The organism is Streptomyces sp. NPDC002574, from assembly GCF_042889545.1.
In the GTDB taxonomy this organism is placed as follows: Bacteria; Actinomycetota; Actinomycetes; order Streptomycetales; family Streptomycetaceae; genus Actinacidiphila.
Map to the genome: position 1 here is coordinate 344,951 of NZ_JBIARB010000004.1, position 56,555 is coordinate 401,505.

52 protein-coding genes and 1 pseudogene (1 of these 53 cut by a window edge) are annotated in these 56,555 nt (G+C 73.1%); 26 read left to right on the forward strand and 27 right to left on the reverse strand.

The window, feature by feature from the left end; translation table 11 throughout:
• From ACFYXS_RS11315 to ACFYXS_RS11370, 12 genes are all read left to right on the forward strand, one after another.
• Positions 1–1,245, forward strand: the 3' portion of a protein-coding gene (locus ACFYXS_RS11315) for a hypothetical protein (RefSeq protein ID WP_389246381.1). It extends 1,374 nt beyond the left edge of the window; 1,245 of the gene's 2,619 nt are visible here — the last part of the coding sequence; its start codon lies beyond the left edge, outside the window; its stop codon occupies positions 1,243–1,245.
• Positions 1,246–1,376: 131 nt separating this feature from the next.
• Positions 1,377–3,368 carry an Ig-like domain repeat protein gene (locus ACFYXS_RS11320; protein WP_389246383.1) on the forward strand — a complete coding sequence of 664 codons (1,992 nt, stop codon included), beginning with the start codon at positions 1,377–1,379 and terminating at the stop codon, positions 3,366–3,368.
• Positions 3,369–3,443: 75 nt separating this feature from the next.
• Positions 3,444–4,364: a sortase gene (locus ACFYXS_RS11325; protein WP_389246385.1), complete on the forward strand. Its 921-nt coding sequence runs from the start codon at positions 3,444–3,446 to the stop codon at positions 4,362–4,364.
• 12 nt (positions 4,365–4,376) lie between these two features.
• Positions 4,377–5,306: a phosphate ABC transporter ATP-binding protein PstB gene (gene pstB / locus ACFYXS_RS11330; RefSeq protein ID WP_389246388.1), complete on the forward strand. Its 930-nt coding sequence runs from the start codon at positions 4,377–4,379 to the stop codon at positions 5,304–5,306.
• A gap of 123 nt (positions 5,307–5,429) precedes the next feature.
• Positions 5,430–6,527: an LLM class flavin-dependent oxidoreductase gene (locus tag ACFYXS_RS11335; RefSeq protein ID WP_389246390.1), complete on the forward strand. Its 1,098-nt coding sequence runs from the start codon at positions 5,430–5,432 to the stop codon at positions 6,525–6,527.
• Positions 6,524–7,156, forward strand: a complete 633-nt coding sequence (locus ACFYXS_RS11340) for an FMN reductase (protein WP_389246392.1) — start codon at positions 6,524–6,526, stop codon at positions 7,154–7,156. The genes ACFYXS_RS11335 and ACFYXS_RS11340 overlap by 4 nt, the downstream gene beginning before the upstream one ends.
• Positions 7,157–7,171: 15 nt before the next feature.
• Entirely contained in the window at positions 7,172–7,495 is a 324-nt protein-coding gene (locus ACFYXS_RS11345) for a GNAT family N-acetyltransferase (RefSeq protein ID WP_389246394.1), read from the forward strand.
• A gap of 152 nt (positions 7,496–7,647) precedes the next feature.
• Positions 7,648–8,637, forward strand: coding sequence for a pirin family protein (locus ACFYXS_RS11350; RefSeq protein WP_389246397.1), 990 nt, complete (start codon positions 7,648–7,650; stop codon positions 8,635–8,637).
• Entirely contained in the window at positions 8,634–8,999 is a 366-nt protein-coding gene (locus ACFYXS_RS11355; RefSeq protein WP_389246399.1) for a tetratricopeptide repeat protein, read from the forward strand. The genes ACFYXS_RS11350 and ACFYXS_RS11355 overlap by 4 nt, the downstream gene beginning before the upstream one ends.
• 110 nt (positions 9,000–9,109) lie before the next feature.
• Positions 9,110–9,823, forward strand: coding sequence for a VC0807 family protein (locus ACFYXS_RS11360; protein WP_389246401.1), 714 nt, complete (start codon positions 9,110–9,112; stop codon positions 9,821–9,823).
• Positions 9,824–9,937: 114 nt separating this feature from the next.
• Complete coding sequence (locus tag ACFYXS_RS11365) at positions 9,938–11,365, forward strand: carboxylesterase family protein (protein ID WP_389246403.1); 1,428 nt, start codon at positions 9,938–9,940, stop codon at positions 11,363–11,365.
• 50 nt (positions 11,366–11,415) lie between these two features.
• Entirely contained in the window at positions 11,416–11,601 is a 186-nt protein-coding gene (locus ACFYXS_RS11370; protein WP_389246405.1) for a hypothetical protein, read from the forward strand.
• Between the two features lie 375 nt (positions 11,602–11,976).
• Here the strand turns inward: ACFYXS_RS11370 and ACFYXS_RS11375 are convergent, their stop codons facing one another.
• Both ACFYXS_RS11375 and ACFYXS_RS11380 read right to left on the reverse strand, forming a co-directional pair.
• A complete protein-coding gene (locus tag ACFYXS_RS11375; RefSeq protein ID WP_389246886.1) occupies positions 11,977–14,208 on the reverse strand; it encodes an MMPL family transporter in 2,232 nt (743 codons plus the stop codon).
• Between the two features lie 322 nt (positions 14,209–14,530).
• A complete protein-coding gene (locus ACFYXS_RS11380) occupies positions 14,531–15,742 on the reverse strand; it encodes a pyridoxal phosphate-dependent aminotransferase (protein WP_389246408.1) in 1,212 nt (403 codons plus the stop codon).
• A 106-nt stretch (positions 15,743–15,848) separates the two neighbouring features.
• On the opposite strand from ACFYXS_RS11380, the gene ACFYXS_RS11385 reads away from it, so the two are divergent.
• From ACFYXS_RS11385 to ACFYXS_RS11395, 3 genes are read left to right on the forward strand one after another with little or no spacing between them, the layout of a single operon-like run.
• Positions 15,849–16,484 carry a winged helix-turn-helix transcriptional regulator gene (locus ACFYXS_RS11385; RefSeq protein WP_389246888.1) on the forward strand — a complete coding sequence of 212 codons (636 nt, stop codon included), beginning with the start codon at positions 15,849–15,851 and terminating at the stop codon, positions 16,482–16,484.
• Positions 16,485–16,488: 4 nt separating this feature from the next.
• Positions 16,489–17,277, forward strand: coding sequence for a class I SAM-dependent methyltransferase (locus ACFYXS_RS11390; protein WP_389246411.1), 789 nt, complete (start codon positions 16,489–16,491; stop codon positions 17,275–17,277).
• A 56-nt stretch (positions 17,278–17,333) separates the two neighbouring features.
• Complete coding sequence (locus tag ACFYXS_RS11395) at positions 17,334–18,809, forward strand: glycosyltransferase family 39 protein (protein WP_389246413.1); 1,476 nt, start codon at positions 17,334–17,336, stop codon at positions 18,807–18,809.
• Positions 18,810–19,146: 337 nt separating this feature from the next.
• On the opposite strand, the pseudogene ACFYXS_RS11400 reads toward ACFYXS_RS11395, so the two are convergent.
• The 16 genes and pseudogenes from ACFYXS_RS11400 to ACFYXS_RS11475 form a co-directional block, all read right to left on the reverse strand.
• Positions 19,147–19,395: pseudogene (locus tag ACFYXS_RS11400) on the reverse strand (DUF6882 domain-containing protein); the annotation flags it as partial.
• A gap of 59 nt (positions 19,396–19,454) precedes the next feature.
• Positions 19,455–20,246: a sirohydrochlorin chelatase gene (locus ACFYXS_RS11405; protein ID WP_389246415.1), complete on the reverse strand. Its 792-nt coding sequence runs from the start codon at positions 20,244–20,246 to the stop codon at positions 19,455–19,457.
• Positions 20,247–20,250: 4 nt separating this feature from the next.
• Positions 20,251–21,162: an ABC transporter permease gene (locus tag ACFYXS_RS11410; RefSeq protein WP_389246417.1), complete on the reverse strand. Its 912-nt coding sequence runs from the start codon at positions 21,160–21,162 to the stop codon at positions 20,251–20,253.
• Positions 21,149–21,943: an ABC transporter ATP-binding protein gene (locus ACFYXS_RS11415; protein ID WP_389246419.1), complete on the reverse strand. Its 795-nt coding sequence runs from the start codon at positions 21,941–21,943 to the stop codon at positions 21,149–21,151. Before ACFYXS_RS11415 ends, ACFYXS_RS11410 begins: the two co-directional genes overlap by 14 nt.
• Positions 21,944–21,980: 37 nt before the next feature.
• Complete coding sequence (locus ACFYXS_RS11420) at positions 21,981–23,120, reverse strand: aliphatic sulfonate ABC transporter substrate-binding protein (protein WP_389246421.1); 1,140 nt, start codon at positions 23,118–23,120, stop codon at positions 21,981–21,983.
• Between the two features lie 233 nt (positions 23,121–23,353).
• The gene (locus tag ACFYXS_RS11425) at positions 23,354–24,703 is read right to left on the reverse strand and encodes a sulfate adenylyltransferase subunit 1 (protein WP_389246423.1); all 1,350 of its coding nucleotides are present in this window, start codon (positions 24,701–24,703) and stop codon (positions 23,354–23,356) included.
• 2 nt (positions 24,704–24,705) lie between these two features.
• Entirely contained in the window at positions 24,706–25,641 is a 936-nt protein-coding gene (gene cysD / locus ACFYXS_RS11430; RefSeq protein WP_389246425.1) for a sulfate adenylyltransferase subunit CysD, read from the reverse strand.
• Between the two features lie 115 nt (positions 25,642–25,756).
• The gene (cysC, locus tag ACFYXS_RS11435; RefSeq protein WP_389246890.1) at positions 25,757–26,302 is read right to left on the reverse strand and encodes an adenylyl-sulfate kinase; all 546 of its coding nucleotides are present in this window, start codon (positions 26,300–26,302) and stop codon (positions 25,757–25,759) included.
• 35 nt (positions 26,303–26,337) lie between these two features.
• A complete protein-coding gene (locus ACFYXS_RS11440) occupies positions 26,338–27,045 on the reverse strand; it encodes a phosphoadenylyl-sulfate reductase (protein ID WP_389246427.1) in 708 nt (235 codons plus the stop codon).
• Positions 27,042–27,221 carry a hypothetical protein gene (locus ACFYXS_RS11445; protein ID WP_389246429.1) on the reverse strand — a complete coding sequence of 60 codons (180 nt, stop codon included), beginning with the start codon at positions 27,219–27,221 and terminating at the stop codon, positions 27,042–27,044. Before ACFYXS_RS11445 ends, ACFYXS_RS11440 begins: the two co-directional genes overlap by 4 nt.
• A complete protein-coding gene (locus ACFYXS_RS11450; RefSeq protein WP_389246431.1) occupies positions 27,218–28,912 on the reverse strand; it encodes a nitrite/sulfite reductase in 1,695 nt (564 codons plus the stop codon). Before ACFYXS_RS11450 ends, ACFYXS_RS11445 begins: the two co-directional genes overlap by 4 nt.
• A 178-nt stretch (positions 28,913–29,090) precedes the next feature.
• Positions 29,091–29,174: a putative leader peptide gene (locus ACFYXS_RS11455; RefSeq protein ID WP_384281964.1), complete on the reverse strand. Its 84-nt coding sequence runs from the start codon at positions 29,172–29,174 to the stop codon at positions 29,091–29,093.
• Positions 29,175–29,288: 114 nt separating this feature from the next.
• Positions 29,289–30,326, reverse strand: a complete 1,038-nt coding sequence (locus ACFYXS_RS11460; protein ID WP_389246433.1) for a carbohydrate kinase family protein — start codon at positions 30,324–30,326, stop codon at positions 29,289–29,291.
• Positions 30,327–30,388: 62 nt separating this feature from the next.
• Positions 30,389–30,973 (reverse strand): GNAT family N-acetyltransferase, encoded by a 585-nt coding sequence (locus ACFYXS_RS11465; protein WP_389246436.1) that lies wholly within the window; start codon positions 30,971–30,973, stop codon positions 30,389–30,391.
• A gap of 330 nt (positions 30,974–31,303) precedes the next feature.
• Positions 31,304–32,599, reverse strand: a complete 1,296-nt coding sequence (locus ACFYXS_RS11470) for a GAF domain-containing protein (protein WP_389246438.1) — start codon at positions 32,597–32,599, stop codon at positions 31,304–31,306.
• 356 nt (positions 32,600–32,955) lie between these two features.
• Positions 32,956–34,605 (reverse strand): acyl-CoA dehydrogenase family protein, encoded by a 1,650-nt coding sequence (locus ACFYXS_RS11475; RefSeq protein ID WP_389246440.1) that lies wholly within the window; start codon positions 34,603–34,605, stop codon positions 32,956–32,958.
• An 18-nt stretch (positions 34,606–34,623) separates the two neighbouring features.
• On the opposite strand from ACFYXS_RS11475, the gene ACFYXS_RS11480 reads away from it, so the two are divergent.
• Entirely contained in the window at positions 34,624–35,781 is a 1,158-nt protein-coding gene (locus ACFYXS_RS11480; RefSeq protein WP_389246442.1) for a YihY/virulence factor BrkB family protein, read from the forward strand.
• Positions 35,782–35,818: 37 nt separating this feature from the next.
• Positions 35,819–36,499, forward strand: a complete 681-nt coding sequence (locus ACFYXS_RS11485) for a helix-turn-helix domain-containing protein (protein WP_389246445.1) — start codon at positions 35,819–35,821, stop codon at positions 36,497–36,499.
• Between the two features lie 9 nt (positions 36,500–36,508).
• Here the strand turns inward: ACFYXS_RS11485 and ACFYXS_RS11490 are convergent, their stop codons facing one another.
• On the reverse strand, positions 36,509–36,904 hold the full coding sequence (locus tag ACFYXS_RS11490) for a VOC family protein (RefSeq protein ID WP_389246447.1): 396 nt from the start codon (positions 36,902–36,904) through the stop codon (positions 36,509–36,511).
• Positions 36,905–37,146: 242 nt separating this feature from the next.
• Between ACFYXS_RS11490 and ACFYXS_RS11495 the strand changes: the two genes are divergently transcribed.
• Positions 37,147–38,217 carry a hypothetical protein gene (locus tag ACFYXS_RS11495; protein WP_389246449.1) on the forward strand — a complete coding sequence of 357 codons (1,071 nt, stop codon included), beginning with the start codon at positions 37,147–37,149 and terminating at the stop codon, positions 38,215–38,217.
• A gap of 243 nt (positions 38,218–38,460) precedes the next feature.
• On the forward strand, positions 38,461–39,591 hold the full coding sequence (rsgA, locus tag ACFYXS_RS11500; protein ID WP_389246452.1) for a ribosome small subunit-dependent GTPase A: 1,131 nt from the start codon (positions 38,461–38,463) through the stop codon (positions 39,589–39,591).
• Positions 39,592–39,643: 52 nt separating this feature from the next.
• Here rsgA and ACFYXS_RS11505 read toward each other — a convergent pair whose 3' ends face one another.
• Positions 39,644–39,772, reverse strand: a complete 129-nt coding sequence (locus ACFYXS_RS11505) for a hypothetical protein (protein WP_319658942.1) — start codon at positions 39,770–39,772, stop codon at positions 39,644–39,646.
• A 359-nt stretch (positions 39,773–40,131) separates the two neighbouring features.
• On the opposite strand from ACFYXS_RS11505, the gene ACFYXS_RS11510 reads away from it, so the two are divergent.
• From ACFYXS_RS11510 to ACFYXS_RS11520, 3 genes are all read left to right on the forward strand, one after another.
• Positions 40,132–41,217, forward strand: a complete 1,086-nt coding sequence (locus ACFYXS_RS11510) for a MarR family transcriptional regulator (RefSeq protein ID WP_389246455.1) — start codon at positions 40,132–40,134, stop codon at positions 41,215–41,217.
• A 66-nt stretch (positions 41,218–41,283) separates the two neighbouring features.
• Positions 41,284–41,712, forward strand: a complete 429-nt coding sequence (locus tag ACFYXS_RS11515) for a roadblock/LC7 domain-containing protein (protein ID WP_389246457.1) — start codon at positions 41,284–41,286, stop codon at positions 41,710–41,712.
• 67 nt (positions 41,713–41,779) lie between these two features.
• On the forward strand, positions 41,780–42,169 hold the full coding sequence (locus ACFYXS_RS11520) for a hypothetical protein (RefSeq protein WP_389246893.1): 390 nt from the start codon (positions 41,780–41,782) through the stop codon (positions 42,167–42,169).
• A gap of 24 nt (positions 42,170–42,193) precedes the next feature.
• Here the strand turns inward: ACFYXS_RS11520 and ACFYXS_RS11525 are convergent, their stop codons facing one another.
• The 3 genes from ACFYXS_RS11525 to ACFYXS_RS11535 all read right to left on the reverse strand — a co-directional run bounded on the left by ACFYXS_RS11525 (position 42,194) and on the right by ACFYXS_RS11535 (position 45,828).
• The gene (locus ACFYXS_RS11525) at positions 42,194–43,243 is read right to left on the reverse strand and encodes a LacI family DNA-binding transcriptional regulator (protein ID WP_389246459.1); all 1,050 of its coding nucleotides are present in this window, start codon (positions 43,241–43,243) and stop codon (positions 42,194–42,196) included.
• 70 nt (positions 43,244–43,313) lie between these two features.
• The gene (locus tag ACFYXS_RS11530) at positions 43,314–44,150 is read right to left on the reverse strand and encodes a polysaccharide deacetylase family protein (RefSeq protein WP_389246462.1); all 837 of its coding nucleotides are present in this window, start codon (positions 44,148–44,150) and stop codon (positions 43,314–43,316) included.
• Positions 44,151–44,838: 688 nt separating this feature from the next.
• Entirely contained in the window at positions 44,839–45,828 is a 990-nt protein-coding gene (locus ACFYXS_RS11535) for a helix-turn-helix domain-containing protein (RefSeq protein WP_389246464.1), read from the reverse strand.
• Positions 45,829–46,087: 259 nt separating this feature from the next.
• Between ACFYXS_RS11535 and ACFYXS_RS11540 the strand changes: the two genes are divergently transcribed.
• On the forward strand, positions 46,088–47,500 hold the full coding sequence (locus ACFYXS_RS11540) for a protein phosphatase 2C domain-containing protein (RefSeq protein ID WP_389246466.1): 1,413 nt from the start codon (positions 46,088–46,090) through the stop codon (positions 47,498–47,500).
• Here the strand turns inward: ACFYXS_RS11540 and ACFYXS_RS11545 are convergent.
• On the reverse strand, positions 47,458–50,628 hold the full coding sequence (locus ACFYXS_RS11545) for an alpha-mannosidase (protein WP_389246468.1): 3,171 nt from the start codon (positions 50,626–50,628) through the stop codon (positions 47,458–47,460). The two genes, ACFYXS_RS11540 and ACFYXS_RS11545, sit on opposite strands and share 43 nt — an antisense overlap.
• A 91-nt stretch (positions 50,629–50,719) precedes the next feature.
• Between ACFYXS_RS11545 and ACFYXS_RS11550 the strand changes: the two genes are divergently transcribed.
• Positions 50,720–52,138 carry a glycoside hydrolase family 47 protein gene (locus tag ACFYXS_RS11550; RefSeq protein ID WP_389246470.1) on the forward strand — a complete coding sequence of 473 codons (1,419 nt, stop codon included), beginning with the start codon at positions 50,720–50,722 and terminating at the stop codon, positions 52,136–52,138.
• A 27-nt stretch (positions 52,139–52,165) separates the two neighbouring features.
• Here ACFYXS_RS11550 and ACFYXS_RS11555 read toward each other — a convergent pair whose 3' ends face one another.
• Positions 52,166–52,654, reverse strand: coding sequence for an OsmC family protein (locus ACFYXS_RS11555; RefSeq protein ID WP_389246472.1), 489 nt, complete (start codon positions 52,652–52,654; stop codon positions 52,166–52,168).
• A gap of 2 nt (positions 52,655–52,656) precedes the next feature.
• Positions 52,657–53,340: a GntR family transcriptional regulator gene (locus ACFYXS_RS11560; protein ID WP_389246475.1), complete on the reverse strand. Its 684-nt coding sequence runs from the start codon at positions 53,338–53,340 to the stop codon at positions 52,657–52,659.
• Positions 53,341–53,478: 138 nt separating this feature from the next.
• Here ACFYXS_RS11560 and ACFYXS_RS11565 point away from each other — a divergent pair, with 138 nt between their 5' ends.
• Positions 53,479–53,931 carry an ATP-binding protein gene (locus ACFYXS_RS11565; protein ID WP_389246477.1) on the forward strand — a complete coding sequence of 151 codons (453 nt, stop codon included), beginning with the start codon at positions 53,479–53,481 and terminating at the stop codon, positions 53,929–53,931.
• Between the two features lie 95 nt (positions 53,932–54,026).
• Here ACFYXS_RS11565 and ACFYXS_RS11570 read toward each other — a convergent pair whose 3' ends face one another.
• Positions 54,027–55,064 (reverse strand): DUF2637 domain-containing protein, encoded by a 1,038-nt coding sequence (locus ACFYXS_RS11570; RefSeq protein WP_389246480.1) that lies wholly within the window; start codon positions 55,062–55,064, stop codon positions 54,027–54,029.
• 444 nt (positions 55,065–55,508) lie between these two features.
• Between ACFYXS_RS11570 and ACFYXS_RS11575 the strand changes: the two genes are divergently transcribed.
• Positions 55,509–56,327 (forward strand): GntR family transcriptional regulator, encoded by an 819-nt coding sequence (locus ACFYXS_RS11575; protein ID WP_389246482.1) that lies wholly within the window; start codon positions 55,509–55,511, stop codon positions 56,325–56,327.
• Positions 56,328–56,555: the final 228 nt, after the last annotated feature.

The following is a 56,555-nucleotide window of genomic DNA, read 5'->3' on the forward strand; positions in this document are numbered from 1 at the left end:
TCGGTCTCCGAGACACCGGCCACGGACACGGACCTGATGACCGCCATCGGCCATTCCGACTCCGCCCGCGCGGTGTGGAAGTGGATCGACTCGGACCGGGACGCGCGGCGCTTCCTCGCCGGCATCGCCGACGAGTGGGGCATGACCGTCAACCCGAGCTACAGCACCAACGCGGACCTGAACACCACGGGCACGTTCGACCCGAACCGTGACGACTACCCGAAGAGCGACCCCTGGTGCACGGTGCCGCCCGGTGCCGACACCGATCAGACGCAGTGCATGACGGACTTCCACCCCTACGTGGACGACATGCACGCCGGCGCCCTGCACACGCGCCGTGCCGACACTCTGTGGAAGTCCACCTGGGACACGCTCTCCATCCCGCCCGCGTACAAGAGCCCCGGCCCGCAGACCGTCGGCTCACGTTTCGTGCTGACCATCACCGACGCCGCGTCGGCCGACAGGTACAGCCTGCAGACCGCCCACCTCCTCAACGCGGCGGGGAAGTTCACCGCGCCGACGGCCGGGTCGCTGACCGCGGCCGCCGCGAGTGCGTCCGGCACCCCCGTCCGCGAGGTCGACCCGGCCGCGGCCAAGGCGAAGGACGCCTACCCGCTGACCCAGCTCGTCCACGCCGTCGTGCGCCCGGCGTCGCTGGACGCCGCCGCCCGTCAGGACTACGCCAAGCTGCTCCGGTACGCCGCCGGCTCCGGACAGACCACGGGCACCGGCCCCGGTGAACTGCCGCCCGGCTACGCCCCGCTGACCTCCGCGCTGCGCAGTCAGACCGACAAGGCCGCCGACGCGCTCGCCGCCTTCAAACCTGCCCACTCGGCAGGTGGCGGGAACGACGACCCCTCCGGCGACATCGACGGCGGCTCGGGAACGGCGGGCGGAGCCGGCGACATCGGCGGCGGCGCGACCGGCGGAGCCGGCGACCCGTCGGTCCCCGCGACCGTGAGCCCCACGCCGAGCGGCAAGCCGTCCTTCGACGGTGGCGACGCGGTCCAGGTCACCGCCAACGGCACCACCCCCGCCGACCCGTCCAACGCCCTGCGCTGGGCCGTCCCGGTCGGAGCGGCGCTGGGCGCCGTCGCCGCGGCGGGCGCGCCCTTCGCGGGCGGGGCGAAGCCCCGGCTGCCGCTGCGCGTCCCGCTTCCCGGCGGTCGCGGGCTGACGCTGCTGCCGGAGGAGGCGGTTTTGCGGGACATGTTCGGGCGGCTGCGCCGCCGCATCGGACGGTGACCCGCACGGGCGGCTGAGCCGCCCCCACGAACGGCCGTCCGCCCCGAAAGGCAGTCGGGGCGGACGGTTGGCACCACCCTGCCAGATTCCTGGCAATGACCGGTTTCACGTTCATGAGCAGGAGACCTTTCATGCGCTCTACGCGCCTTACGTCGGTGGCCCTCGTGGCCGCCGTCGTGGCCGGCGGCCTGGCTCTCGCGAGCCCGGCCCAGGCCGACCCGGATGCCGGTGCCTTCCGCCAGCTGGTCGGCGTCGGCTCCGACACCACGCAGGACGTGCTCAACGCGCTGGCGGGCGACACCGTCAACGGCAAGAGCTACGCCGACTCGGCGGTCTCCGCCGGTGGCGTCCGCGTCGCCTCGTACGACGCGATCGACCCGAAGACCGGCTCGGTCATCTCCACGATCACCACGCGCTCGGGCGGAGCCCCCTTCTGGCGGCCCAACGGCTCGGGTTCGGGTCGCAGCGCGCTGAGCGCCTCGCTCAGCGGCAACAAGTTCAACTCGCCCAGCAACGGGTCCTTCACCATCAAGGGCCAGGTCGACTTCGCCCGTTCCTCGGGTGGTCCGAGCACCAGTGGCACCGCGCTGACCTACGTCCCGATGGCCCGGGACGCCGTGGGTGTCGCCGTCCGCGGCTCCGCGCTGCAGAACCTGACGGTCGACCAGCTGCACGACATCTACAACGGCACGCTGGACGAGGTGAACGGGCAGCACGTCACCCCCTTCATCCCGCAGGCCGGCTCCGGCACCCGGAAGTTCTTCCTCGCCGCGATCGGCCTCAACGACGGCGACCTCTCGGGCGTCGCCACCGTTCAGGAGAACCAGGCCAACGACGCCCTCACGGTGGACGGCGCCCTGGTGCCGTTCTCCGTGGCGAGCTGGATCGCCCAGAACAACGGCATCGCGCCCGACCACAGCAAGGACGCGGTCGCCGCTGGTGCCTACATGGCCAACATCCAGCTGCCGGGCGACACCGACGGCACCACCTCGCCGGTGACGAAGGTCAACGGCAAGCTCGCCCCGGTCGCCGGCTACTACGAGAACGCGACCTTCGGCCGCGACGTGTACAACGTCGTGCCGACCCGGGCGATCGACCCGACCAGCGTCTTCTTCGACAAGGCGCTGTACGACATCTTCGTCACCAGCGGCAGCCACATCGCCGCCCTGGCGTCGGACAAGTCCGAGGACGTCATCGACGACTTCGGCTTCCTGAACGAGTCCTACAACGGCTCGATCAGCCTGGCCAAGCACGCCAAGCAGGGTGGCCTGGAGGACGGCACCACCGTCAGCGTCCCGGCGACCCCGGTGCTCAGGACCACCGTGGGCAGCGGCAGCCTGAAGCTGAGCTGGACCGCCGCCACCACCGGTGCCGCGGCGACCGACTACCGCGTCCTGATCACCCGCGCCGACGGCTCGGTCGTGGTCAACAAGGACCTGGCGGCGACCACCACGTCGTACACCGTGAGCGGCCTGGCGGTCGGTACCTACAAGGCCACCGTCACCGCGAACAACCTCACGGGCGCGAGCGAGAAGCCGGCCTCCTGGACCGGCGCGGTCCGGTACTCCAGCAGGACCGTCGCCGCGGCCGCCGCGACCGCCTACGGTCGCACGCCGCGGATCGCCGTCACCGTCACCGGCAGCAACTCGGTCAAGCCGAGCGGCAAGGTCACGGTGAAGGAGGGCAGCAGCACCCGCGGTACGGCCGTCCTCGACAGCCACGGCAAGGCGTCCGTCGCGGTCTCCAGCCACCTCCCGGTCGGCACGCACACCCTGACGGTGTCCTACTCCGGCAACGGCGGCCTGAACACCTCCACCGCCACGGTGCGCCTGACGGTCACCAAGGCCACCCCCGCGGTGTCCGCCTCCCACCCGGTCTCGGTCAGCCACACCAAGCAGGCCAAGGTCTCGGTGAAGGTCACCGCCACGGGCACCGTCCCGAGCGGCAAGGTGCAGATCTTCGACGGCTCCAAGGTCATCGCGACCCGCACGCTGAGCGCCGGCAAGACGACGGTCACCCTGCCGAAGCTCAAGAAGGGCAAGCACACGCTGCACGTGCGCTACCTGGGTTCCTCGACGGTGAACGCCCGCAACGGCGCGAACTTCACCATCAAGTCCACCTGATCCACCCGCCGGGGAGGCCGCGTCCGCGCGGCCTCCCCGGCGCCCCCCGACCGCATCCGCAGGAGGCAGACCGCCGTGACGGTCGTCGCACCGAATCCGCCCCGTATCCGTGAACGGGGCGCCACCGTAACGCTGTCCCTCGCACGGATACCCACCACGCAGCACCTCGCCCGGGGCGCGCTGCTGACCCTGGCCGCGCTGCTCCTGGGACTGACCGCGCAACTGGTGGTCGTGAGCCACCTGGAGTACCGGGCCGCGCAGCACGGGGCGTTCGACGCACTGCGCGCGAACCTGGCGCTGGGCACCGCTCCGGTCGCGCAGACCGACCAGGACGGCAAGCTGCTCGCCCCGGGGACCCCGCTCGCGCTCATCGACATCCCGTCGCTGCACGTGCGCGAGGTCGTCCTGGAGGGGACCGACTCGCGCGTGCTCGCCGACGGTCCCGGCCACCGCCGGGACACCCCGATGCCCGGCCAGGCCGGTACGAGCGTGCTGATGGGCCGCGCGGCCGCGTACGGCGGTCCGTTCGGGCACCTGGCGCAGCTGCGGGCCGGCGACCCCCTCACGGTCACCACCGGACAGGGCAAGGTCTCGTACCGCGTCACGGACGTCCGCCGCGCCGGCGACCCGGCGCCCGCCACCCTCGCCGCGGGCAAGGGGCGGCTCGTGCTGGTGACCGCCACCGGCGCGTCCTATCTGCCCGCCGGTGTGCTGCGCGTCGACGCCGAGCAGGTGTCCGCCACCGTCGAGAGCCCGCCCGCCGTCATCCAGTCCGGCACCCTGCCCGACTCCGAGCAGCCGATGGCGGCCGGCACGGGCGTGCCCTGGCCGCTGGTGATGTGGCTGCAGGCGCTCGCCCTCGTCTCCATCGCCGCCGTGTGGGCCTGGCACCGCTGGGGCCGCCACCAGACCTGGATCGTCTTCCTGCCGGTGGTGGCCGTCGTCGGCCTCCAGGTCGGCGGCCAGGTCACCCAGCTGCTCCCGAACCTGCTGTAGAGGAAACCAACCATGACCGACATCGCCGAGTCCGCAGAGCCCGTCCGCGCCTCCGAAGCCCCCGATGCCTCTGACGTCTCCGAGGCGCCTGTCGCGCCTGTCGCGCTGGTGAAGCCCGCCGACACCGCCGCCGACACCGCCGTCCTGCCCGTCGTGACCGCCGCGTCCCCGGCCCAGCTCGAGGCGCGTGCCGTCTCCGCCTGGTTCGGTGACCACAAGGTGCTGGAGCGGGTCTCGCTGACCATGCCGGCCGGCGAGGTGACCGCCCTCATCGGTCCGTCCGGCTGCGGCAAGTCGACGTTCCTGCGGACCCTCAACCGGATGCACGAGATGATCCCGTCCGCCGCCCTGGCAGGCGAGGTGCTCTTCGAGGGCGAGGACATCTACTCGCCCGGCCGCCGCCTCACCGACGCGCGCCGCCGGATCGGCATGGTCTTCCAGAAGCCGAACCCGTTCCCGGCGATGTCCATCTACGACAACGTCGTCGCGGGGCTGAAGCTCACCGGCACCCGTGCCACGCGCCGGGAGAAGGACGAGCTGGTCGAGGAGTGCCTGAGCCGCGCCGGCCTGTGGAAGGAGGTCCGCGACCGGCTGCGCAAGCCCGGTGGCGCCCTGTCCGGTGGCCAGCAGCAGCGGCTGTGCATCGCCCGCTCGCTCGCGGTCCGCCCGCGCGTGCTGCTGATGGACGAACCGTGCTCCGCCCTGGACCCCACCTCGACCCGGCGCGTCGAGGAGACGATCACGGAGCTGGCCGGTGAGGTGACGGTCGTCATCGTGACGCACAACATGCAGCAGGCCGCCCGTGTCTCCGCGCAGTGCGCGTTCTTCCTCGCCGAGCAGGGCACGCCCGGCCGGATCGTCGAGCACGGCGCCACCGAGGAGATCTTCGGCAACCCCTCCGACCAGCGCACGGCCGACTACGTGGCGGGCCGCTTCGGCTGACCGCGCCGCCCTGTCCGCGGCAGTACGCGCGGTACAGGCGGAATAGGGGGGTGGGTGTTCTCGTTCGAGGAGGTGGTTGAATAGTCAACAAGCTAGTCGAGGCGATGGAGGAGGGCGAGGCCGGTGCAGTTCGGGATCTTCACAGTGGGTGATGTCACCACCGACCCCACGACGGGCAGGACGCCGAGCGAGCACGAGCGGATCAAGGCGATGACCGCGATCGCGCTCAAGGCCGAGGAAGTGGGGCTGGACGTCTTCGCGACCGGCGAGCACCACAACCCGCCCTTCGTGCCGTCGTCGCCGACGACGATGCTGGGCTGGATCGCGGCCCGCACCGAGAAGCTGATCCTGTCCACCTCCACCACGCTGATCACCACGAACGACCCGGTGAAGATCGCCGAGGACTTCGCGATGCTCCAGCACCTGGCGGGCGGCCGCGTCGACGTGATGATGGGACGCGGCAACACCGGACCGGTCTATCCCTGGTTCGGCCAGGACATCCGGCAGGGCATCCCGCTCGCCGTGGAGAACTACGCGCTGCTGCACCGGCTGTGGCGCGAGGACGTGGTGGACTGGGAAGGCCGCTTCCGCACCGCGCTGCAGGGCTTCACCTCCACACCGCGGCCGCTGGACGGCGTCCCGCCGTTCGTCTGGCACGGCTCCATCCGCTCGCCGGAGATCGCCGAGCAGGCCGCGTACTACGGTGACGGCTTCTTCCACAACAACATCTTCTGGCCGTCGGACCACACCAAGCGGATGGTCGAGCTCTACCGCGCACGCTTCGCGCACTACGGGCACGGCACGCCGGAGCAGGCGATCGTCGGGCTCGGCGGGCAGGTGTTCATGCGGAAGAACTCGCAGGACGCGGTGCGCGAGTTCCGCCCGTACTTCGACAACGCACCGGTCTACGGCCACGGGCCGTCGATGGAGGACTTCACCGAGCAGACCCCGCTGACCGTGGGCTCGCCGCAGCAGGTGATCGAGAAGACGCTGTCCTTCCGGGAGTACGCCGGGGACTACCAGCGCCAGCTGTTCCTGGTGGACCACGCGGGACTGCCGCTGAAGACGGTCCTGGAGCAGCTCGACATGCTCGGCGAGGAGGTCGTGCCGGTGCTGCGCGAGGAGTTCGCCAAGGGCCGCCCGGCCGGTGTGCCGGACGCGCCGGACCACGCCTCGCTGGTCGCCCGCCGCGACGCGCAGCGGACGGAGGTCGCGCGGTGAACCCTGAACCGGTCAAGCTCGTGGTCGTCTCCGCCGGGCTGAGCGTCCCGTCCTCCACCCGGCTGCTCGGCGACCGGCTCGCCGAGGCCGTGCGGCAGTCCGCGGCCGACGACGGCCGTCCGGTCGAGGTGCGCGTGGTCGAACTGCGCGACCTGGCCGTGGACATCGCCAACAACCTGGTCACCGGCTTCGCCGGGCGCACCCTGGCGGAGGCGGTCGCCGCGGTCACGGAGGCCGACGGGCTCATCGCCGTCACCCCGGTGTTCAGCGCCTCGTACAGCGGGCTGTTCAAGTCCTTCTTCGACGTGATCGACCACGACGCGCTCACCGGCAAACCGGTGCTGATCGCCGCCACCGGCGGCACCGCCCGGCACTCGCTGGCGCTGGAGCACGCCCTGCGGCCGCTCTTCGCCTACCTGCGCGCGGTGGTCGTGCCGACCGCCGTCTACGCCGCCTCCGAGGACTGGGGCGGCAGCGGCGACCCGCTGACCGACACCCTGCCGACCCGGATCGCGCGCGCCGCGGGCGAGCTGGCCGGGCTGCTGGTGGCACGGCCGCCCGCGTCCCGGCTGCCGGCCGATACGGTCGTCCCGTTCGAGCAGCAACTGGCCGCCCTGCGGCCCGAGTAGGAAGAGGGCCGCACCATGGCAGCACGTGTCACCGAGAACCCGGACAAGTCGCGCTTCGAGGTCTTCGACGCGGTGGACGAGGGAGGCCAGGAGGAGCGCGCCGGGTTCGCCGAGTACCACCTGTACGGCAAGGAGATCGCGTTCATCCACACCGAGGTGGACCCCAGCTTCGGCGGCCGGGGCCTCGGCGGGGTCCTCGCCCGCGCCGCGCTGGACGCGGCGCGCGACCGGGGGCTGGAGGTCCTGCCCTACTGCCCCTTCATCCGGAGCTGGATCGGCAAGCACCCGGAGTACGTGGAGCTGGTCCCGGAGGGGCAGCGCGCGCGCTTCGGCTTCTGAGTCGCGACCCCGGCCCGGCGGGACGGCGGGCCGGGCGGGCAGGCGGGGCGGGCGTGGAGGGCCGGAATGAATCGAGTTGGTTGAAGGTTAAACCAGCCGACGGAGGTCCGGCCCGGACCCCCGGACGAGTTTCGAAGAGCGAGGAGCGTCCCATGCCCGCCGTGACCGTGGAGAACACGCTGCTCCTGCCCCGCGTCACCGAGCCCGACCCGGTGAGCTCCGAGCAGCGCCCCGTACGCACCGTGACCACCGCCCCCCGCGGCTACGAGGGCGAGGGCTTCCCCGTGCACCGGGCCTTCGCCGAGGTCTCCCCGCGGCTGCTCGACCCGTTCGTCCACATGGACCAGATGGGCGAGGTCGAGTACGCCCCGGGCGAGCCCAGGGGCACCGCGTGGCACCCGCACCGCGGCTTCGAGACCGTCACGTACATGATCGACGGACGCATGGAGCACCAGGACTCGCACGGCGGCGGGGGCACCATCGCCGACGGCGCCACGCAGTGGATGACGGCCGGCAGCGGCATCCTCCACATCGAGACGCCGCCGGAGGAACTGGTCGTCTCCGGCGGGCTGTTCCACGGCATACAGCTGTGGGTCAACCTGCCCCGCGCCCACAAGTGGAACCCGCCGCGGTACCAGAGCATCGAGGGCCCCGAGGCGGCGCTGCTGTCCTCCCCGGACGGCGGCGCACTGGTGCGCGTCATCGCCGGCGAGGTCGCCGGGCACCGCGGGCCGGGGAGCACCTTCACCCCGATCACCCTGGTGCACGCGACCCTGAGCCCCGGCGCCCGGCTGGTCCTGCCCTGGCGGCCCGACTTCAGCGCCCTGGCGTACGCGCTGTCGGGGCGCGGCACGGCCGGCGCCGAGCAGCGCCCGCTGGACGCGCACCAGCTCGCGGTCTTCGGGGCGGGCGACACCCTGACGCTGGAGGCCACCGCCCGTCCCGACAGCCGGACCCCCGACCTGGACGTCCTCGTCCTCGGCGGGCGCCCGATCCGCGAACCGGTCGCGCACTTCGGACCGTTCGTGATGAACACCAAGGCCGAGGTCCTGCAGGCCATCGAGGACTTCGACAAGGGCCGGCTCGGCTTCGAGCAGGCGGCCCGCATGCCGCACACCGCACCCGGAGAGGAGCTCACATGAACCCCATCGGCTTCGAGTCCTTCGAGGCCGCCGAGGAGACCACGGCGGAGCGCTGGGAGCGCGCCGGGCTCTTCTTCGAGGCGAAGGAGTACACGGAGGCCGCCCGTCTGCTGGCGGACGTCGTCGACGAGGTCCCTGAGCAGGTCGCACCGCGCCTGCTGCTCGCCCGCGCCTACTACCACTCCGCCCAGCTCGGCCGCGCCGAGGAGCAGTTGCGGGTGGTGATCGACCGCGACCCCGTCGAGCACTACGCGCACCTGATGCTGGGCCGCACCCTCCAGCGGCAGGGGCGCGCCGACGAGGCCGCCCCCTGGCTGCGGATGGCCGCGGCCTTCGCCGGGGAACTGCCGCCGGAGAACTGACTCCGCCCGGCGGCGCCGGGCCGCCGTCCTAAAGGCCGGGTAAAGTCCCGGCCGGGGCGGTGGCCCGGCACATAGGTTCCCCCGGACATCGGACTGCGACGGGGGAAGCCATGTCCGGACACTCACGGGTGTCGTCAGCGCTCGGCTGGGCGCTCACCATTGTCTGCAACATCGTCCTGCCCGTCCTGACGTACAACCGGCTCACCGCCGCCGGCTGGGGCGAGTTCTCGGCCCTGCTGGTCTCCGGTGTCTGGCCGGTGCTGGAGACGGGCGTCTCGCTGGCCTGGCGGCGCAAGGTGGACGAGTTCGCGATCATGACTCTGATCTTCCTGGCCATTTCCGTGCTGGTCACCGTCGTGGGGCCGCACTCGACCCGGCTGCTCCTGGTCAAGGACTCGGCCGTGACGGGACTGTTCGGCGTGGTCTGCCTGGCCAGCCTGCTCGCGCCGCGGCCGCTGATGTTCTACTTCGGCCGCAAATTCGGCACCGACGGCACCAAGGAGGGCGCCGAGCGCTTCGACGGCCTCTGGCAGTACGCGGGCTTCCGGCAGGTGATGCGCACCATGACCGTCGTCTGGGGGGCGGGCTACGTCCTGGAGGCCCTGGCCCGCGTCGGCCTGTCGTACCGGCTGTCCACCGCGACCATGGTGACGGTCAACTCGGTGCTTTCGTACGCCGTCACCGGCGTCCTCATCGCCTGGACCATCCTCTACGGCCGCCGCTCGGCCGCCCGCGGCCAGGAGCGGGCGCGGCAGGCGGCAGCCGCCTCGGAGGCGGCGGCACCGGGCGAGGCGGCCGCGTCCGCCGGGTCCGGGGCGGCCTGACCACGCCCCGCGGACCCGTGGGCATTCGGCAGTCCGGGCGTCTTCACGGGCCTCCGGGCGCGCCACGGGGTCGCCGGCGCGCGTCTGCCATGACGGCACGGTAGACCGGCAGTCATGGATACCAGGCACGAACACCGCAGGCCGGTGGTGGTCACGGAGCGCGGCTCCGTGCGCGGGGTGACCGAGGAGGGCGGGGTGGCGGCCTTCCGCGGGATCCCGTACGCCGCGTCGCCGGTGGGCGACCTGCGGTTCTCCGCGCCGCGCCCGCACCCGGGGTGGAACGGCGTACGGGACGCGGCGCGTTCCGGTCCCGAGGCCCCGCAGGGGCACAGTCGCCTGGAGGCGATCATGGGCCCGCGGGAGCTGCACGGCGACGAGGCCGGGTGCCTCACCCTCAACGTGTGGGTGCCCGAGGGCGCCCTGGACGCCGGGGCGCCGCCCCGCCCGGTGCTGATGTGGATCCACGGCGGCGGCTACACCACCGGCTCGGGCGGCTGGGACCTCTACGACGGCGGCCGGCTGGCGGCACTCGGCGGGATCATCGTCGTCACCGTCAACTACCGCCTCGGACCCCTGGGTTACCTGCAGCTGCCGGAACTCGGCGCCGACAACCTCGGCAGCCAGGACCAGGCCGCCGCGCTGCGCTGGGTGCGGGAGTCCGTCGCGGCCTTCGGCGGCGACCCCGAGGCGATCACGGTCGGCGGCCAGTCCGCCGGCGCGTATTCCGCGCTCGCCCTTGCGCTCGACGCGGGGACGCGCGGGCTCGTCCGGCGGGTGATCGGCGAGAGCGGTCCGTGGGGGCTGGAGCCGCAGGAGCCCGCGGAGGCCGCCGACGCCGCCGCGCACTACCTGCGCCTGCTCGATCTCCCGGGAGCCGGCGCCCTGCGCGGTCTGCCCGTCGAACGCCTGCTGGAGGCGTACGGGCGGCTGGTCGTGGAACGCGCCCGGCCGGGCAACACCGCGCCGCCGACCTATCCGGTGCGCGGTGGTGCGCTCACCGCGACGGGATGGCGGGAGGCGGTGGCCGGCGGTGCCCTGAGGGGTACGGACGTCCTGCTGGGCGGTACGCAGGACGAGATGACCGCCTTCCTGACCGTCACGTCCTTCGACGAGCCCCTGGACGTCGTCGCCGAGCAGCTCTTCCGGGCGGGCATCACCGAGATCGCGGGGCAGTGCGCCCGAGACGGGTCGCCCGCGTACGTGTACCGCTTCACGCGGCGGCCGCCCGGGGAGGACGACGGCGGCGGCATCGCCCTGGGTGCCACGCACTGCGCGGAACTGCCGTTCCTCTTCGGCACCTTCGACGCCTTCCGCGATGCGCCGATGCTCGGCCGGGTGGACGCGGCCGACCGAGCCCTGGGGCGCGCCTTCGGCGGGGCGCTCGCGGCTTTCACGGCGACGGGCAGCCCCAATGGGGAGGGGCTGGGGCCGTGGGGGCCGTGGCTGCCCTCGCTGACGGGGGTTCCGGAGCCGGAGCCCGGGGCGGCTACGGCGTCCGGGCCGGGGCCGGAGGTCATGCGGTTCGGGCCCGCGACTCGATAACTCTTTTGGGGGATCGCACAGATATTCGAACACCGGATAGTCTGCTGGACATGTCGACCTCACACGAGGAGCCAGCGCTCTTCTCCGATCCCGACCTGACCGCTCCCGCCCCGGTCCGCGGTCCCGCGCCGGTGCTCGATCCCTTCCACGCCCCGGCGCCCGCCGGGCCGGTGACCGGACCCAGGGCGGGGGAAGGGCTGGACCCGATACGCCCGCGCCCCCCGGTGTCCGACTGACGGGCGTGCCGGTTCAGCGTCCGGCGCGACAGGGGTGAGGACGTCGGGGTGATCCCCCGTCACCACCCAGCCGTCCGCCTCGCCGACGTCGATCACCGAGGAGTCCGCCGCCGGGCTGCCGACGTGCACCGGCCCGAACTCCCACAGGACCGTGACGGCCTGGCCGGCCAGGCCGTCCGCCGAGGGATCCGTCAGAACGACGCGTGTCCCGTGCTCGAAGAGTACCCAGCACGTGCGGGGTCGTCGAGGAGCCGTCGCCAGGTGTCGATCCGTGCCTGAGTGTCCACGGCGCCATGATGGCGCGGGGCACCGACAGCCGGCCCGGCTCCCGCGATGCGGGGGCCGGGCCGGGGGGTCGTGCCGTGGGCGGAGGGATCAGCGGCCCACGCCCGTGGGTTCGGCCGGGGCCGGCACGGCGTCCGGGCGGACCGGCGTCGGGGCGATCGCCGTCTCGTCGTGGGTCAGGTCGGGCAGCCACCGGAGCCACGTCGGGAAGTACCAGTTGCGCTCGCCGAGCAGCGCCATCACCGCGGGGAGCAGGATTCCGCGGATGACGGTGGCGTCGATCAGCACCGCGGCGGCGAGGCCCACGCCCATCTGCTTCATGCTCTGCATGGACAGCGTTCCGAAGATCGCGAACACCGCGACCATGATGAGCGCCGCACTGGTCACCACTCCCGCCGTGGTGGTGATCCCGTGACGGATCGCGCCCTGGGTGCTCAGACCCCGCATGCGGGCCTCGCGGATCCGGGAGACCACGAACACGTGGTAGTCCATGCTCAGCCCGAAGAGGATCACGAACAGGAACAGCGGCAGCCAGGCCACGATCGCGCCGACGCCCTCGGCACCCACCAGGCTCGCGCCCCAGCCGTGCTGGAAGACCACGGTGAGGATGCCGTACGCGGCGCCCACCGAGAGCAGGTTGAGCACGATCGAGGTCAGGGCGATGGTCAGCGACCGGAAGGAGAGCAGCATCAGGAGGAAGGCGAAGGCGACGACGAAGGCGAACACCGGGGGCACGGCGTCCCCGATCTTGTCGGTGAAGTCCATCGACGCGGCCGTCGACCCGGCCATCGGCGCGGTGACGCCGGCGACCTTGCCGAGGGTGTCGGGGCGCACCTGGTCCCGCAGGATCCGCAGTGAGGCCTCCGCCTTGTTCTCGTCCGTGCCGCCGGTCAGCGGCACCTCGAGGACGGCGACATTCGCCTTCGGGTGCGTCTCGGTCTCGATCGGGCCGGGGCTGGCGCCCTTGGTCACCGCCTCGTGGGAGAAGGCGTCGATGGCCCGGCGCACCTCGGGTGCCGAGATGTCGGAGGCCTTGACGACGACCTGCGCCGGCTCAGGGCCGCCGGGGAAGGCCGCACTGATCTCCTCGTAGGCGCGGACGACCGGCAGCTTGTCGCCCAGCTCCTGGCTGAGTGTCAGGTTGGCGGTGTTCAGGCCGACCGCCGGCAGTGCGAGAGCGATCAGCGCTCCGCCGGCGACCGCGGCGGACACGGCGGGGCGGCGCAGGACACCGCCGAGCACGGTGCCCCAGAAGCGGGACTCGCCGCTGCGGGTCCGGCCGCGCCGGCGCAGGAAGGGCACCCGGCCCTTCTCGACCCGCTCGCCCAGCAGGGACAGCAGCGCCGGGAGCACGGTGACCGACCCGAACATCGCGACGGCCACCACCATCATCGTGGCCAGGCCCATGGCCTTGAAGTCGCCGATGCCGGTGAACAGAAGGCCCGCCATCGCCACGATCACGGTCACGCCGGAGACCAGGATCGCCCGTCCACTGGTCGCGGCCGCGATGCGCAGCGCGGTCTGCTGGTCGTGCCCGGCCTCCCGCTCCTCGCGTTCACGGCGCAGGTAGAACAGGCAGTAGTCGACGCCGACGGCCAGACCGACCAGCAGCATCACGGAGTTGGCGGTGTCGCTCATGTGCACCGTGTGGCTCACGACCGCGACCAGGCCGGATGTCGCCAGGAAGGCCGTCATGGCGAGCGCGACCGGCAGCAGCGCGGCCACCAGGGCGCCGAAGGCGATCAGCAGGATGCCGAGCGCGACCGGAAGGGCCGAGTACTCGGCCCGCTGGAAGTCGCTGCCGAAGGCCTCGTCGAACACCTTCTGGGAGCTGGCCTCGCCGAACTGCTCGACGGCGAAGCCGGTGTGCCGGTCCTGGACGCCCTGTACGGCGTCGATTACCGGCTGCACACGGTCGGGCGCGGTGTCCGGGTCGCCGCGCATGTCGAACTTCACCAGGGCCGAACGGCCGTCCTCGGAGACGGCCTTGATGTCGTACGGCGACTGCACCGAGGTGACCTCGCCGGTGCCCTTCACCGCGCTGATGACGTCGTCGACGGTGGAGCGGAAGGCCGGGTCGGTCGCCTTGACCGTGCCCGAACCCGAGCCCGCCCCCCGGACGAGCACCATCTCGCCCGCCGGACCGTTGCTCAGCCCGGCGTCGTCCAGGATCCGTACGGCCTGGCCGAACTCGCCGGGCACTTCCTCGCTGTCGGTCACGTCGACGCGGCCGGCCATGGAACCGATGGCCAGCGCGAGGACGACGAAGAGCAGCCAGCCGCCCACCGCCGTCCACCGGTGCCGGGCGCTCCAGCCGCCCATGGCGGCGGCGATGCCTTGCTTGCCGTGTGCCGTACCCGCGGTACGGGCGCGGCCGTGTGCGCTTGCCACGGTGTCGAAACCCCCTCGGAGCCGGGCGGTGGCACCTCACCACCGCCTCGGCAACGACGCTATGGGCCCCGCGGCCGGCGCCCCATCCGGCTGACTGGTGACTCCGCGGCGGGTTTCTCCTCCCCACGACGTGGGGAAAACCCCCGCCCCGGACGTCGGTGGCCCCTACACGCGCCCCCTGCCCATGGGCGATCCGGCATGTCGCGGTGGTGGGGTCAGCCCCCGGACGTCCGTGCGTCGCCGGGGGGCCGGGTCACTGGCGGTAGCCCGCGAGGAAGCGGCCGATGCGGCTGATGGCCGCGTCCAGGTCGTCGGCCCGGGGGAGGGTGAGGATGCGGAAGTGGTCCGGGCGCGGCCAGCTGAAGCCGGTGCCCTGGACCACCTGGATCTTCTCGCGCAGCAGCAGGTCCAGCACGAACTTCTCGTCGTCGTGGATGCGGTGCACCTTCGGGTCCAGGCGCGGGAAGGCGTAGAGGGCGCCCTTGGGCTTCACGCAGGAGACGCCGGGGATCTCGTTGAGCTTCTCCCACGCCTTGTCGCGCTGTTCGTGCAGCCGGCCACCGGGCAGCACCAGGTCCTTGATGCTCTGGCGTCCACCGAGGGCGGCCTGGATCGCCTGCTGGGCGGGGACGTTGGGGCACAGCCGCATGGAGGCCAGCATCGTCAGGCCCTCCAGATAGCTCTTGGCGTGCTGCCGCGGTCCGGTGACGACCAGCCAGCCGGAACGGAAGCCGGCGACGCGGTAGGCCTTGGACAGCCCGCTGAAGGTCAGGCACAGCACGTCGGGGGCGAGCAGCGCGGCCGTGTGGTGCACGGCGTCGTCGTAGAGGATCTTGTCGTAGACCTCGTCGGCGAAGACGACCAGGTGGTGGCGGCGGGCCAGGTCGAGCATGCCCTCCAGCAGCTCGCGCGGGTACACCGCGCCCGTGGGGTTGTTGGGGTTGATGATCACCAGGGCCCGGGTGCGGCTGGTGATCTTCGAGGCGATGTCGTCGAGGTCGGGGAACCAGTCGGCGGACTCGTCGCAGATGTAGTGCACGGCCTTGCCGCCCGCCAGGTTGGTCACGGCCGTCCACAGCGGGAAGTCGGGGGCCGGGATCAGCACCTCGTCGCCGTCGTCGACCAGGGCCTGCACGGCCATCTGCACCAGTTCGGAGACTCCGTTGCCCAGGAAGACGTCGTCCACGCCCACGTCGGCGAGGCCGCGTTCCTGGTAGTGCTGGGCGACCGCGCGGCGGGCCGAGAGGATGCCGCGCGAGTCGCTGTAGCCGTGCGAGGACGGGAGGGTGCGGATGATGTCCTGGAGCAGTTCCTCGGGGGCCTCGAAGCCGAACAGCGCCGGATTGCCGGTGTTGAGCCGCAGGACGCTGTGCCCGGCCTCCTCCAGTGCGTTGGCGTGCTCGATGACCGGACCGCGGATCTCGTAGCAGACCTCGGCCAGCTTGCTCGACTGCTTGTACTCCATGCGACGGCCTCCCGGTCCGGTCCCGCGCCCTGCTGCACAGGCACAGGCTACTGCTTGGTTTTACCAAGTACGAGCTTGGAAAGTCCAACTCTTTGTCTACACTGGGATCATGCCGCGCCGAAGTTACGACCAGTACTGCGCCGTCGCCCGTGCCCTCGACACGGTCGGCGAGCGCTGGACGCTCCTGATCGTCCGTGAGCTGCTGGCGGGCCCCCGCCGGTACACCGATCTCCACGCCGACCTGCCCGGCGTCAGCACCGATGTGCTCGCCTCCCGGCTGAAGGAGATGGAGCGCGACCGACTGGTCACCCGCCGCCGCCTGCCGCCCCCCGGCGCCGCGTACGTCTACGAACTCACCCCCCGCGGCCGGGACCTGCTGACCGTGCTCGGCGCGCTCGCCGCCTGGGGCACCGCGGACCTGGGCGAGCCCCGCCCCACCGACGCCGTCCGCGCGCACTGGGCCGCCGTCCCCCTGATGCGGCGGCTGGCCGCTGTGCCCGGACTGCCCGGCGGCGTGGTCGAGGTCCGCCTCGACGAGGGCGCCTTCCACATCGAACTGGGCGGCACGGCCCCGTCGTACGCGGACGGCCCCGCCAAGAGCCCCGACGCGGTCCTCGCCCTGCCGGCCGGTGCCCGCGCCCTCCCCGACGCGCTGGGGGACGGCGTCGCCGAGGTGACCGGGGAGGGGCCCCTCGCCGACGCCCTGCGGGGGGCCGGAGCCCGAAGCGGCGGGATACGGTGACCGCATGGGACGTCAGCGCGTGGAACTCGGCCGTGTCCAGGAGACCCTGCTCATCCCGCTGCACGCCCGCGCGGTCGAGACGGCCAGGAGGCGGCCGCTGACCCGCGACCCCAAGGCCGTGGAGCTGGTGGAGGCCCTGGACTACGACTTCTCCCGTATCGGGGGCGGCCCGAAGCTCCTCGGGGCGGTGCTGCGCGGCGTCATCCTCGACGCCTGGGTGCGCGAGTTCCTCGACGCCCATCCCGCGGGGACGGTCGTCGAACTCGGCGCCGGCCTCGGCACCCGGTACGAGCGGCTGGACAACTCCACCGCGACCTGGGTCGACATCGACCTGCCCGACGTCATCGCGCTCCGCCGCCACCTGCTGGAGGAGAGTGGGCGGCGGCGCATGGTGGCAGGCTCCGTCACCGAGCCCGGCTGGACCGCCGCCGTGGAGGCCGCCCCGGGCCCGTACCTCTTCGTCTCCGAAGCCGTGCTCGTCTACCTCACCGAGGCGGAGGTCCGGACGGCGATCGGCCTGATCGCTGGGCATTTCCCCGGGTCCACCCTGCTCATGGACACCGTCTCCGCCGCCGTCGCCGGCCGCGAGCGCGCCGTCAACGTGGCCTGGAGCTGCGACGACCCGCGCGAACTCGCCGACTGGGGACTGCGGTTGCGTGACTCGCGGGCCCTGTGGGAGCTGCCGCCCGAGGCCCGCGCCCGCCTCACCCCGGGGCGCCGGGTGCTGACCGGGGTCCTCAATCGCCTCTCGGCAAAGGGCGGTTCACGCTTCAGCCGGTTCGACGTCGGCTGACCCCGGCCCATGGATCCCGGCGCGGCACGCCGGTACCGTCGTCCCGGGGGTGGGGAATGACATTGACGATCGAGCGGCCCGCGGTGGTGGCCTTCGCCACGCGACCGGTCGCGGTGGTGGCCCTGGCGCTGGCGGCGGTCCTGACCGCGCTGTCGGGACGGTACGGCTTCCACCGTGACGAGTTGTACTTCCTGGTCGCCGGCGACCACCCCGCCTGGGGGTACGTGGACCAGCCGCCGCTGACCCCGCTCGCCGCGCGGCTGTCCACCGCCGTCTTCGGCGACAGCCCGGCCGGCCTGCGCGTGGTGGCGACCGTGGCGTGCGCGGCGATCGTCGCCCTGGCCGCCGCCGTCTGCCGCGAACTGGGCGGGAGCCGCCGGGCGCAGGTGCTCGCCGCGGTCTTCACGGCCGTGTCCGGATTCGTCCTCGCCGTCGGCCACATGGTCTCCACGGCCACCCTTGACGTGCTCGCCTGGCTCGCCGTCTGCTGGTTCGTCCTGCGGCTGCTGCGCACCGGGGACGGCCGCTGGTGGCTGGGCGTCGGCGCCGCTGTCGGCGTCGGCCTGGAGAACAAGTACCTGGTGGCGCTGCTGGTCCTCGCCCTTCTCGGCGGACTCCTGCTCACGGGGCAGCGCCGGGTGCTGCGCGGCTGGTGGCCGGTCGCGGGCGCCGCGCTCGCGCTCGCGCTGGTCCTGCCCAACCTGTGGTGGCAGGCCCGGCACGGCTGGCCGCAGTTCACCGTCGCGGGCGGCATCAGCGCTGACGACGGCGTCGAGAACCGCCTGCTGTTCGTGCCGGAGCAACTCCTCTACCTGTCGCCGGTGTTCGTCCCGGTCTGGATCGCCGGCGGCCTGCGGCTGTGGCGCGACCCGGAACTGCGCTGGGCCCGCGCCTTCGCCCCGGCCTACCTGATCCTGTGCGTCCTGGTGCTCGCGAGCGGCGGCAAGCCGTACTACGCGCTCCCGCTGCTCGTCGTCCTGCTCGCCGCGGGTTGCGAGCGCTACGCCGCCAGACCCCGCGACACGATCGTCCCGGTCGCGCTGACGGTCGTACTGACCGCCCTGCTGTCGCTGCCCGTGCTGCCGCCGGGCGCGGTCTCCGTCGTGAACGCCGTCAACGCCGAGCAGGGCGAGCAGATCGGCTGGCCCCGCCTGGCCGACGCCACCGCCGAGGCGTGGGCCCGCATACCGGAGGCCGACCGCGGACGCGCGGTCCTCCTCGCCCAGAACTACGGCGAGGCCGGCGCCCTCGCCCACTACGGCCCCTCCCGCGGTCTGCCCGCGCCCTACTCCGGCCACATGAGCTTCTACGACTGGGGCCCACCCCCCGACTCCGCCGACGGTCCCGTCCTGCTGGTCCGCCAGCGGGAGGCCGACGGCATCGAGGCCCACTTCACCGGCTGCCGCCAGGTCGGCACCGTCGACAACGGCCACGGCCTCGACAACGAGGAACAACAGGCGGCCATCGTCCTCTGCACGGGCCCCGCCGCCCCCTGGTCGACCCTCTGGCCGTCGCTCCGGCACTTCTACTAGGCCGTTGCGGCGGGTCCGCCGCGGAGCCCGTTGGCCTTCCGACGTGGGTGCCGACCTCGACCCGGTGCCGCTGCTGGGTGACGCACGCGACGTGTTCCGCGGACAGTGGGCGGACCGGCTGTGGCTGAACGTGCCGGGACCGTTCTACGGTGCCGGCACCGACAACTGCGCAACCGGCCGCATACACGCCCCGGGGCTCGTGCTCTCCGAGGGCGAGCACTTCACCGAGTACGTCTACCGGCGGCCCCGGACGAGGCGGGACGTCCGGCAACTGGTCGACGCCGCCGAGGCGGCTTCCTTCGCGGGCTACGGATGTGACGGCGGCCTCCTCGGCGAGGGCGACCACCGGGGTGCCGCGCAGACCCGGGTCGGCCCAGCCGCACACCCAGGACCGCTCGTGCTCGTCGTAGGTGCCCGGCACGGCGACCCGCGACTCCCGGTCCCCCTGCCGGCAGACGCAGGAGGGCAGGTCCGCCGTCCACGGTCCTTCGGGCAGGAAGGCGCCCAGGATCCCGAGTTGTTCGGCACCCCACGCGGCGTGCCGCTCGGCCTCGTCGAGGAACGCTTCGCCGAACTGCGCCGTCATGGGCCGGGACTCCACGCGGCGGACCCGCGCGGCGAGCCACCGGGGCGGGACGCCGTGCCTCAGGCCAGCGCCAGCGACAGGCGGGGCAGCAGGGCCTCGTCGAAGCGGCGCAGCAGGAGCCGCGCCATCTCCGGGGCGTCGCCCAGGACGTCGGCCAGGACGTTCGCGCCCGCCTCCCGTGCACCGCGCGCGATGCGGTCGGGGAGGAAGCCGGGAGCGACGACGTAGGGGGCGACCGCGATGTGGCGCACGCCCTCGGCGCGCAGCGCGTGCACCGCGTCGGCGGTGGTGGGCAAGGACCCGGAGACCGTCGCGGCGAAGGCGGGACGCACGGCGTGCCAGTCGGTGCGCCGCCATTCCCGCGCGATGCGCGCGATCACCGCGATCGCCTCCGGGTCCGAGGAGCCCGCCGAGGCCAGCACGATCCCGGTCCTGCCGCGGTCCCCACGGCCGCCGGCGTCGGCGGAGGCGAGCCCGGCCTCGGCGAGCCGCCGCTCCAGGGCGTCGACGAGCAGTGGCGAGGGCCCGAGCACCCCGGCTTGGTGCACCCGCAGCCGCGGGTACCGGGCGGTCGCCTCGCGCAGCGCGGCCGGGATGTCGGCCTTGGCGTGGAAGGCGCGGGTCAGCAGCAGTGGCAGCGCCACCACGTCGCGCACGCCGTCCGCGGCGAGGCGGTCCAGGACCCGCGGCACGCCCGGCGCGCAGTGGTCGAGGAAGGCGGTCTCGACGCGCAGGCCCGGACGGGCCGCGCGGACCCGTCCGGTGAGCGCGTGGACGGTCGCGGCGTGCCGCGGGTCGCGGCTGCCGTGGGCGATGACGAGCAGGACGGGGGCTGCCGGGGACGGGATCATCGCGTCACCCCCGCGCGAACAGGCCGCGGCTGCGCAGCACCGACCGTTCCAGCGGGGCGAACACGAGCAGTTCGATGCCGATGCCCACGATGAGGATGAGCAGGATCGCGGCCAGGACGGTGGGCATGTCGGACAGCTCCCGGCCCTGTTCGAGCAACTGGCCGAGGCCGATGCCGAGATCGGGCGAGGTGGCGATGAGCTCGGCGGCCATCAGGGAGCGCCAGGAGAAGGCCCAGCCCTGCTTCAGGCCGGCGAGGTAGCCGGGCAGGGCCGCGGGCAGCAGGACGTGCCGTACGGAGTGCAGGCCGCCGGCGCCCATCGTCCGCCCCGCCCGCAGGAACAGCGGCGGGATCTGGTCGACGCCCGCGACCAGGCCGTTGGCGATCGAGGGCACCGCGCCGAGCAGCACCACGCAGTAGATGGTGGCGTCGGTCAGCCCGAACCAGATGATGGCCGCGGGCACCCAGGCCACCGACGGCAGTGACTGGAGCCCGGACAGGATCGGCCCGATCGCCGCGCGCACGGGCCTGACCCGCGCCACGAGCAGGCCGAGCGGCGTGCCGATGACGACGGAGGCGAGGAAGCCCAGGGCGCCGCGCGACAGGCTCGTCCACACGTAGCCGAGCAGGGTGCCGTCCAGCCACTTGTCCCGCAGGGCGCGGCCGACGTCCGCCGGGCTGGGCAGCTGGTAGTGCGGCTTGACCTCGAAGTGGTAGGCGAGCTGCCAGACCACGAGCACGAGGACCACGGCCAGCAGGGGCGGCAGGGCCTTCTCGCGCAGCAGGCGGCCGAGCGGGACCCGGGGCTCGGAGGGCGTCTCGAGCGCGTCGAGTCCCGCCCCGAGGCCGGCCAGGTCCGCCGCGGACCGAGCGGGACCGGCGGGACCGCCTTCTGCCTTGGTCTCAGTGCTGGCCATGACGGCGAATCTCCCCACGCAGGTGCTCAGTGATCTCGACGGACAGTTCGGCGACGGCGGCGTCCTCGATGCGCCGCGGCTGCGGGATGTCGATCCGCCACTCGCGGGCGATCCGTCCGGGCCGCGACGACATCAGCACGACGCGCTGCGCGAGCCGCACCGCCTCCCGCACGTTGTGGGTCACGAACAGCACGGACAGCGAGGTCTCCGTCCAGATGCGGGTGAGCTCCTCGTGCAGGACGTCCCGGGTGATGGCGTCGAGTGCCGCGAACGGCTCGTCCATCAGCAGCAGTTGGCTGTCCTGCGCCAGTGCGCGGGCGAGCGCGACGCGCTGCCGCATGCCGCCGGACAGTTCGTGCACCCGCTTGCCGTGGGCGCCCTTGAGGCGGACCAGCTCCAGCAGCCGCTCGGCCTCCGGGCGCCGTTCGGCGCGCGGCACCCCGCGCATGCGCAGGGCGAGTTCGATGTTCTTGCCCGCGGTCAGCCACGGGAACAGCGCGTGCTCCTGGAACATCAGGGCCGGGCGCCCGCCGGGGGTGTCGATGCCCCCGGCGGACGGCAGGTCGAGCCCGGCGACCAGGTTGAGCAGGGTGGACTTTCCGCAGCCCGAGGCCCCCAGGAGGCAGACGAACTCACCGGGCGCGACATCGATGCTGATGTCGTCCAGCACCTGCGCCTGCGCGCCGGGGCGGCCGAAGGACTTCGAGACATGCGCGAGCCGGGCGGCGTAGGACGCCGCCTCGTCCGTCACGGCGGGCTGGGTGCTGAGTGCGGTGGCCATGGAACGTCACCTCCTGGGGGCTGGGCGTGCGGACGGGTCAGCTGCCGAGACCGGCGTTGCCGAACTCGGTCTTTCCTTCGGCGGTGAGGATCTTGTTGAGGATCGTGAGGTCGTAGATGCCCTTCAGGTCGGGCTTCTCCAGCAGGCCGGCGGTGACGGCGTGGTCGGCCTCGGTCTGCAGCGTCGACGCCAGCGGGTCGTCGGTGACCTGGATGCTCTTCCACGCCGGGTCGATGACGTCGTCGGGCAGCGGCTTGCCGGACAGCTTCTCCAGCTGGGCGTTGGCGTCGGCCTCGGCCTTGTCCGGGTTCGCGGTGATCCACGCGTTGGTCTTCACCGAGCCGCGCAGCACGGCCTCCACGACGTCCGGGTGCTCGGTGAGGAACTTCTGGGAGACGATCACGTTCGTGATGACGAACTTGCCGTCCTTCCACAGGCTGCTCTCGTCCAGCAGCACCTTGGCGCCCTCGGCGACCAGCTTGGACGCGGTGGGCTCGGGGACCCAGGCGCCGTCGATGGAACCGGACTTGTAGGCGTCCGGGGTGATCTTGTTGTCCGTGCGGACGACGGAGACATCACCCTTGCCGCTGGTCGCGTCGACCTTCCAGCCCTGCTCGGATATCCAGTTGAGCAGCGCCACGTCCTGGGTGTTGCCGAGCTGCGGGGTGGCGATCCGCTTGCCCTTGACGTCCTTCAGGCTCTTGATCTTCTCGGGATTGACGACCAGCTTCACGCCGCCGGAGGCCGAGCCGGAGATGATCTTCAGGCTCTTGCCGCCCGACTTGGTCCAGCCGTTGACGGCGGGGGAGGGGCCGATCCAGCCGATGTCGATGGAACCGGCGTTGAGGGCCTCGATCTCGGCGGGGCCGGCGTTGAACACCGACTCCTTGATCGTGGTGCCGGAGCCGAGCTCCTGGGCGAAGAAGCCCTCCTTGAGGCCCACCAGCGGTGTGGCGTGCGTGAGGTTCGCGAAGTAGCCGATCTTCACCGCGGATGCGGACAGCTTCTTGCTGGTGCCGCTGCTGGCGCCGCTGCTCGCGGCCGCGTTGGTGGTGTCGTCCTTCTTGTCGGAGCCGTAGCCGCAGGCGGCCAGGGCCAGCAGCGGCGCAAGGGCGGCGCCGGCGACGATGCGGCGGCGGGTGGCCGTTCTCGGGGCGGTGGTGCGATCGGCAGTCACGGGAGGTGGTCCTCTCGAAGGCCCCGGGTCGCGCTCTCTAGGGCGCGCCGGAGTGGTGGCTGTCTGGTTCTCGGTGGTGCCGTGCCGCGTGCGCGGCCGTGGTGCGGTGCCCGGGGGACGTCAGCGCGCACATCGCGTCACACCGCCGGTGCCGCTGCCCAGACAGCCGCTGCCGACGCGGCCGCCCTCCTTGGCGAACCCGGAGAAGGCGTCGAAGCCACTCAGGCCTGTCATCAGAAGTCCCACCCCTCGTCACCGGCCGCGGTGCCCGCGGCCGTGGCGCTGCGGGCCGCGAAGGCCTCGCCCGCCATGCCGGCGGTCAGCGTGGTGCCGTCCGCCGGGTCGATCAGCAGGAAGGAGCCGGTGAGCCGGGAGTCCGCGTAGGCGTCCAGCGGCAGCGGCTCGGAGGTGCGCAGTACCACCGTGCCGATGTCGTTGACACCCAACTCGCCGGGCTCGTCCCGGTGTTCCAGACCGTGCGTCAGGTCGATCTTGTAGGGCAGCCGCTTGACGACCGCCTTCACCGTGCGCGTGGTGTGCTTCAGCAGCACGCGGGCGCCGACGGTCAGCGGACGCTCGTGCAAATGGCACACGGTCGCCTCGACGTCCTGCGTGGTCGCAGGGACGGCCGCGCTCGGCGCGATCAGGTCGCCGCGGGAGATGTCCAGGTCGTCGCCGAGCAGCAGCGTCACCGACTGCGGCGCCCATGCCACGCCGACCGCCGTGCCCAGCGCGTCGATGCCGGTGATCGTGCTGGTCAGGCCGGACGGCAGCACCGTGACATGGTCGCCGACGCGCAGCACGCCGGACGAGATCTGCCCGGCGTAGCCGCGGTAGTCGGGGTGCTCGGCGGTCTGCGGGCGGATGACGTACTGGACCGGGAAGCGCGCCGGGTGCGCGGACGGGTCGGTGCCGACCGCGACGGTCTCCAGGTGCTCCAGCACCGTCGGGCCGCCGTACCAGTCCATGGCGGCCGAGGCGGTCACCACGTTGTCCCCGGTCAGCGCCGAGATCGGGATGGCGGTGACCTCCGGCACGCCGATCGAGGCGGCGTACCCGGTGAACTCCTCGGCGATGGCCGCGAAGACCGGCTCCGACCAGTCCACCAGGTCCATCTTGTTGACCGCCAGCACGACGTGCGGGACGCGCAGCAGGGCCGCGACCGCCGCGTGCCGGCGGGTCTGCTCGACCACGCCGTTGCGCGCGTCCACCAGGATCACGGTCAGCTCGGCGGTCGAGGCGCCGGTGACCATGTTGCGGGTGTACTGCACGTGCCCGGGGGTGTCGGCCAGGATGAACCGGCGCCGGGGCGTGGCGAAGTAGCGGTACGCCACGTCGATCGTGATGCCCTGCTCACGCTCGGCCCGCAGACCGTCGGTCAGCAGCGCCAGGTCGGGCGCGTCCTGGCCGCGGCGGGCGGAGGCGAGCTCCACGGCCTCCAACTGGTCGGCGAGGACCGACTTGGAGTCGTGCAGCAGCCGCCCGACGAGGGTGGACTTGCCGTCGTCCACGGAGCCCGCGGTGGCGAAACGCAGCAGGGCGGTGGCCGCGAGGTGCTCGGCGGCGGTGATGCCGGCGGTCATGGTTAGAAGTACCCCTCGCGCTTGCGGTCTTCCATCGCGGCCTCGGAGAGCTTGTCGTCGGCCCGGGTGGCCCCGCGCTCGGTGAGCCGGGAGGCGGCGATCTCGGTGATCACCGCGTCGATGGTGGCGGCGTCGGAGTCCACCGCGCCGGTGCAGGACATGTCGCCCACCGTGCGATAGCGGATCAGCCGCGTCTCGACGGTCTCGCCGTCCTTGGGCCCGCCCCAGTCGCCCGCGGTCAGCCACATGCCCGCGCGGCGGAACACCTCGCGCTCGTGGGCGTAGTAGATCTGCGGCAGCTCGATGCCCTCGCGGGCGATGTACTGCCAGACGTCCAGCTCGGTCCAGTTGGACAGCGGGAAGACCCGCACGTGCTCGCCGGGGGCGTGCCGGCCGTTGTACAGCTGCCACAGCTCGGGGCGCTGGCGGCGCGGGTCCCACTGCGAGAACTCGTCGCGCAGCGAGAAGACGCGCTCCTTGGCGCGGGCCTTCTCCTCGTCCCGGCGGCCGCCGCCGAAGACCGCGTCGAAGCGGTGCTCCTGGATGGCCTCGGTCAACGGCACGGTCTGCAGCGGGTTGCGGGTGCCGTCGGGGCGCTCGCGCAGCCGCCCGTCGTCGATGTAGTCCTGCACGGACGCGACGTGCAGCCGCAGCCCGTGCCGGGCGACCGTGCGGTCGCGGTACTCCAGCACCTCGGGGAAGTTGTGCCCGGTGTCGACGTGCAGCAGCGAGAAGGGCACCGAGGCGGGGGCGAACGCCTTCAGCGCCAGATGCAGCATGACGATGGAGTCCTTGCCGCCCGAGAAGAGGATCACCGGACGCTCGAACTCCCCCGCCACCTCACGGAAGATGTGCACCGCCTCCGACTCCAGCGCGTCCAGGTGCGACAGCGCGAAGGGGTTCTCGGTGCTCTCGTCGATCGCGACGACGGTCGTCACGCTGCGTCCCCCTTGTGAGCTTCTCCGCCCGCGCGGCGAACGCGCGGGTCGTGGGTCGACTGCGGCCGCGTGGCCGCGCGCACTCCCCCAGCTACCGCTGGGCGGTACCCCCACCTCACGAGAGCCCCCTCTCCACCAGCAGCGCCGTCAAGAGCGCCGCCGAGTCGTCCACGGTGTGGTGCTGGGTCTCGATGCGCAGGTCCGGGGTCGCGGGTGCCTCGTACGGGTCGTCGACACCGGTCAGGCCCGATATCTCGCCCGCGGCCTGACGGGCGTACAGGCCCTTCACGTCCCGCGCCGAGCAGACGTCCAGCGGCGTGGCCACGTGCACCTCCAGGTACGCGGTGCCCCGGGCGTCGTGCCGCTTGCGGACCGCCTCGCGGCTGTCGGCGTACGGCGCGATGACCGGGACCAGGACCTTGACGCCGTGCGAGGCCAGGAGTTCGGCGACGAAGCCGATGCGCTGCACATTGGTGTGCCGGTCCTCGCGGCTGAAGCCGAGCCCCGCGGAGAGGAACTCGCGGATCTCGTCGCCGTCGAGCACCTCCACCCGGTGCCCGTCGCCGCGCAGCCGGTCCGCCAACGCGCGGGCGATCGTGGTCTTGCCCGCGCTCGGCAGGCCCGTGAGCCACACCGTGGCCCCTGCGTCCGTGACGCCCATCCGCCCCTCCCGGTAGGTCCGTTCCGTCGTCGTCATCAGCCGTGCAGCCCGCACTCGGTCTTGCCGCGGCCCGCCCAGCGGCCGGCCCGCGCGTCCTCGCCCTCCAGCACCCGCCGGGTGCAGGGGGCGCAGCCGACCGAGGCGTAGCCGTCCATGAGCAGCGGATTGGTGAGCACGCCCTGCTCGCTGACATAGGCGTCCACGTCGGCCTGCGTCCAGCGCGCGATGGGGGAGACCTTGACCTTCGCGCGGCGGGCATCCCAGCCGACGACGGGGGTGTTGGCCCGGGTCGGGGACTCGTCGCGGCGCAGTCCGGTCGCCCAGGCGTCGTACGCCGTCAGGCCCTCCTCCAGCGGGTTGACCTTCCGCAGCGCGCAGCACAGGTCGGGGTCGCGGTCGTGCAGCCGCGGCCCGTACTCGGCGTCCTGCTCGGCGACGGTCCGGCGCGGTGTCAGGGTGATGACGTTGACGTCCATCACGGCGGCGACGGCGTCGCGGGTGCCGATGGTCTCCGGGAAGTGGTAGCCGGTGTCCAGGAAGACCACGTCGACACCGGGCGCCACGCGGGAGGCCAGGTGGGCCACGACGGCGTCCTCCATGGAGGAGGTCACGCAGAAGCGCGGCCCGAAGGAGTCGACGGCCCAGCGCAGGATGTCCGCGGCCGGGGCGTCCTCCAGGTCGCGCCCCGCACGCTCGGCCAGGAGCTGGAACTCGTCCGCGGAGTGCTGCTGCGCGGTGGTCACGAACTGCCTCCTTCGGGGGGTCCGGTCTGCAGGCCGCGGGCCAGCAGACCCAGGAACTTGAGCTGGAAGGCGCGGTTGCAGGCGCGGCACTCCCAGGCGCCGTGGCCCTGCTCCGCCGGGTGCAGGTCCTCGTCGCCGCAGTACGGGCAGTAGAACGGTGCGGCACGCTCGCTCACGACAGCTCCTCCTCCGACGCGCGCGTGACCCACTGGGCGAACCGCTCGCCGTCCGTGCGCCCGGCCTGGAAGCGCCTCAGGACCCGCTCCACGTAGTCGGGCAGCTCGTCCGAGGTCACCTTCAGGCCGCGGACCTTGCGGCCGAAACCGGCCTCCAGGCCCAGCGCGCCGCCCAGGTGCACCTGGAAGCCTTCGACCTGGTTGCCGTCGTCGTCGAGGACCAGCTGGCCCTTCAGGCCGATGTCGGCGACCTGGATGCGGGCGCACGCGTTGGGGCAGCCGTTGACGTTGATGGTGATCGGTTCCTCGAACTCCGGCAGCCTGCGCTCCAGTTCGTCGATGAGGGAGGCGCCGCGCGCCTTGGTCTCGACGATGGCCAGCTTGCAGAACTCGATGCCGGTGCACGCCATCGTGCCGCGCCGGAAGGTGGAGGGCCTCACCTGGAGATCGAGCGCCTCCAGACCCGCGACGAGGGAGTCGACGCGGTCCTGCTCGACGTCGAGCACGATCATCTTCTGCTCGACGGTGGTCCGCAGCCGGCCCGAGCCGTGTGCCTCCGCCAGTTCCGCGATCTTGCTGAGCGTGGTGCCGTCCACCCGGCCGACGCGGGGCGCGAAGCCGACGTAGAAGCGGCCGTCCTGCTGCCGGTGCACCCCGACGTGGTCGCGCCACTGCTGGACTGGCTGGTCGGGGGCGGGGCCGTCGACCAGCTTGCGCAGCAGGTACTCGTCCTCCAGCACCTGGCGGAACTTCTCCGCGCCCCAGTCGGCGACCAGGAACTTCAGCCGGGCCCGGGTGCGCAGCCGCCGGTAGCCGTAGTCGCGGAAGATCGAGAGGACGCCCTCGAAGACGTCGGGGACCTCCTCCAGTGGCACCCACGCGCCCAGCCGGACACCGATCTTGGGGTTGGTGGACAGACCGCCGCCGACCCACACGTCGAAGCCGGGGCCGCGCTCGGGGTGGCGGACGCCGACGAAGGCGACGTCGTTGATCTCGTGGGCCACGTCCAGCAGCGGGGAGCCGGAGATCGCCGACTTGAACTTGCGGGGGAGGTTGGAGAACTCCTTGTTGCCGATGATCCGGCGGTGGGCCTCGTCCACGGACCAGGTGCCGTCGACGATCTCGTCCTCGGCGATGCCGGCCACCGGCGAGCCGAGGATGACGCGCGGGGTGTCGCCGCACGCCTCGGTGGTGGACAGCCCGACGCCCTCCAGCCGGCGCCAGATCTCCGGCACGTCCTCGATGCGGATCCAGTGCAGCTGGATGTTCTGCCGGTCGGTGATGTCGGCGGTGCCGCGGGCGAACTCCTGGGAGACCTCGCCGATCACGCGCAGCTGCTGGGTGGTGAGCCGGCCGCCGTCGATCCGGACCCGCAGCATGAAGTACTTGTCGTCCAGCTCCTCCGGCTCCAGGATCGCGGTCTTGCCGCCGTCGATTCCGGGCTTGCGCTGGGTGTACAGCCCCCACCAGCGCATACGGCCGCGCAGGTCGGCCCCGTCGATCGAGTCGAAACCGCGGTACTGGTAGATCGTCTCAATGCGCGTCCGCACATTGAGACCGTCGTCGTCGCGCTTGAACTGCTCGTTGGCGTTGAGCGGCGTCATGTGGCCGACCGCCCACTGGCCCTCGCCGCGGTGACGGCTCACCTTGCGGCGTGCGGCGGCGCCCTGCTGGTCGGGGGTGGAAGCCATGGCGATGCAGTCCTTACGGCAGGCTGAGGAGGTTCGGCAGGAGGGGATCGTACGGCGAAGGACCCCTGCGGCCTGCGGAAACACATCGCGCATTGCGGCGTTCCGGGTTGCGGGGGTCGGTGCGCGTCCGCGACGTCGGGGACGGCGGGGTCAGTCCGGGGCGTGACGGCGTGCGGGCTCAGTACGCCCGACAGATGGCGCTGGACATACGTCCGAGGTCGACGTGCAGTCGACCTACCAAGGCGATTCCAGTGCGAGACATGTCGAAAGCGTGTCACGCGGGTCTCGGGCCAGTCCACCGTTATCCGCTATGTGGACCCGATCATCCCACATCCTGATACGGATGCGGTGTCCGGGGCGGGACGGACCGGACAGATCACCGCACCCTGCTCGGATGCCGCAGGAAATCACCCGTGATCGCCCGGAACCCGTCGTGTCCTCGGGTCCCGACGTGCCGCAGCTTGTGGGCCGCCAGCGCGGTGCCGAGCCGCACCCCCGCGCCCAGCAGCGCCCGGTCGGCGGCGAGGGCCGCGAGCACCCCGGCCGCGAAGACGTCCCCGGCCCCCGTCGCGTCCTCGATCTCGCCGTCCGGGAGCGGACGGTGGGCGTAGCGCTCCACCGAACCCGGCCGGCGCACTTCCACCCGGTCCGGGTACTTCACCACCGCCGTGCCGCGCAGTCCGGGCAGCAGCGGTACCAGATCGGTGAACTCGCGCCCGTTGAGCAGCAGGTAGTCGCTCGCCGCGGCCATTGCCAGTACGTCGTCGCTCGGCGCGGTGGACCACGCGTGGCCCGGGTCGAAGGTGACGATCGTGCGCGGCGACCGCTCCCGGACCGCCGTCAGCAGCCCGCGCAGCGCCGCACCTCCGTCGGGGTCCAGGAAGGACGTCACGTGCACCACACGGGCCCGCGCCAGAGTGCCCGCGATCTCGTCGAAGTGCCGCCGCACATGCCCGGCGATGCCCGTGTTGGCGCCGGTGTGGGTGAGCAGCGTGCGCTCCCCCTCGTCGTACACCGACAGGCAGATGCCGCACAGCCGCTCGGGGTCCGGCAGCACCAGGGAGCGGTCGATGCCGAGCCCGTCGAGGAGGGCGAGCGGATCGACCGCGTCCAGCGGGCTGCGGCCGGCGACGCTCACGTACCCCAGCCGCAGCCCACGGCCGAGCCGTGCGAGGGCGTGCAGCGCGTTGAAGGCCGAGCCGCCGAGCTCGGGCGTGAGCGGCACCCCTTCGGTGCGCAGGCACTCCAGGGCGGCGCGGACGGCGGGTTCCTCCACCAGCCGCTCGGAACCGCTCTCGAGCGGCGGACGCAGCCCCATGTGCGCGTCGAGCCGGGCCAGCACCGGGCTGCCGCCCACGGCCGACGCCCCCGTGATCAGGTCCAGATTGAGCGCCCCGACCCCGACGACGTCCATGCCCTCCCCTTCCACGGCGTTCTCGCTCCGCCGGCCGCCCGGCCCGCGCGGTGCGGCCGCCGTCAGGCCCCGGGCCAGGGACCGTCGATCGGCCTCTTCTCCTCTTCCCCCGTCTCGGTACGGAAGATGCGGAAGCCGCGCTTCTCGTAGTTGGCCAGCGCGTGCGGGCCGTCCAGGCTGCAGGTGTGCACCCACACCCGCTTGGTCGGCGTCCGGTCCGGCCACCGTTCGGCCAGGTCCCAGGCCCGTGCGATGCCGAACGACAGCAACTGCGCACCGATCCGGCGTCCCCGGAAGGCGGGCAGCAGCCCGAAGTACGCGATCTCGACCTGGGCCTCGTCCTGCGCGTCCAGCTCGATGTAGCCGGCGGGCGTGCCCTGGTCCCAGGCGACCCAGGTCTCCACGCCGGGGCGGTCCAGACAGGCGCGCCACTGCGCGTACGTCCAGGGCAGCCGGTCGGTCCACGCGCAGTCCGCGCCGACCGAGGTGTAGAGGAAGCGGCTGAACTCCGGGGACGGCACCTCCGCCCGGACGATCCTGATTCCGGCGGTCGCGGGATCGGGCTCCATGGCCGGCGCCGACGGCCGCAGATCGGCCGGTGAGGTCTGTTCCAGCGACCAGGTGGTCACGGTGACGGTGTTGCTCATGGGCCCCAGCCAACCACGCCGGCGGCCACCGGGGCGGGGTGCCCCGCGGTCCGCGTGACCGCGGGCGGAGCGGTACCTCCCCGAGCGCGCCTGAGGAGGCGGCAGGCGCAGCCGGCGCCCGGGATGCCGGGGCACCCCTCGGCGGGGCGTGGGTGCGCCGGGGCGGGGTGGGACGCTTGTCCGGGCGGTCGGGCGGTCGGGCGGTCGGGCGGTCGGGCGGTCGGGCGGTCGGGCGGCACAGGCTCTGCGGACCGCTGGGGCCGCCCGGGGGTGCGGGTCGTGCGTGTACGGGGGGCCGGGGCGTCGCGGGGTGGGTCGGTCGCCCCGCGGTCACGCGGAACGCGCCCCGCGGACCGCCGGGGCCGCCGAGTGCGGCAGCAGGTCGGCGGGGTGCGCCGGGCGCAGGAGTTCGACCTCGACACCGTCGGCGAAACGGTACGGCCGGTGGTCGAGGACGCCGGAGAGCGTACGGCGCAGCCGGGACATCTCGGCGCGGACGGTGACCGTGCGGGTGGGGTCGCCGAACAGGTCGCCCGCCAGTTCGGCGGCACTGCGCCCGGCCCGGTGCAGGGCGAGGACGAACAGCAGCTCGGCATGGCGCGGGCTGAGCTCCTGCGACCAGCCGCCCGCGCCGCCGGAGACCGTGATGCTCCAGGTGCGCGGGCGGCTCACGTCCAGCACCACCCGGCCCGCCGGGGTCCGGTCCTCCGCCTCGTCGCGGACCCGCACCAGCCAGCCGCCGGGCAGCGGTTCCAGCGTGCACAGGCCGAGCGAGGGCACCCAGGTGGGCCCGGCGCCCGGCGCGGCGGGCAGGGTGACCCGCTCGACCGCCGGCATGCCGGTGACGGCAGCGGTCCAGCCGTTGGGGTCCACGACCGCGGCCCGGCCGGACATCCGGGCCAGCAGCGGGGCCGCGACCGAGCGCAGCCGGTCGACCGCCGCCCAGTGCCGGGAGCGCAGTTCGCCCTCGGCGACCTTGGTCACCGCCGTGACCAGCGACAGCATCGCCGGGTGCACGGTGGCCGCCGGTCCGCTGACGTCGACCGCGCCGAGCAGCCGTCCGTCACGCGGGTCGTGCAGCGGCGCCGCCGCGCAGGTCCACTGGTGCAGCTCCCGCACGAAGTGCTCGGCCTGGTGCACCTGCACCGGGCGCCCGGCCACCAGGGCGGTGCCGATCGCGTTGGTGCCCACCGTGTCCTCGGCCCACGAGGCGCCCTCGGCGAAGCCCAGCCGGTCCGCGCTCTTGCGGACGGCGACGCTGCCGTCGCGCCACAGCACCCGGCCCTCGGGATCGGTGACGACCATGATGTGCCGGGCCTCGTCGGCCACCGAGACCAGCCCGTCGCGCAGCGCGGGCATCACCGCGACCAGCGGGGTGAGGCGCCGGCGCTGCTCGATCTCGTCCGCCGTCAGCATCGCGTTGTGGCTGCCGTTGTCGGGGTCGACGCCGAGGTCCAGGGCACGCCGCCAGGAGTCCTGGATGATCTGCCGGGGGACCGTGGCGGCGGCCTTCCCGCCACCGCCCAGGGCGGCCTCCCGCATCCCGCCCAGCATCCGCGCCGACCGGCGCGTCTCCTGGGCCGACTGTGCCGACAACGACCGGGAGTCGAACGGAACCTGGCTCATGGTGCTCCCCGCGTGCGTGTGCGCTGGTCTGCGCTGTGCGCCCGGCAGTGATCGCGACGGCGCATTGGCGACCACACCCTGTGCATATGGTGCCGCCGTCGGTGGTGCTCCGGCGGCATATCCGGCCAATAGCTTGCAACGGTCTGCAACGGTTGCGAATATGCACGCGCCCGACGGACAGTGACGGCGCATCACGCTACTCGTACGGAACACCATCCGTGCGACGGTGAGGTTGGAGACCGGGGGTGGTGCCGAGTCGGCGCGGCACCACCTTCCGCGCGGCGCGGCGGCGGATCGTTTCTCCCGTCATCCCGGACCTTCCACCGGGAACGGGGGACCGCCGCCGCGCCTGCGCTTCACGCCACCGGGCGGGCCCGTTCCACCACGGCCTCCAGGTCCAGCCCGCGCGGAAGCGTCCCGAAGGTCGCCCCCCAGTCGCCGCCGAGCCGGGAGGCGCAGAAGGCGTCCGAGACCTCCGCCGGCGCGAAGCGCACCAGCAGGGAGCCCTGCAGCACCAGCGCCATCCGCTCCACGACCCGTCGCGCCCGCCCCTCGATGCCCTCCAGGTCGGCGAGTTCGGTCAGCAGCGACTTGATCGCCCCGTCCAGCCGGTGGTCCGCGCCCCGCGCCAGCCCGATCTCCCCGAGGAACGCGTTCAGCGCCTGCGGCTCCCGCTGCAGGGCCCGCAGCACGTCCAGCGCCTGGACGTTGCCGGAGCCCTCCCACACCGAGTTCAGCGGCGACTCGCGGAACAGCCGCGGCATGCCGGACTCCTCCACATAACCGTTGCCGCCCAGGCACTCCAGCGCCTCGGCCGCCACCACGGGGCAGCGCTTGGTGATCCAGAACTTGGACACGGCCACCGCCAGCCGCCGGAAGTGCCGCTCCTGCTCGGTGTCCGCGTCGTACGCCGCCGCCAGTCGCAGCACGGTCGTCGTCGCGGCCTCCGACTCCAGCGCCAGGTCCGCCAGGACGTTGCGCATCAGCGGCTTGTCGATCAGCGGACCGCCGAAGGCGCTGCGGTGCGCGGTGTGGTGGACCGCCTGCGCCACCGCCTGCCGCATGACCGCCGCCGAACCGATCGCGCAGTCCAGCCGGGTGGCCGCCACCATCTCGATGATGGTCGCCACCCCCCGCCCCTCCTCGCCGACCCGGCGCGCCCAGGTGCCGTCGAACTCGACCTCCGACGAGGCGTTGGAGCGGTTGCCCAGCTTGTCCTTCAGCCGCTGGATGCGGAACACGTTGCGCGTGCCGTCCGGCAGGACGCGGGGCAGCAGGAAGCAGGTCAGGCCCCCGTCGCCGGCGGACCCGGTCGCCTGGGCGAGCACGAGGAAGCCGTCCGACATCGGCGCCGAGCAGAACCACTTGTGCCCGGTGAGCAGATAGGTGCCCTCCTCGGCGAGCGGCTCCGCCCGCGTGGTGTTCGCGCGCACGTCCGAGCCGCCCTGCTTCTCGGTCATGCCCATCCCGAACAGCGCGCCCGGCTTCTGCCCGGGCGCCACCAGCTGCGGGTCGTAGACGCGCGACCCCAGGCGGGGCTCCCACTCCGCCGCCAGCGCCGGATCGGCCCGCAGGGCCGGCACCGCCGCGTGCGTCATCGAGACCGGGCAGCCGTGCCCCTGCTCGACCTGCGACCACACGAGGAAGCCCGCCGCGCGCCGCAGGTGGCCGTCCGGACGCGACCAGGCGTCGGTCAGCCCCGACGAGACCGCCCGGCCCAGCAGCCGGTGGTAGGACGGATGGAAGTCCACCTCGTCGAGGCGGTTGCCGTAGCGGTCGTGGGTGCGCAGCACGGGGGAGTGCGTGTTCGCCTCCTGCCCCCACGCCTGTGCCTGGACCGAGCCGGCCGACCGGCCGATCTCGCCCAGCTCCTGGTCGATCTCCTGCCGGCGCTCGGGCGCGGCGTGCCGGGCGACCCCCTCCACGAGGGCGTCGTCGGCGGCGTACACGTCATACCCGACCAGCGGCGGGGGCTGGTTGGTCACGGTGTGTGTGGGGGCACTCATGACAGCTACCGTAGGCGCGTGCAGGCAGCAGATGAAACACCCGAGCGGCCCCGGAAGGGCCGGCTTCTCCAGGCGCGGTCCCTCTACCGGAACGTCTCCAAGCGCAAGGTCGGCTGGCTGCTGCTCAAGGACACGGTCAACTCCTGCCTGGAGTACCGCGTCACGGGCCTGGCCGCCGAGGCCGCCTTCTTCGTGCTGCTGTCCCTGCCGCCCCTGCTGCTCGGCCTCGTCGGCGCCATCGGGTACGTGGACGAGGTCATCGGCACCGACACCATCGACAACATCCGCCGCAACATCCTCACCGCGGCGGCCACCGTCCTGTCGGACAAGGGCGTCGACCAGTTGATGCGCCCGCTGGTGGACGACGTTTTCGGCGGCGGCCGGCCCGACGTGATCTCCATCGGCTTCGTCATCGCCCTGTGGTCGGGCTCGCGGGCCCTGAACGTCTTCGTCGACACCATCACGATCATGTACGGCCTGGAGGGCATACGGGGCATCGTCAAGACCCGGCTGCTGGCCCTGCTGCTCTACGTCGTCGCCCTGGTCATCGGCGCCGTCGTGATGCCGCTGCTGGTCGTCGGCCCGGACGCGGTGGTGGCGTTCCTGCCGTGGAGCGAGTGGGTCATCCGGATCCTGTACTGGCCGGTGGTGCTGCTGCTGTCGATCACCTTCCTCACCACGCTCTACCACGTGTCCGTGCCGGTGCGGTCGCCCTGGTACGAGGACATGCCCGGGGCCGCCGTCGCCCTGCTGATGTGGGTCCTCGGCAGCTTCGTGCTGCGCATCTACCTCACCCACACGGTGGAGGGCCCGACCATCTACGGATCACTGGCCGCGCCCGTCGCCGTCCTGTTGTGGATCTTCGTCTCGGCCTTCGCGGTGCTGGTCGGCGCGGCCGTCAACGCCGCGATCGACCGGGTCTGGCCGTCCATCGAGACCGCCGCGGCACGGGAGAAGAACGCCCGCGTGCGCCAGCGCCAGGCCGCCGACCGGCTCGCCGAGGCCGCCGCCCGCCGGGCCGCCTTCGACGACGGCCCCGACGACGAGGTGGGCCCCGAGGACCCGCCCGCCGAATTCCCCGAGCGCTGGGCGGGCTTCCTGCCGCCCGACGACGTCCGCGGCCGGCTGCGGGGCCGCCGCCCGCACGGTAAGGGCGGGCCGCCGCCCGGGGAGTGAGCCCCCGCTGTCACCGGGCGGTGCCATCCTGGAGGGCATGTACCGGGAACGCGGCTCCGCCGTCCCCGGCGCCGTGCTGTGGACCAGGACAGCGGACGCCGAGGCGGCCCGGGTGCTGCCCGACGGCTGCATCGACCTCATCTGGGGAGAGGACACCGGGCTCTTCGCCGCCGGGCCCGACACCCGCGCCCACCTCTCCGCGAGCCCGCCCGGCACCCGCTACGCCGGGCTGCGCTTCGCGCCCGGTGTCGGCCCGGCCGTGCTCGGCGCCCCCGCGCACGAACTGCGGGACCGCCGCGTGCCGCTGGACGCGCTCTGGCCCGGCGCGGAAGCGCGTCGCCTGACCGAGCGCGTGGCGGCGGCGGCCGACCCCGGCGCGGCGCTGGAGGCTGTGGTCCTGGGCCGCCCGTCGCGGGACCCGGTCCCGTACGCGCCCGAGACGGCCGCGGGTCTTGCCGCCGGCGCCCGGGTGCTCGACGTCGCCGCGGCCCTCGGCGTCAGCGAGCGGCAACTGCACCGCCGCTGCCTGGACGCCTTCGGCTACGGCCCCAAGACCCTCGCCCGCATCCTGCGCCTCCAGCGCGCCCTGCGCCTGGCCCGCCACGGCCTTCCGTTCGCCGAGCTCGCCGGCCGCGCCGGCTACGCCGACCAGGCCCACCTCGCCCGGGACGTCCGCGCCCTCACGGGCGTTCCGCTGGGCCGGCTCCTGGCGCGGTAGTCCCGGAAGCTAGGACAGCGGCGCGTACAGGTCCACCGCGTTGCCGTCAGGGTCGCGCACGGTCGCGTACCGCATCCCCCACACGGCGTCGAACGGCTTCAGGTGCCCCTCGTACCCGGCCCCCGTCAGCTCCGCGAACACCGCGTCCACCTCCGCCGGTCCGTCGCACGCGAACGCCAGCGCCATGCCGTGCCCGCCCCGCTCCGGCGCCGTCCACCCCGGGTCGAACGACCGGACCGTCTCCTGGGTGTCCCAGGCGATCCGCAGCCCCCCGGGCAACTCCGCCTCCACATGCGGCTCCCCTTCCACCCCCTCCGCGATCTCCAGCCCCAGGCGCCGGTAGAACGCCAGCGACGCCCCCATGTCGGCCACCACGATCTCGATCACTCCGATACGCACGGTCATGCCGCCACCGTACGCAGCCCTCCCACCCGCCGTCTTGAACGAATCGGACGCCGGTGTCGTGGGCCGAAACCCATCGGACAGGGGCGCGAGGGTGAACGGCCGGGGGCCGGGGAGCGGCAGCGCGGCGGCGTTGTCCCGTGGGCGTCACGGTTGGGCAACCAGCGGGTCGGTGGGGCTGGGAGCCGGGCGGACGGGGACGCATCATGGGTGCCGGGCGGGGATGACAAGGGGGGTACGGAGCAATGGAATTCACGGTGGAGCGGACGCTGAGACGGCGCGGCCGGCGGTGGCTCATGGGAGGGGGCGCCGTGGCGGCGGGCGCCCTGGTGTGGCTGGTCGCCACGCTGGGCGGCAATGTGACGGCGCCGTTGACGGTGTTCTTGCTCTCGGGGTTGGCCTTCTACGGCGGCTGGAGGGACCTGCGCAAGGCGGAGCAGCCGTTCCGGCTGCGGATCGACGGCTTCGGGATCACGCTGCACGACGCCGAGCTCGCCTGGGAGCAGATCGAGGCGGTCGCCCTGTGGCACGTCCCGAACACCGGTGAGGACAGCGAGCAGACGACGCCGCCCAAGCCGCGGCTGACGCTGTGGACCGCGCCGGGCGTGACGCTCCCGCGGAAGGCGGACCGCACCTGGGACGGCCGGACCCGTTACACCCTCGTGGACTGCGAGGACCTGGACCAGGGCGTCAGCGATCTGACGAACGTCCTCGCCGCGCACGCCGGTGCCCGCTTCGAGACGGCGCCCCGCGCGGTGCGCCCGCCGATCCCGGTGAGCGTGTCGGGGCCCGAACTGAGCGTGCCGGGAGGGGAGCAGGTCTTCATCGACGGGCGGCAGGCCGGTACCTGGACGCTGGTCTGGGCGGCCGCGGCCGTCGTGTTCAGCTACTCGTTCTGGGAACTGGTCCACGGCCGCGTCGTGGGCCCCGAGCCCTTCACCGCGTTCGGGCCGCTGGGCGCCATCGGCTGCTGGTACCTCACCGGCCGCTCCTACCGCCGCTGGCGCAAGCCGCTGCGGCTGCGGATCGGGTCCACCGGGATCGGCATGCGCGAGGTCACCCAGGACGAACAGCACTTCGCCTGGTCGGAGATCGCGGCCGTCACCGTCGGCAGGTCGCAGGCGACGACCGACAAGCGGCCCTGGCTCGTGGTGTGGCCGCTGCCGGGCACCAGGCCGGACTCCAACCCCAGTTACCTGGTCGACGGCCACAAGGCCTACGCCCTGGTCCGTCTGGACCGCCTGCCCGGCGGCGCGGAGGCGGTCGTCCCGGTGGTCCGGGCGTACGCGGGGGAGCGGTACGCCGAGACGGCCTGAGGAGCGGGAGCCGCGGAAAACGGGTTGCGCGCCCCTCGGGGCGCCGGGCTAAGGTTTCGCCGTCGGACCGCGAGCGATCGAGGAGGTGTTGGAGCGATGACTGTCACTGCGCCGGGCGCTGCCCGCATCCAGAAGACCATCAACCCCACCTCGGCGGTCCTCGGCTGACCGCGTCCGTCCCGACGTCCCGTACGCCCTGACGGCGCAGCCGCGCGCGACCGCCCTCCCGAAGGGCTCTCCCCGTTGAAGAACGGAACCGTCCCGCAGCCGTCCACCGCGCTCGCCGCCTACGGCTGGGACTCCCTGCTCGACTCCGCCTTCGCGGCCCACGCGGAGCGGGGCCTCGTCCCCGGGCGCGTGGTCCGCGTCGACCGCGGACTGTGCGACGTCGTCGTGCCCGCCGGCGCCGACGGCTCCGGCGGCACCACGACCGTACGGGCCGACACCGAGGACGTCTTCACCCGCGACCCGATGCGGGTCGCGTGCACCGGCGACTGGGCCGCCGTCGACCTCACGCCGGTCACCGGACCGGCAGTACGCGCCCTGCTGCCGCGCCGCACCACCTTCGTCCGCTCCACCTCCTCCAAGCGGTCCGAGGGCCAGGTGCTGGCCGCCAATGTCGACTTCGCGGTCATCGCGGTGTCGATCGCCGCGGAACTGGACCTCGGCCGGCTGGAGCGCTTCGTGTCGCTGGCGTGGACCAGCGGTGCCCAGCCGATGGTCGTCCTCACCAAGGCCGACCTCGTCCCCGACTCGACCTATCTGCTGGACGACGCGAGGTCCGCCGCGCCGGGCGTGGACGTGCGCGTCGTGAGCGCCGCGACCGGCGACGGCGTGGCGGAGATGGCCGAGGCGCTGGCCGGCGCCACGTCCGTGCTGCTCGGGCAGTCGGGCGCGGGCAAGTCCACGCTGACCAACGCGCTGCTGGGCCGTGAGGTCCAGGAGGTGCAGGCCATCCGTGACAGCGACGGCAAGGGGCGGCACACCACGACCACCCGCGACCTGCTGCCGCTGCCCGGCGGCGGGGTGGTCATCGACACCCCGGGACTGCGCGGGGTCGGGTTGTGGGACGCCGACGCCGGGCTCACCCAGGCCTTCTCCGACATCGAGGACCTGGCAGGGCGGTGCCGTTTCCAGGACTGCTCGCACACCGCGGAACCCGGCTGCGCGGTCCTCGCCGCGCTGGAGGACGGCTCCCTGGCGCACCGACGGCTCGACAGCTACCGCAAGTTGCTGCGCGAGAACGCGTGGATCGCCTCCCGCACCGACGCGCGGATGCGCGCGGAGATGCGCCGCGAGTGGAAGCAACGCTCCGCGGCGGGGCGGGAGATGTACGAACGCAAGCGTGGCGGCGGGCACCGCAAGGTGTACTGACCGCGGTGTGCCGACGTGCCGGCCCGGCTCCCCCTGGGGGCCGGGCCGGTGGTCATCCGGCGCCGTTGTGCCGCTGCCGGCGGCGCAGGGTCAGCGGACTGCCCTCGTGCCAGAAGGTGTAGACGATGCTGCCGAGGCCGAGCGCGACGATCACGACGCCGAGGACGATCGAGTAGACCATGGCTCCTCCAGCCCGTTCGGGACGCGTTTGCCGCGTCTTTGCCTTCGCTGTCTGCCCGTGACCTTCCCGTGACCGGACCCTCCCACACGCGATGCGTGTCAACTCACAGAACTCATGGGCCTCTTGACCTTCGGGACCGGAGGTGGGCCGCTCCGCGCACATGCCACAGGAACGGTCGCAGATGGGCACGATAGGGGCAGCGAAAATACTCAAATACTCTTCCGTGGCCATCTCCCGGGAATGCCCGAGGGGTCCCGCCGGGCGCTGATAGGAATTACCCCCAGGCGTGATTGATCGTGCACGCGTACGGCATTTCGGCGCCCTGTCGGAATGCCCGCATGCGCGCAGCAAGGGGAGCGATGACCTCGGCACCGACCGGTTCCGTGCCCACCCGGAATGCCGCCCACGATCTGCTCGGCCGTGCGCTCGCCAGGTGCCGGGACGAGAGGGCCAGCGGCGTGCTGAGAGTGCAGGGCAGTCCCGGCGGCGCCTTCCATCTGCTCGACGGCGCGGTCGTCGCCGTGGAGAGCCCCGGCTCCCCGGGGGTGGGCACGCTGCTGCTGCGATCCGGGCGCATCGACGAGGCCGAGTGGGGCGCCGCGCACGACGCGGCGGCCACCGGAGCCTGGCCCGGGGTCGCCTTCGCCGGTGCCGGACGGCTCGGCAACGCCGAGTTCCAGGTGATCCACATGATGGCGGCGCAGGACGCCGTCTTCGCCGTCCTGGCCGGACGTCTGGAGAACTGCGTCCTGGACCCGGCGCGGCCCGACGATCCGGTGCCCGCCCTCGCGCCGGCCGTCGGACGCGGCGTCGAACCCGAGGAACTGCTGGTCGAGGCGGGCCGGCGGATCGCCGCGCTGGCCTCCCTGCCCCGCCCGGTCTCCCCGGACCGCGACCGGGTGGTCGCCCTCGTCGGTCCCGGGGACGAGGAGACGCTGCCCGCCACCCGGCGGGACATCCTGGAGTGCGCCAACGGCCGCCGCAGTCCCCGGGACATCGCCTTCCACCTGGGCCGCGGGGTCTACACCGTCACCGTCGAGATCTCCCGGATGCTCGCCGAGGGCCTGGTGGAGACCGTTTCCGCGCCCGTTGCCCCCTCGGTGCCCGCCCCCAGGTCCGCCGTGCCCGACCCGGACCCGGACCCGGACCCGGTACCCGAACCGGTTTCCCTCGCCGGTCCCGACCTCGGCCTCGACCCCGATTCCGACTCCGACCCGGACTTCGACCTCGGCCTCGACCCGCCTCCGCCCCTGCCGCCGTATCCGCCGGGGCCCCCGGCCGCGCGCGGTCCCGTGCCGGGACCGACGGCCGTCACCGAGGAGGGACTGCCGCGTCGCCTCCCGGGGGCCAGCGGCATCCACGAAGCGCTGGAGGCCTCCCGCCCGCCTTCGGGCTGGAAGGGATTTCTCCGGCCGCGGGGACGGGGCCGGCCGGATTCCCCCTGACGTCAATTCACGCGGCACTGACGGCACATCATCCATTCCGCAATGAATTCAAGGAGGTGCACGTGCATGAATCATGACGCCCTGGTCGCCGAGATGCGTGCTCTGCGGGACCAGGTGGTCGGTATCACCGACACCGTCGTGGCGGCGGTCGACGGCCTGCTGATCGCCGCGGACACCGAGGACGCCATCGATCCCAACGGTCTGGCCGCGCTGGCCGCCGCCAGCCTCGGTCTCTCCCAGCGGATCGCGTCCGCGGCCCTGCGCGGCTCCCTGCGCAGGACCGTGACCTGCAGCAGCGGCGGCTACACCGCCGTCTACGCGGTCGACGACACCGCCCTGTTGATCGTCGTGGGCGACGAGGGGATGAACGTCCCCCAGCTCCACGTGGAGGCCCGCACCGCGATCGAGCGGATCGCGTCCATCCTCCTCCAGCCCGAACCGGACCCCGAGTCGGCGGTCGAGCCCGTGCCCGACCCCGAAGGAGTCCTCGGATGACCCCCGAAGAAGGAGTGCTGTGAGCACCACCGGAAAGCGCCCGAGTGCGAACATGGCCGACCAGATCATGATGCTGGTGAAGAACCTGCGGCAGGAGGTCCCCGAGTGCCTCGCCGCCGGCGTGGTCGACATGGCGACCGGCATGCTGTTGTCCGTCGACACCGTCGACAGCCATCCCCCGGAGGTACTGGACCTGCTGGCCGCCGCGACCCTCGACCTGTTCCAGGGCCGCACGGTGGTGATGATCGAGGACGTCTTCAAGGAGCGCCGCGGAGTCACCAGCGACCAGCACTACTTCCAGGAGGTACTCGTCAACAGCGAGAACCTCACCCACCTGTTCCTGCGCAACACCGTCAACGAGGACGTCGTCGCGGTTGTCGTCTGCCGTCGCTCGGTCAACGTCGGCATGCTCTTCGCCCAGGCCCGCCGTGTCATGAAGGAGCACGGGGAGCTCTGACCCCGGCCCGGCCGGTGCGGCGGGTCAGGCGGTGGCCCGCCGCACCAGCCGGGTCGGCGTGACGACGGAGGACAGCGGACGGCCGCCGCTGCCCTCCTCCGAGCGCTGGACCAGACCGCGCAGCAGCAAACGCACCATCAGCCGGCCCATCTCCTCGATCTCCTGACGGACCGTCGTCAGCGGGGGGTCGGCGGGTTCGGCAACCGAGGCCATGTCGTCGAAGCCGACGACCGCCACGTCCTCCGGCACCCGGCGGCCGTGGTCGCGCAGCACGCGCAGCGCGCCGGTGGCCATGAGGTCGGAGGCGACGAAGACGGCGTCCAGGTCGGGTGCGTAATCCAGGAGTTCGGACATGGCCCGCGCGCCGCCGCCCGCGGAGAAGTCACCCACCGCGACCAGTCGCGGGTCGGCGGCCGGCAGGACGTCACGGTAGCCGTCGAGCCGGTCGACGGACGCGGTCTGGTCGAGCGGTCCGGTGATGGTCGCGATGCGCTCGCGCCCCAGGGAGACCAGATGGCGGACGGCCTCCCGCGCGCCGCCGCGGTTGTCGGAGTCGACGTAGAGGATCCCGCGGTCGCCGTCCGCCCCCGGCCAGCCGGGACGGCCGCCGAAGACCGTGGGCAGGCCGATCCGCCGGATGATCCCCGGCAGCGGGTCCTCGGCGTGCAGGGAGAAGACCAGGGCGCCGTCGACGTGACCGCCCGAGAGATAGCGGCCGACCCGGTCGTAGTCGGCCGTCCCCTCCACCAGCAGCAGGACGAGCTGCGAGTCGTGGACGGCGAGTTCCCGGCTGATGCCGAGCAACTGCTCGGCGAAGAAGGGGTCCGCGAAGACCCGGGCCTCCGGCTCGGCCACGATCACGGCGACCGCCCCCGTCCGCCGGGTGACCAGGGAACGGGCCGCCTGGTTGGGCACGTAGCCCAGTTCCTCGACGGCCCGGCGGACCTTCTCGACCAGGACCTCGCGCACCCCGTTCCCGCCGTTCACCACCCGCGAGACCGTGGCCCGGGAGACACCGGCCCGCTCGGCGACGGCTTCCAGCGTGGGGCGCGGCGTGGAGATCTGGTCGGGCAACGGGAGCTCCTCTCGGGACGGCACCAGCGTAGCCCCGACCTGCGCGGGTGAACGTCGTGCTGACGAACCGTCAGCGCACGGGGAAGCCGAAGGAGTACCCCTGCTGCTTCAGCCACGGCAGGATCTGGCGCAGCGCCTCCACGGTCTGGCCGCGGTCGCCGCCCGCGTCGTGGAAGAGCACGGTCGGGCCGTTGGCGATCTCGTTCTTGACGGTGCCCACCACGGCGGCCGTGCCCGGCTGCTTGAAGTCCTCGGAGTCCACGTTCCAGCCCAGCGGGCGCATGCCGTGCGACGCGGCGAGCTGACGGCTGTACGGGGTGAAGGCGCCGCCCGGGGCGCGGTAGTAGAGCGGCTTGACGCCCCCCGACGCCTCGGTGATCATGCGCTCGGCGTCCAGGATCTCCTTGGCCTGGTAGGCCCGGGACTTGGTGTTCATCGTCGTGTCGTGGGATACGGAGTGGTCGCACAGCCGGTGCCCGGCGGCGACCACGGCCTTCACCAGGTCGGGATGCGCCTGGGCCTGCGTGCCGACCATGCAGAAGGTCGCCTTCACGCCGTAGTCCTCGAGCACCTGGAGGACCTGAGGGGTCCAGGCGGGGTCGGGGCCGTCGTCGATGGTGATGTTCACGCCCCGCGGGCCCTTGTCCGAGGCGTGCGCGATGTCCATGTTGACCAGCGGGGCCGGGAGTTGCGCGTCCGGTACGGAGGTCTGCCCCGGTATGGGGCGGGGCGTGGGCCTGGCCGTCGCGGAGGGCTTCGCGGACCCGTGGGGCGCGGCGACCGCCGCCCGGTCACCGGAGGGCCCCGCCTGTGCGGTCCACGCCGACACCGCCGCCGTCACGGCCGCCACACCGACGGCCGCCCCCAGCAGGCGCCCGTTCGTCCCCCGTATACCGCTCCACACCATGTCCGCCCCGCTCCCTGAGTGCTCCGTATCGCCGTGCACAGGGGAGGACGGAGTACGGGCGCTCCGGGATCCCTCTGTTACCGATCCCGGACGATTCCGCCGGGAGACGGCAACGCTCCGCGCCGGCGCCCTCGGCTCCGGCCCCTCGGGTCGGGCGGCCGGATGCGCCGGATCCGGGTGCCCCTGGTCCGATTGGCGCCCGGCCCAGGGAGGCTACCGATGGCCCGCGGCGCGGGCGGATGCGCTGCCGGCCGGGGGCGGTGGCGGGCGGGGGCGCGTGTCCGGGTCACCGCGACGGCGGCGCTTGGCCACCGGCGCTCGCAGCGCTGCGCAGACGCGCGCGGCGACACGGCCACCGGGCGGGAATCAGGCGCGGCCGCGTGGCCTGGCGTCCGGCGCGGAGTCGCCTTCGTCGGGACCGGCCGGCGCCGATCCCCTGTGTGCGGCCGTGGCGGTCAGGGCAGTTGGGGCCGGGATGGCGGCGTGCCGTCGGCGTTGAGTACGCCGCTGACGAGGCGGCGTGTCGCGATGGGCGCGGCGGAGTCGCCCTCGGGTGGGGCCGGTTGGGACCGCCGTCGGCGCGGCGGTGAACGGGGGCGCTGGGCGGCTTCGTGCCGCCCGTGGCGGTCGGGGCAGTGCGAGACGGGATCCGCGTGGGCAGCGGCCACGGCCGCGCAGCGGGAGCGCGTCAGTCGGGGGTTCGGGCGACCCAGCCGCGTTCGTAGGCGTGCCAGCCGAGTTGGAGGCGCGTCGTGACGTCGGCGAGTTCCATCAGGCGCTTGACGCGGCGCTGGACCGTGCGCAGGCCGAGGTCGAGCTGCTTGGCGGCGCTCGCGTCGGTGAGCCCGGCGAGCAGGAGCGAGAGGATCCGCAGGTCCACCGCGTCCGGGCCGTCGGGGGACTCCTCCTCCGGCGCGCCGTCGGGGTCGAGGCGGATCGGCAGCGCCTCGCGCCACACGCTCTCGAAGAGGCTCATCAGCGAGTCGAGCAGTCCGCTGCCGTGCACGACGAGCGCGGCCGGTCCGGCCGAGTTGCGGCCCAGCGGCACCATCGCCAGGGAGCGGTCCGCGACGACGAGCTTGGTCGGGACCCGGTCGACGACGCGGACCTCCTCGTCGCGGCTGAGGGCGGCGGTGATCTCGACGATGCCGTTGGGGCCGCTGATCACCTCCCGCTCGATGACCACGCGGAAGCGGACGCCGCGTTCGACGGCGCGTTCCTCGGCGGTGTTCTCCATGCCGCTGACGACCATCGGGCTGCCCGTGACCAGGGCGCAGACCTCCTTCTCCGCGCCGAGTTGGAGCTGCGCGAAGCGGTGCGTCACGGCGCTCGCGCCGGTGACGACCTCCACCAGGTCGTGCACGGAGGGCTCGGCCGCCTCGGCGCGGTACTCCTGCGCGAGCAGGGCGGCCGCCATCTCGGCCTGTTCCAGGCCGTGCCGCTGCTGGGTCAGCAGGGCGCCGAGCGCGACGTTGGGCGGCGCGGCCACCCAGCGGCCGGAGCCGGCGGAGGACTGCGCGACGAGCCCATGCCGTTCCAGCCGCCTCAGGATGCCGACGGTCTCCTCGTCGGGCCGCCCGAGCCGGTGCGAGAGGTCGACGACCTCGGCGGCCCCCAGGCCCACGAGGGCGCGGTAGGCCGCCTCCTGGGCATCATCCAGCCCTATGGCACCGAGCACGGGCACTCCTTTCCCCGGACCTCCGGGAGCTTCGCGGGGGGTTCCCCCGGAACGGCCGCGGGCAACACGCGGGAATGGCGGGAATGAGCCATGGCGTAATCCCGCCTCCGGACATCATCCCTGCTCGAACCCCTGTCCTGGCAAGGTGTCCCCACTGGATCGTCCGACGTGCGGCCCGAGGAGGGGGCCGGCCGCCCGTCGGACCGCCGGCGTGCCCGAAGTCTGTTTCGCCGTGGGCGTCCCGGTGGACAATAGGGGCATGAGCCAGCAGGGGGAGACGGGCCGCCGCCAAGAAGACGAGTGGTGGCGGGAGTTGTACGGCAGGACGGATCCCGGGGCCGGTGGAGCCGGCGAGCGGGACGACACGCTCGACGACCGCTACACGTCGGCTGTCGGCGCGCTGGGCGACGAGCCGCACCTCGACCCGGGACCGCCGGGCGCGGGAGCGGACCGTGCGGACGGGGATCGGACGGAGCCGGATCCCGGGCCGCCGGACACCCTGAGGCTGCGCCGCCAGGCGCCGCCGCCCGCGGGTACCGTTCCGCGCCCCTGGCAGTACCAGGGCCCGCCCGCGCCGAGTGTGCCCGAGGCCCCGGGTCTGCCCCCGGGGTGGGCGCCCGCCGAGCCCGCGACCGGGGATGCCGGGCACACCGCCCCGGCGGCCCCCGATGCCCGCGTCCCGGAGGCCCGTACCGCACCCGGCGCCCGCATACCCGGCCCGTCCGGCCCACCCGGGAACGACGGGACCGTGACCTCCTCGACCTCCTCGACCTCCGCGATCTCCGCGACCTCCGCCGTGACGGTCCCCGACACCGCGTTCCTCGGCGACGGCCCGCCCACCTACGCGCCCGAGCCGACCGCATGGCCGCTCGCGGACCCCGGAGCGCTCGACGACCTGGTCCCCGACACCGTTCTGGACGGCGCCCAGTACGGCGTACTGACGGTGCGTACGGCCGTGACGCGCGGCGACTCCGCCCGCTACCGGGGCGAGCCGCGCCGCGACGCCCTGCTGACCGCCCGCTTCGGGGCGGGGGACGACGCGCTGCTGCTGTTCGCCGTCGCCACCGGCCCGCGCGTCTCCGCCGTCGCCCACCGCGCCGCCCGCGACGCCTGCCACGGGATCGCCTCCGCCGTGGGCCGCAGCCACGCCCGCCTCGCGGAGGACATCCGCGACTCGCGACGCGGCTCCCTGAAGTCGGGACTGCAGCGCCTGACCGACCGCTGCTGCGGACGGCTGCGCGCCAAGGGCGAGGAACTCGGCCTGGACCCCGCCGAGTACGACGCGAGCCTGCGCTGTCTGCTGCTGCCCGTCGACCCGGACTGCCGGATCCGGCTGTTCTTCGGCGTCGGCGACGGCGGGCTGTTCCGGATCCGCGGCGGTGAGTGGCAGGACCTGGAACCGCTGGGATCGGGGGAGCCCTCCGAGCCCGAGGACGGCCCGGCCGTGGACTTCCGCTTCCGCGCCTCGATCGCCCGCCCCGGCGACACACTGCTGCTGTGCAGCGGCGGCCTCGCCGACCCGCTGCGCGGCGAGCCGGCGCTCGCCGCGCACCTCGCGGAGCGCTGGGGCGCCGCCGAGCCGCCGGGGCTCCCGGCCTTCCTCGGCGACGCCCGGACCCGCGTCAAGGGCTACGCCGACGACCGCACCGTGGTGGCCGTCTGGGACGCCTGAGGTGCCGCTGGCGTCAGGCGCAGCGTCAGGATCTGGAAGGGGCGCAGCTCCACCGCGACGCCGTCCCCGTCGCGCGGGGCGTCCCGCTCCGGTCGCTCCAGCAGATCCGTGACGCGCGCCCCGGCGAGCGCGAAACCGGGCACGAGCGTGCCCGAGGCCCGGCCGCCCCGGGACTCGTACAGGCGCACCACCACGTCCCCCGAGCGGTCGTCGGCGAGCTTGACCGACTCCACCGTGATCCCGGGGTGGCCGACGCGCAGCGGCGGCCGGACCGGCTCCGCCCGCGCGGCGGGACGCAGCGGCAGGTTGAGGGCGAGCCCCTCGGCGACCGCGTCGCCGACGGCCGCCCCGGGGAGCAGGGCGTAGGTGAAGCGGTGGGCGCCCTGGTCGGTCTCGGGGTCGGGGCTGTGCGGGGCGCGCAGCAGCGTCAGCCGTACCGTCGTGTCCGTGCCGGAGCGGGACGCGTCGTGGCCGTACGTGGAGTCGTTGAGCAGCGCGACCCCGTAGCCGGGCTCGCCGACGTGCAGCCAGCGGTGGGCGCAGATCTCGAAACGGGCCGCGTCCCAGCCGGTGTTGGCATGGGTGGGGCGGTGCACATGGCCGAACTGGATCTCGGCGGTGGAACGGTCGGCGAGCACGTCCAGCGGGAAGGCCGCCTTGAGCACCTTCTCCGACTCGTGCCAGTCGGCGTCCGTGACGACGTCCAGCCGCCGGCTGCCGGCGGTCAGGCACAGCTCCTGGGTGATCCGGCTGGCGCCGAAGGCCCGTACGACGCGGACCACGGCGCGCAGCGGGCCCCGCTCGACGAGCTCGACGGACTCGGCGTCCGTCAGGTCGGTGACCTTGCGGCGGTAGTGGCGGTCGATGTCCCAGGCGTCCCACTTGTTGGGGTGGTCGGGGTGCAGCTGCAGCAGGTTGCCGCGGGCGCCCGGGGCCAGCACCTCGCGGCCCGAGGTCAGGTCGTGCACCGACGACAGCAGTCCGTCGCCGTCGACGTGCACGCGGAGCAGCCCGTTGTCCAGGACGATCAGGCCGTCCTCCCGCGCCGCGGTGACCGGTTCACCGATCGAGGGGCCCTCCACGGCGGCGCCCCCGAGCGCGGGTGCCTCGACCGCCACGGCCGCGCCGCCGTCCGGCAGCGGCTGCGTGAGCGTGCCCGGCGGCAGCGCCCCCACCGCCTCCGCCGCGAGCTCCACGACCTCGCGGCGGGCGTAGGGCGAGGCGTTGAGGACACCCGGCGTACGGTCGTCCTCCGCGCGGTCGCCGGTGAGGGCGGTCACCGCCCCCGCGATGATCCACTCCAGTTCCTCGCGCACCTCGGCGTAGGTGTCGCGGGCCTCGCGGTGCACCCAGGCGATGGAGCTGCCGGGCAGGATGTCGTGGAACTGGTGGAGCAGCACCGTCTTCCACAGCCGGTCCAGGTCCTCGTACGGATACGCGTACCCCTCCGGGTCGCGCAGGGCCGCCGTCGTGCACCACAGCTCGGCCTCCCGCAGCAGGTGCTCGCTGCGCCGGTTGCCCTGCTTGGTCTTGGCCTGCGTGGTGTACGTGGCGCGGTGCAGCTCCAGGTACATCTCGCCGGACCAGACCGGCGCCCGGTCCCCGTACTCGGCCTCGGCGGCGGCGAAGAAGGCGGCGGGCTTCTCGATCTCGACCCGCGGCGAGCCTTCCAGGGAGCGCAGCCGGCGTGCCCGCTCCAGCATCTCGCGGGTGGGGCCGCCCCCGCCGTCGCCCCAGCCGAACGGCACCAGGGACCGGGTGGCCCGGCCCTTCTCGGCGAAATTGCGCACCGCGTGGGCGAGTTCGCGGCCGTCGAGCTGCGAGTTGTAGGTGTCGACGGGCGGGAAGTGGGTGAACACGCGGGTGCCGTCGATGCCCTCCCACCAGAAGGTGTGGTGCGGCATCTTGTTCGACTGGTTCCAGGACAGCTTCTGGGTGAGGAACCACCGCACCCCCGCCAGCCGGGCCAGCTGGGGGAAGGCGGCGGTGTAGCCGAAGGAGTCGGGCAGCCAGATCTCCTCGGTCTCCACGCCCAGTTCGTCCAGGAAGAAGCGCTTGCCGTGGACGAGTTGCCGGGCCAGCGCCTCACCACCGGGCATGTTGGCGTCGGACTCCACCCACATGGAGCCGACCGGCGCCCAGTTGCCCGCCCGCACCGCCTGCTGGATGCGCTGCCACACCACCGGCTGGTGCTCCTTGACCCACGCGTACTGCTGGGCCTGCGAGCAGGAGAAGACCAGCTCGGGATAGTCGCGGGCGAGCGCGGTGACGTTGGCGAAGGTGCGCGACGCCTTGCGCACGGTCTCGCGCAGCGGCCACAGCCAGGCCGAGTCGATGTGGGCGTGGCCGGTCGCGGAGACCCGGTGCGCGCTGGCGTGCGCGGGCCGGGACAGCGCCTCGGCCAGCTCCCTGCGGGCGGCGGCCGCGGTGCCCGGGACGTCGTGCAGGTCGAGGGCGTCGAGCGCGTCCTCCAGGGAGCGCAGGATCTCGTGCCGGCGGGGGTCGTGGAAGTCCAGTTCGTGCATGAGCCCTTCGAGGACCTCGATGTCCAGCACCAGGTGCCAGACGTCCTCGTCCAGGACGGCGAGCTCCGCGGTGTCGAAGCGGTACAGCGGCTCGCGGCCGGCCGTGCGCACGTCGCCGAGGGGGGTCGGCCGCCAGTCGCGCAGCACTGCCGGGTTCGCGGCGGCCTCCAGCAGCAGCCGCACCTGCTCGCCGCCCCTGGCGGGAGCGGAGACCGGGACATGGCGGTTGAGCGGATGGACGCCCTTCACGGGCGCGCCCTCGGCGTCGTACACCAGTCCCTCGGCCACGAAGCCCGGTCCGTCGTTGCCGAAACCGGGGTCGATCACCGCCTCCACCCGGCGGCCCGCCCACGCGGCGGGGACTTCGCCCTCCAGCCGGAACCAGCTGGTCGACCAGGGCGGCCCCCAGGGCGTACCCGGGGAGAAGGGCTCGAAGGCGCCGTCCGAGAGCGCCTTGAGCGCCTCACCGACGGGCACCGGCTCGCCGTCCACATGCCACGCCGTGAGGGCGAGCGGCACCCGGTCGGCGTAGATCGCGGGCCTGATGAACTGGCCCATCGCCCTGGTCAGACGTCCCTCGACCAGCAGTCGGTCGTCGTGCATCTCAACTCCTCGGGGTCGGCTCACCGGATGGATTCCCCGTCAATGCGGTGGTGTCCCGTAACGCCCGGAAGACGGACGGGGTTTTCGGTGCATGAGAAAACTCGCGCGTCCCGGCGGACTCTCTCGGCGCAGGCTGCTCGGAGCCGCCGCCGCTCTCGCCCCTGTCACGATGGCCTCGTCGCTGCCCCTTTCCGGTACGGCCGCTGCCGCCGCCCCCGACCCCTACGCGGGGCTCGCCCAGGAGGCCGTCACCGCGTTCCGCAGCGCCTGGGACGCCTACCGGCGCCTGGCCTGGGGACGGGACGAATTGCGTCCGATCAGCGGCACCGGCTCCGATTTCTTCATCCCCGGCAGCACCCTCGGCCTGACGATCATCGAGGCGCTGGACACGCTCTACCTGATGGAACTGGACGACGAGCTGGCCGCGGGCGCCGACTGGGTCAAGAACGACCTCGTGCTCGACCAGGACGCCCCTGTCCAGGTCTTCGAGACGATCATCCGGCTGGTGGGCGGCCTGCTCTCCGGTCATCTGGCCACCAAGGACCCGGTCCTGCTCGACCGCGCGCGGGACCTCGCCGACCGCCTGCTGCCCGCCTTCACCCGGTCGCCCACCGGGGCCCCCTACCGCTACGTCAACCTCTCCACCGGCGCCGTGAGCGGCAAGGAGAACAACCTCGCCGAGATCGGCACCTGCATCACCGAGTTCGGCGAGCTGTCCCGGCTCACCGGCGACCGGCGCTACTACGACGCGGCCAAGAAGGCGTTGCGGGCCGTCTACGACCGCCGCTCGCGGATCGACCTGGTCGGCACGGCCCTGAACATCGAGACCGGCGCGTGGACCGGCACCACCGCCACCCTCGACCCGCCCGTCGACTCCTTCTTCGAATACCTGTGGGACGGCTGGCAGCTGTACCGCGACCAGGACCTGCGGACCTGGTACACGACGCTCACCGCCGGCGTCTTCCGCCACCTGGCCGAGCGGCGCGACGGCCGGCTCTGGTTCCGCCAGGCCGACATGACCACCGGGCGCACCACCGGCCGCTACCAGTCGGAGCTCACCGCCTTCTACGCCGGACTGCTCGCCCAGAGCGGCCGGATCGCCGACGGGGAGGCGTACCACGACAGCTGGGCCGCCGTGCTCGCCGCCCACCGCCTGCCCCCGGAGATGATCGACTACACCACGCTGCGCGCCGTCGACGCCTCCTATCCCCTGCGTCCCGAGTACGTCGACTCCTGCCTCTTCCTCTGGCTCATCACGAAGAAGGAGCGCTACCGCGCCCGGGCGGCGGACATGTTCCAGCGGCAGAAGAAGTACTGCAAGGTCCGCAACGGGTACACGGCCATCGCCGATGTGACGACGCGTCCGATGAAGCAGACGGACCTCACCCCGGCGTACTGGTTCAGCGAGAACGCCAAGTACTACTACGTCCTTTTCGCCAAGGCCCGCCGCTTCGACTACGCGTCCAACTACCTCACCACGGAGGGCAATGTGCTGCGCGGGCTGCGCTGACCGCGCCGGCAGTGGCGACCGACCGGCTCAGCCGGCGACGATCACCTCCGCCTCGTGCCGGACCGGGAAGTTGACGGAACCGGCGATGAAGCAGAGCCGGTGGGCGTCCTCGTGCAGCGCGACGGCGGCGTCCACCATGGCGGCCGAGGCCACCTCCACCCGGGGCCGGAGCACGGCCTCGGTGAAGTGGCCGCCGCCGTCGCCGGTTTCCCGCAAGGTGGCCTCGGCGTGGTCGGTGTAGGCGGTGACGACCACTCCCGCGACGGTGCACACATGCAGGTAGGAGAGCATGTGGCACTGCGAGAGGGCGGCCAGCTGGAGCTGTTCGGGGTTCCAGCGGGCCGGGTTGCCGCGGAAGGCGGGGTCGGAGCTGCCGGGGATCACCGGCACCGGCAGGCCGGGTGCGGAGACCTCGTGCTCACGGCCGTAGGCGCGGTACGCGCTCGTCCCCGAGCCGCGGTTGCCGCTCCAGACCACCTCGGTGGCGTAGGTGTGCTGCTTGCTGATGTCCGGCACGGCTACCGCGTCCTCTCCTGTGGGTCGTCGCTGTGGTCGTCCTCCGGCGCTCCGCCCCGCGCGGAGGCGGCGCAGGTGTCCGCCACATGCTCGCGGGCGGTCGCGTGGGCCTCCGCCTCGCGGCCCGCGACGATGGCGGCGAGCAGCCGGCGGTGCTGGGCGGCGACCTGCTCGGGTCGCTCCGGTGCGGCGAGGGACAGGCGGGTGGAGACCTGGATCTGGTCCCACAACCGGTCCAGCGCGCCGGCCGCCACCGGGTTCGCCGACAGGGCGGCGATGCCGGTGTGGAAGCGCCGGTTGTGCCGGACCGCCTCCTCCAGGCGTCCCGCTGCCGTGGCCTCCTCCGCCTGCGCCGCGACGCGCTCCAGCGCGGTCAGTTCGGCGGGCGCCACCTCCCCGCGCCGCTGCCGTCCGGCGGCCAGTTCGGCGGTGAGCGCCTCCAGGGCGCCGCGCACCTGGTAGGCGTGGCGCAGCGCCTCCGGTCCCAGTTCGACCACGCTCACCCCACGCCCGGCCGACCGCACCAGCCCGTCCGCCACCAGCGCGCGGAATGCCTCGCGCACCGGCGTACGGCTCATGGCCAGCGCCGCGGCCGTCTCCAGCTCGGTCAGGCGCTGGCCGGGGGCGTACACCCCGTCCAGGATCAGTTCCCGCAGCCGCCGATGGGCGGCGTCCGTCTGCTGCACCCGTGCACTGTATCCATTGCATGCAATGGATACAAGAGCGCAGCGTCCGCGGCTCATGACTGGAAGTGGCCGCACCGGGGCATGCATTGCGCGTAGATGTTCGACCCCGGAAGGGCGCGAGCTGCCGGAGCGGAGCCGATGGAACGTCAGCCTGCGCAGGCGAGCGACCGGGAGGTCGGGGACACCACCGAAACGCACCACCTGCACCGTCCGCTCCAGCACGCCGACCTGCCGGCGGTGGCGGACGTCCGCAGGCTGCTGCGCGAGTCCTTACGGGACTGGGGCGTCCCCGCCCTCGCCGACACCGCCGTCCTGCTCACCACCGAACTCGTCACCAACGCCCTGCGGCACACCGACCGGGGCGCCGTCCTCACCGCGACCTTCGCACCGGCCCCCGCGCACCGACTGCGCGTGGAGGTCCGCGACTTCGCCTCCCGCCACCCCCGGCTGCGCTCGCCCTCGACGCACGGCACCTCCGGACGCGGCCTGCAACTCGTGCAGTCCCTCGCCGACGCCTGGGGCGTCCACGCCGAGGGGGACGGTTCCGGGAAGGTCGTGTGGTTCGAACTCGACGCGGCACCGGCCTCCTGACGAAACGTCAACTCGCGTGCTCCGGGAACGCCGCTGCCCCGGCCGGGAGGTCCCGGGCCGGGGCAGCGGCGTGACGCGAGGAGGTGCGGGTGGGATCAGCCGTACTGGCGCTCCAGGTCCGCCAGCTTGCGCTCCAGGGAGTCGAGCTTGGGCAGCGCCATGGTGTCGTCCTCGGCGGTGAGGTCGATGGTGGTGCGCTGGGCCTCTTCACGGACGGGAGACAGTGCGGGACGGGAGCGCGAGGGCAGTTCGGCCTTCTCCGGCTCTATGGCAGGCTCCGCGGAGGTCTGGGTGCCGGCGGGGTTGGCGCCGGGCAGCTCGTACTTGCTGCCGCCTCGGTTCCAGATGCGGTGCTGCCGGTTGATGGCCTTGATGCGCGCGCGCTCCAGCCGCTCGTGCTCGCGGCGGCGCAGCGCCTCCTGGTCCTTGCGGACCCGCTCGTCACGGACCTCCTCGACCGCCTCGTCCAGCGTGCGGACGTTCTCGAGCAGCATGAGGGACCAGGCGCCGTAGGTCTCGCGCGGGGCGCGCAGCCAGCGGACCATGCGGATCTGCGGCAGCGGGCGCGGGATGAGGCCCTGCTCGCGCAGTGCCGCGCGGCGGGTCTGCTTCAGGGCCCGGTCGAAGAGCACGGCCGCGGAGAGCGACATGCCGGCGAAGAACTCCGGGGCGCCCGCGTGGTCGCCGCCCCGCGGGGCGTGCACCCAGTTGAACCAGGCCGCGGCGCCGGCGAACAGCCAGACCAGGATGCGCGAGCCGAGGGCCGCGTCGCCGTGGCTGGCCTCGCGGACCGCGAGGACGGAGCAGAACATCGCGGCGCCGTCCAGGCCGAAGGGCACCAGGTACTCCCAGCCCCCGGACAGGCCCAGGTTCTGCTGGCCGAAGCCGACCAGGCCGTGGAAGGACAGGGCCGCCGCGACCGAGGCACAACCGAAGAGCAGGACGTAGGAGGCCGTGCCGTACATGGCCTCCTTCTTGCGGCGCCGCTCTTCCGAACGCTCCCAGGAGTCGCCCTGGGCGGTCTCCTCCTTGCGGGCCTTGCGGTTGCGCAGGAACACCGCCGCGGCGGCGAGGACCGCCACGCACACGGCGCCCGAGAGCGTCCAGTCAAGCGTTATGTCCGTAAATCTCATACGTGCGATTCCTTGCGTCGCAGTACCGTCGCGCTCGGGCCGCGAGACGGCGTTCGCGCGACATCCTGGCGAAGGCCTCGGGCGCGTGAAGCGGTTTCGGGACAAGAGAACGCCAACGGAGTGGTGGCGTGGGGAGAGACCGACAGAATACTCGAACTGAGGAGCGTTCTTAGCGCAGTTGACCTAGTGGAGCCGCTGTCCGGCCGCTGCCCCGGCGCTGCCCTGGACTGGGATCGGGCCGCTCGGCGGGCGGCGTCCGGGGTGCCGTGCGGGGCGGCCCGGACAAAAGATTCAAATGAGGTGAGCCTGGCCTTGCTTCGCTTCCGGGGGCACGGCGGGAGGTAAGTTCTCGAAGCAGGTCGTGGAGAGTGTTGCAATAGAGGGCGGCGCGCACCGACCGTAGGAGTGCGCCAGGCGCACACCGACCCGTCCGAAGGAGCCCCCGTGGAGTACGCCCCCCGAGCCGCGCGGCGCCCCGAGGCGGCCGCCGCAGCGGTCCCCGGGCTGCCGCCCGGCCACGACGAGCTCGTCAGGGGTGCCCATCCGCATGCCGAGCCGCGCCAGGAGACCGAGCCCCGCCGGGACGCCGCAGCGGGTCGCGCCGACGCGCTGCCCCGGCCGCGCCGGATGCCCGAGCGGCACTCCGTGCGCGACCAGGTCCTGCGGGCGCTGCGCGGTGCCCTGGTGACGGGCGAGCTGCGGCCGGGCGCGGTGTACTCCGCCCCGGCGCTCGCCGAGCAGTTCGGCGTCTCGGCCACGCCCGTCCGCGAGGCCATGCAGTTGCTGGCCCGCGAGGGCGCCGTCGAGGCCCTGCCCAACAAGGGCTTCCGGGTCGCCGAGCGCAGCCGCCGGGACCGCGCCGAACTCGCCGAGGTGCGCGCGCTCCTGGAGGTGCCCGTCGTGCTGCGGCTGGCCCGCACCGTGCCGCCCTCCCGCTGGGAGCAGCTGCGGCCGCTGGCCGAGGCCACCGTCGCCGCCGCCGCGCTCGGCGACCGGGTCGCCTACGCCGAGGCCGACCGGGCCTTCCACCGGGCGCTCCTGGAGGTCTCCGGCAACCGGCAGCTCGTCGCCGTCGCGGAGGAACTGCACCGCCGCGCCCAGTGGCCCGTCGCGGAGGACCACGCACGCGCCGGCAGCGCGCCTCGCGGCATCCGTGCCGAACTCGTCGCCGACGCGGGTGAACACGCCGCGCTCCTGGAGGCCCTCGTCAGCGGGGACCTCTCCGAGGTCGAGGCCCTGGCCCGCGGCCACTTCGCCGGCTGAAGACCCTCCCGCCCGCTCCCGAAGAGTGTTTCCCGTCACATGCGGCCGGTGAATGTGGGGAACCTGTCGGGAACCGTTCCTGTTCCCGTGGTGCCGCGCGGAATTCTCATCGGGCCGGCCGGCGCGCGATAAACTTTTCAGTGCGCCCAATGGGCCGCATAGTGCGACCGTTTCGCGGCTTTCCGGGGCCCGGGGAATGTGCCGCCCACCCCGCCGCTTCGGTGAAAT

Coding starts and splice junctions, on each gene's coding strand:
- ACFYXS_RS11390 (WP_389246411.1), top strand. CDS start 16,489: ATGGGACGTCAGCGCGTGGAACTCGGCCGTGTCCAGGAGACCCTGCTC.
- ACFYXS_RS11495 (WP_389246449.1), top strand. CDS start 37,147: ATGGAATTCACGGTGGAGCGGACGCTGAGACGGCGCGGCCGGCGGTGG.
- ACFYXS_RS11540 (WP_389246466.1), top strand. CDS start 46,088: ATGAGCCAGCAGGGGGAGACGGGCCGCCGCCAAGAAGACGAGTGGTGG.
- ACFYXS_RS11485 (WP_389246445.1), top strand. CDS start 35,819: ATGTACCGGGAACGCGGCTCCGCCGTCCCCGGCGCCGTGCTGTGGACC.
- ACFYXS_RS11465 (WP_389246436.1), bottom strand. CDS start 30,973: ATGAGCAACACCGTCACCGTGACCACCTGGTCGCTGGAACAGACCTCA.
- ACFYXS_RS11365 (WP_389246403.1), top strand. CDS start 9,938: ATGGATACCAGGCACGAACACCGCAGGCCGGTGGTGGTCACGGAGCGC.
- ACFYXS_RS11425 (WP_389246423.1), bottom strand. CDS start 24,703: ATGACCGCCGGCATCACCGCCGCCGAGCACCTCGCGGCCACCGCCCTG.
- ACFYXS_RS11545 (WP_389246468.1), bottom strand. CDS start 50,628: ATGCACGACGACCGACTGCTGGTCGAGGGACGTCTGACCAGGGCGATG.
- ACFYXS_RS11345 (WP_389246394.1), top strand. CDS start 7,172: ATGGCAGCACGTGTCACCGAGAACCCGGACAAGTCGCGCTTCGAGGTC.
- ACFYXS_RS11450 (WP_389246431.1), bottom strand. CDS start 28,912: ATGGCTTCCACCCCCGACCAGCAGGGCGCCGCCGCACGCCGCAAGGTG.
- ACFYXS_RS11470 (WP_389246438.1), bottom strand. CDS start 32,599: ATGAGCCAGGTTCCGTTCGACTCCCGGTCGTTGTCGGCACAGTCGGCC.
- ACFYXS_RS11475 (WP_389246440.1), bottom strand. CDS start 34,605: ATGAGTGCCCCCACACACACCGTGACCAACCAGCCCCCGCCGCTGGTC.
- cysC (WP_389246890.1), bottom strand. CDS start 26,302: ATGGGCGTCACGGACGCAGGGGCCACGGTGTGGCTCACGGGCCTGCCG.
- ACFYXS_RS11370 (WP_389246405.1), top strand. CDS start 11,416: ATGTCGACCTCACACGAGGAGCCAGCGCTCTTCTCCGATCCCGACCTG.
- ACFYXS_RS11505 (WP_319658942.1), bottom strand. CDS start 39,772: ATGGTCTACTCGATCGTCCTCGGCGTCGTGATCGTCGCGCTCGGCCTC.
- ACFYXS_RS11565 (WP_389246477.1), top strand. CDS start 53,479: ATGGAACGTCAGCCTGCGCAGGCGAGCGACCGGGAGGTCGGGGACACC.
- ACFYXS_RS11570 (WP_389246480.1), bottom strand. CDS start 55,064: ATGAGATTTACGGACATAACGCTTGACTGGACGCTCTCGGGCGCCGTG.
- ACFYXS_RS11515 (WP_389246457.1), top strand. CDS start 41,284: ATGAATCATGACGCCCTGGTCGCCGAGATGCGTGCTCTGCGGGACCAG.
- ACFYXS_RS11460 (WP_389246433.1), bottom strand. CDS start 30,326: ATGGACGTCGTCGGGGTCGGGGCGCTCAATCTGGACCTGATCACGGGG.
- ACFYXS_RS11405 (WP_389246415.1), bottom strand. CDS start 20,246: ATGATCCCGTCCCCGGCAGCCCCCGTCCTGCTCGTCATCGCCCACGGC.
- ACFYXS_RS11410 (WP_389246417.1), bottom strand. CDS start 21,162: ATGGCCAGCACTGAGACCAAGGCAGAAGGCGGTCCCGCCGGTCCCGCT.
- ACFYXS_RS11380 (WP_389246408.1), bottom strand. CDS start 15,742: ATGGAGTACAAGCAGTCGAGCAAGCTGGCCGAGGTCTGCTACGAGATC.
- ACFYXS_RS11550 (WP_389246470.1), top strand. CDS start 50,720: ATGAGAAAACTCGCGCGTCCCGGCGGACTCTCTCGGCGCAGGCTGCTC.
- ACFYXS_RS11455 (WP_384281964.1), bottom strand. CDS start 29,174: ATGTCTCGCACTGGAATCGCCTTGGTAGGTCGACTGCACGTCGACCTC.
- ACFYXS_RS11375 (WP_389246886.1), bottom strand. CDS start 14,208: ATGGGCGGCTGGAGCGCCCGGCACCGGTGGACGGCGGTGGGCGGCTGG.
- ACFYXS_RS11350 (WP_389246397.1), top strand. CDS start 7,648: ATGCCCGCCGTGACCGTGGAGAACACGCTGCTCCTGCCCCGCGTCACC.
- pstB (WP_389246388.1), top strand. CDS start 4,377: ATGACCGACATCGCCGAGTCCGCAGAGCCCGTCCGCGCCTCCGAAGCC.
- ACFYXS_RS11490 (WP_389246447.1), bottom strand. CDS start 36,904: ATGACCGTGCGTATCGGAGTGATCGAGATCGTGGTGGCCGACATGGGG.
- ACFYXS_RS11395 (WP_389246413.1), top strand. CDS start 17,334: ATGACATTGACGATCGAGCGGCCCGCGGTGGTGGCCTTCGCCACGCGA.
- ACFYXS_RS11320 (WP_389246383.1), top strand. CDS start 1,377: ATGCGCTCTACGCGCCTTACGTCGGTGGCCCTCGTGGCCGCCGTCGTG.
- ACFYXS_RS11360 (WP_389246401.1), top strand. CDS start 9,110: ATGTCCGGACACTCACGGGTGTCGTCAGCGCTCGGCTGGGCGCTCACC.
- ACFYXS_RS11415 (WP_389246419.1), bottom strand. CDS start 21,943: ATGGCCACCGCACTCAGCACCCAGCCCGCCGTGACGGACGAGGCGGCG.
- ACFYXS_RS11520 (WP_389246893.1), top strand. CDS start 41,780: ATGATGCTGGTGAAGAACCTGCGGCAGGAGGTCCCCGAGTGCCTCGCC.
- ACFYXS_RS11530 (WP_389246462.1), bottom strand. CDS start 44,150: ATGGTGTGGAGCGGTATACGGGGGACGAACGGGCGCCTGCTGGGGGCG.
- ACFYXS_RS11355 (WP_389246399.1), top strand. CDS start 8,634: ATGAACCCCATCGGCTTCGAGTCCTTCGAGGCCGCCGAGGAGACCACG.
- ACFYXS_RS11510 (WP_389246455.1), top strand. CDS start 40,132: ATGACCTCGGCACCGACCGGTTCCGTGCCCACCCGGAATGCCGCCCAC.